The following is a 57,671-nucleotide window of genomic DNA, read 5'->3' on the forward strand; positions in this document are numbered from 1 at the left end:
CGGTCCGGTCAGGAGGAGTCGGGCTCGACGCTCGAAGGATTGGTCCGTGCGTTCCTGACCGCGAATGCGCGATCGGTGCTCGCCACCTATTGGCAAGTCTCGGCGGAGCGCGAGAGCGAGGAGTTCATCAAGGTGTTCTATGGCGCGGCACGGACCAAGACGATCGGGGGCGCGCTCCAGGATGCACAGCGCGATCTGATCCGCCAGCCGACCTATTCGCACCCGTTCTACTGGGCGCCGTATTTCCTCGTCGGCGACGGGAGCAAGACGATGTTGTCGCAGCCGGCGGGGCAACCGCTTGGCCAACCGGTGCGCGCGCCGATCGTCACCGCCCAGCGATGAGCGTTCCGGGTGCAGCGAAAGGCTCGCCCGTGAACGTGGCGGCGACGGCGATTGCCGGTTTGGCGGCGGCCGCGCTGGTCGTCGGTCTCGGGCCCCAGCTGATTGCTGCGTCAGGGGTGATCGGGGCGGACGGGGTCTACGGCGAGACCGTGTTCACGTTGGCGATCTTCGTGCCGCTCCTCGTGATGGCGATCGTCGGCGGCCGATTGACGGGAATCCCGACGTTGAACCTTGGCACGCGTCCGGGAGCAAGGCTCGCGCAGGGTGCGGCGATCGGTTTCGGCGGCCTGTTGCTCGCGATCGGCTACGCGGCGATCGCAGGAACGCTCGTTCGAGGTGCGGGCGCGCCGCTGCCGATCGCGCCGCTGGCGATCGGGGCGGTCGTCGTCCTGGTCCAGGTCACTGCGGAGGAAACCTATTTTCGCGGCTGGCTGCAACCGCTGGTCGCGACCGCCTGGGGTACGCGGATCGCGGTGCCGGTGGTCGCGATCGGTTTTGCGCTGCTCCATGTGGCGGGCGGCCTGCGCGGACCGATCGAACTGCTCAACCTGTTTGTCGGCGGGCTGGTGTTCGGATTGCTGGCGGCGCGCGGTGGCGGGCTTGCCGGCGCGATCGGCGCGCATATGGCGTGGAATGGTGCGGAGCAGCTCGGGTTCGGGCTCGATCCCAACCCGGGTATCGGCGGCTATGGCGCGCTGGTCGACTACGATCTGGTGGGCAAGGCATTATGGGGCGGATCCGACGCGGGGCTGAATGCGAGCGTCGCGATGACGATCGGCCTCCTCTCGCTGCTGGTGCCGCTAGTCCTGCTTTTGCGAAATCGTCCCACACGATCCTGAGCCTCAGTTGGGCCTGAGCGTCAGTTGGCGGCGCTTCGACGGGCATCGACGCGGTCGCGCAGGGCGTCGAACGCCTTCAGCGCCGCACCGGTCAGGGTCTCGCTGCTCTTACCCATCTGGAGCGCGAGCGGGTCGGTCGGTTGGCCATCGATATGCACCTCATAGTGGAGATGCGGCCCGGTCGAGCGCCCGGTGGTGCCGACCTCGCCGATCTGCCGCCCTTGCACGACGCGTGCGCCCACGATGATGCCGGGCAGGATCCGGTTCATGTGGAGGTAGAGCGTCTCCCAGCCATTGTCGTGGCGCAGCTTCACGAAGTTGCCGTTCGGCCCCTTCAAGCCGGCGAACTCGACCACCGCGTCGCCCGAGGCGAAGATCGGTGTGCCCGTCGGCGCGGCAAAATCGGTGCCGCGGTGCAGTTTCATGAAGCCCAGCACGGGGTGTTCGCGCATACCGAACGGCGAGGATATCCGCGCGCCGTCGATCGGCGTCCGCATCAGCGTGCGGACCGTGCTGCGACCGTTGGCATCGTACCATTTGGGCCCGGCCGGACCCTTTTGGCCCGGCGCATCCTTCTGCCCCGGCGCATCCTTCTGCCCCGGCGGAGTGAACCGGTAGAGCGCGCGCGATTTCGCGGCGGTCTCGAGCGAGGCGTAGACGAGGACCGGGACGCCGACCGGGTTTCCCGCCGCATTGTAGCGCTGTTCGAACCCCGCCTCGAAGATGTCACCGGGCGCGACTTCGCGCTGGAGATCGAAATCGAACGCGAAGGCGTTGGCGAAGTCGCTGACCAGCGTGTCGTTGATCCCCGCCGCGACCGCCGCGCTGTAGAAATCGCGCGCATCGAGCTCGCCGCGGACGATCGTCAGCCGCTGGACCAGATGCGCGGACAGGATCTGCTGCGTGAAGCCGCCAGCACCGCGCGCCAACGCGATCCCCGCGCCGTCTTCGCGGGTGGCGTCGAGATGGACGAGATGGCCGGACTCGATATCGAACACGAGGCGGACGTCGTCGCTCCCCGCACCCAGCGGGCCGCGCGCGCGCGTCGCGGCGTCGTTGGCTTCGGTCGCGTCGACCCCTGCCGCGACGAGGCTCGGGCCGATCGCGTCGGCACCGGCGACGGTGAGGATGCGACGACTGGCGGCAACCGCTGTGGGACTCGCGGACGCCGTGGTTGCTGCGACTGATTGCGGTCCCGCTGCGGGCTGGCGATCCAGCATGGCCCAGACCGCACCGCCCGACGCGATGGCGACACCCGCCAGGATCGCCGGACCGAGCTGCGCTACCGCCTTGGGGAAGGCGTGCGCCGGCGCTGGCGACGGTGGCGTCGGCGACGTTGGCTGTTGTTCCGGCGCGGGCCGAGGATCGCTTTTCCCCCAGCTTCGCGGATCGAACGACGGGGACTGGGGCGTCGACCTGGGCGACGGCACGGGCGGCGCAGTTGGTCGGCCTATATCCCAGCTTCGGGGATCGAACGACAGGTCGTCATCGTCGCTGTCGTTCAATCCAAATCGCCTTCAAAACTGCGCGTGCGAAGAAAGTTATTGTCTGAAAGCCTCGCGGGCGCAATAACCGCAAGTGTTTCCTAGTGGCGCACCGTGTGCCCTGACGTAACGAAACGGGGGCGGATCATTGGCTGGCAAGAACCGTGTCGCTTGGCACGAAGGTATGTTCCTGCGGCCGCAGCATTTTCAGGCGCAGGATCGGTTTATCGATGGCTTGATTCGGGCTCGGGTCGATTCGGTTCGACCATGGCCTTGGGGCCTGACCGAACTGGTGCTCGATGAGGATCTGGCGACGCTCGGCAAGTTCGGGGTCGTCCGTGCATCCGGCGTGATGCCGGACGGGACGCCGTTTTCGATCCCCGACGACCTGCCGCCGCCGCCGCCGCTCGACGTGCCCGCGGATGCGCGCGACGCGATGATCGCGCTCACCTTGCCGGCACAGCAATCGGGTGCGGTCCAGTTCCGCGATGCCGAGGGGGGGGCGCTCGAAGCGCGCTTCCTCGTGTCGGAGGCGGAGGTGTCGGACACCTATTCGGACGATCGCACGTCGGAGCCGATCGAGTTCGGCAGCCCCAATCTCCGCTTCGGCGTGACCCGTGACCAGCTCTACGGTCGGGTCACGCTCGGTCTCGCCCGCGTCCGCGAGGTGCAGAACCGGCGGCTGATGTTCGACGACCGCTTCATTCCGCCGACGCTCGACATCGCCGCCTCGCTGCGGTTGCGCGGCGCGCTCGCGGATATCGGTGGCCGTGCCGACCAGCGCGCCGAGGAACTTGCGTTGCGCGCGGTCGAGGCGACCGATGGCGGCTCGGACACGTTCGTGAGCTTCCTGCTGTTGCAGGCGCTCAACCGCTGGATCCCGGTGCTGGCGCATCTCCAGCATCTGCCGACGGTGCATCCCGAGCGGCTGTACGAGTCCTTCATCGCGATGGCGGGCGAACTCGCGACGCTGATTCGCCCAGAGCGCCGGCCACCGCCGCTGCCGCGGTACGACCATGAGAATCCGCAGACCTGTTTCGAGCCGGTGATCGACCTGCTCCAGTCGATGCTGTCGGCGATGTTCGACCGGTCCGCGGTGCAGCTGCCGCTGGAGCAAGCGGGGCCGGGGGCGTACGTCTCGAAGATCACCGACCACAATCTGTTCCAGACGGGCTATTTCTATCTCGCGGTGTCGGCCGCGTCGCCGGTCGAGGAAATCCGCAGCATCTTCCCGTCGATCGCCAAGATCGGCACCGTCCAAAAGATGCGGCAGATCGTCGATTCGGCGCTGCCGGGCGTGCCGTTGCGGCATACCCCGACACCGCCGCCGCAGATCCGCGTCCTGCCGGGGCATGTCTATTTCGAGCTGGATCGCGGCGTCCCCGACTGGCGCGATTTCGCCACCGCGCCCGCGCTCGGCCTGCACGTCGCGGGTGACTGGCCGCAGCTCCGGATGGAGCTGTGGTGCGTGAAGCGAGCCGCACGGTGAGCGTCGAGGACGGAAATGGCGGCAAGACCGTCTTTCGCCCTTCGCCGCTTCAGGGCCTGAAGCAGGGCGCGTCCCCGCCGCCACCACCGCCGCCGTCATTCCCCCCGCCGCCCTTCGCGCCAGCGGGGGGTGCGGGGGCATCGGGGTTTCCGCCTGCCGATCCCGGCTACGGCACGCCGCCGCCATTGTCCCGGACCGGTATGCCGTCTGCTGGCGGGGGCCTAGCGCCGTCGCGGCTGGCCGAAGACGACGTGCCGTTGCCGGCGACACCGCGGGTCGTGCGCAACATCATGTTGGCGGAGGCCGAGCCGGTGCTCGCATTGGTCGCCAGCGTGCGCAGCGGGCGGGTGCGGTTGGCGATGCCCGAGTTCCACCGGCAGGCGAGCCAGGCGATTGCACGGTTCGACCAGGCGATCGCGCCGCATTATTCGGAGGAAATGCGCCAGCGTGCCAAATACGCGGTCTGCGCCACCACCGACGACGTCGCGCAGAACCTGCCGGCGATCGGCACCGACGGCGCCGAATGGGCGCGGCGATCGATGGTCGTGCAGTTCTTCCAGGAGAATATCGGCGGCGACCGGTTCTGGCAGCTGGTCGACGACATGCTGCGCGTCCCGAACGACAATTACGCGCTGATCGAGCTGTACCATGCCTGCCTCGCCGCCGGGTTCGAAGGCCGGTTCCGGGTTATGCCCGACGGCCGCCGCCGGCTGCACGAGATCATGGCGCGGCTGCAGGGTGCGTTGCCGCATGTCCGGTCGCAGTCCGCAACCGAGCTGTCGCCGCGCTGGCGGGGCGAGACCGCGCCGGTCGGCAAGCTCGGCTTCTGGAGCCTGATCGCGTTGGCGTCGGCGATCGCGGCGGGGCTGTTGCTGCTGGTGTTCATCGTGCTGCGCCTGATGCTGATGTCGAGCGGCGACGCCCCCGGCCAGCGGCTCGGTGCGCTCCGGCCCGAAGCGCGGCTGACTCTGTCGCGGCCGGGCGGGGCGATCGCCACCGCGGACAGCGCGCAGGCGAGCAAGCTCAAGCGGTTCCTGGAGCCCGAGATCCGCGAAGGCCTGGTGGTCGTCGAGGAGGACGCGCAGACGGTGCGCGTCCGCACCACGGTGGGCCAGTTGTTCCGGTCGGGCTCCGACGTGCTGGAGCCGGGGCGTGAGCCGCTGTTCCACCGCATCGGCCGCGCGATCGAGGACGAGAAGGGCGATGTGCTGGTCGAAGGCCATGCCGACAGCGACCGGGTCGCCTCGCTCGCCTTCCCCGACAACATGGCCTTGTCGCAGGCGCGTGCGGAGACGGTCGGCGACATCGTCCGCACCGAATTGAGCGAGACCGGGCGCGTCACAACCAAGGGGCTCGGCGACACCGTGCCGATCGCGAGCAACGACGATGCGGCAGGCAAGTCGCAGAACCGGCGCGTCGAGATCGTCGTGCCGCGGCGCTACTGACAGGATATCCAGTGATGCGGCGCTTTTTTGGCAATTGGTGGGCGGTGACGATCACCTGTGCGGTGCTGCTCGCGGCGTTGCTCGCGTTCGGCTTGCCGCTGTTCGTGAGCGCGATGCGGCCGCTTTGGGTGCGCATAGCGTGCTTCGTCGGGGTCGCGCTGATCTGGGGCCTCGCGGCGTTCCTGCGGCGGCGTCGGACTCAGCGCGCGGCGGATGCGATCGCCGCCGAACTCGCCGGTCCCAACGCGGTCGACGAGGAAGGCAAGGCGCTCGGCCAGCGGATGACCGAGGCGCTGTCACGGCTGAAAGGCGCGGCCGGCAAGCGCCGCGACTATCTCTACAAGCAGCCCTGGTACGTGATCATCGGCCCGCCGGGATCGGGCAAGACCACCGCATTGCTCAATTCGGGCTTACGCTTTCCGTTCGTCGAACAGGCGGTGCGCGGCGTCGGCGGTACGCGCAATCTCGATTTCTGGTTCGCCGACGAGGCTGTGCTGGTCGACACCGCGGGGCGCTACACGACGCAGGATTCGGACCATGCGGTCGACTCCGCGGGGTGGAACGCGTTCCTGTCGCTGTTGCGGAAACATCGCCCGCTCCAGCCGATCAACGGCGTCATGGTCGCGATCGGCATCGACGAACTGGTCCGCAGCGATTGCGCGAAGATCGATGCGCACGCGCGCGCCGTCCGCCGTCGGCTGGTCGAGCTGCGACGGACGCTGGAGGTCGCGGCGCCGGTCTATGTGGTGCTGACCAAGGCCGATCTGCTGGCAGGCTTCACCGAATTCTTCGACGACCTCGATGTCGAGGGCCGGCGGGCGGTGCTCGGCAGCACGCTGACTTTCGGCGACGGCCGCGCGAATGCCGAGACGCTGGCAAAGGCGTTCGACGAAATCGCGCAGGCGATCGCCGACCGCCAGGCCAAGCGGCTGTTCGACGAGAGCGACCCGCGGCGCCGTGCACTGATGCTCGGGCTTCCCGCGCAGATGCGCTCGCTGCGGGCACGACTGATGCGGTTCCTCGACGGGGCGTTCGTGTCGGGCGACGAGCCCGGCGGCGTCCTGCGCGGCTTTTATCTGACGAGCGGATTGCAGGAGGGCGCGCCGCTCGACCGGATCATGGCGAGCATGGCCGAGGTCTATGACCAGCCCGCCGCCGCATCGGAATCGAGCGGGCGCGCGTATTTCCTCAACCGGTTGCTCGGCGAGGTGATGTTCCCCGAGGCGGGGCTGGTCAGCACCGATCCGCGGGCAAAGGCGCGGATGCGCAGCCGCCTGATCGGTACGATCGCCGGGCTGGGGATCGCGGTCGCGCTGGTGCTCGTCGCATGGGGCGTGAGCTATGCGCGCAATCGCAGTTTCCAGGCCGATCTCGCGACCAAGGCGGGGGCAGCCGAAGCACAACTCCGCGACGCCGGAGTCGATCTGCGCCAGGTCCGCGACGGCGATGCCGACCTGCGCGCGGCGCTGCCGGGGCTGAACGCGTTGCGCGCGCTGCCCCGTGGCTACGCTGCGCGCGTCGCCGGCGGGCCGCCGCTCGCGATGACCTTCGGCCTGTATCAGTCGAGCCTCAGCCGCGAGGCGGAGGAGACGTACCGCGAGGCTCTTCGCCGCGTGATGCTGCCACGCCTGCTGCTGCGGCTGGAGACGGCGATGCGCACCGACGGCGCCGATCCGATGCGGCTGTACGAACCGCTCAAAGTGTACCTGATGCTCGGCCAGCAGGGTCCGATGGATGCCAAGACGGTGCGCGCCTGGGTGACGAACGACTGGGCAACTCAGGTCTATCCGGGGGCGGACAGCCAGGGCGAGCGCGACCAACTGGCGCAGCATCTCGATGCGCTGCTGGGCGATACTGACATGGCGAGCGTCTGGCCGAACCGGAAGCCGCCACTCGACGGTGCGCTCGTCGCGCAGGCACGTGCGGCGGTTCAGACGCTGTCGCTTGCCGATCGCGCCTATGCGGTGCTGCGGCAGAAGGCGGCGAGCGCCGGCGCGCCGTGGGAAATGGCGAACATCCTGTCGCAGGGCGACGCGCTCGCCTTTGCCAATCCCAAGCAGGTGCTGACCGCGCGCATCCCGTATTTCTTCACGCGTGCGGGTTATGAGCGCGCGTACATGGTCGGGCTGGCGACGGTGCAGCAGGACTTGAAGCGCGACCTGTGGGTGCTGGGTGGCGATGCCGGCAACGGCGGCGTCCGCGACGAGATGAGTAACGTCCGGCCGGGGGTCGCGGGTCTCTATGCCAAGGACTATATCGCCGCGTGGGAAGGCGTGCTGAAGACGTTGCAACCCGGCCCGTATTTCCGCGATCCGGTCGCGTTCGGGGCGTTCACCAAGAGTCCGTCGCCGCTGAAGCGCGTGCTGCTCGAACTGCGCAAGAACACCATCTTCGAGGGCGGTGCCAAGGCGGGGCTGGCGCGGGCGACCCGCTATGGCCTGAACCGATCGCGACTGGGGCGCTTCGCGCAGGAAGCGAACCGCGACCGGGCCTCCGGGATCGATGCGGGCGAGGAGATCGCCGCGTATTTCCAGCCGTTGCAGGATTATGCCGGCGACGGACGCGGATCGGCGCCGGTCGACGAGTTCGTCGCGGCGCTGAAAGAGGCGGGGCAGGCGGTGATGGCCGCGCAGTCGGTTGGCGGCGGCGGCGGTGCGGATGCCACACAGGCGGGCATGGCGACGGCGATGGCGTCGGTGAAGGCCGCCGCAGCCGGCGCGCCACCGCAGTTGCAGGGGTTCGTCTCGAGCGCGACCGGTGGCGGCGCGTCGGCGCAGATCGGCGCGGCGAAGGGCGCGATCGCGGATGCCTATGCGCAGACCGTCCTGCCGGCCTGCAAGGAGGTTGCCCAGGAGCACTACCCTTTCTTCGCGGCGTCAGCGCAGGATGCGTCGATGGTTGATGCGCTGCGCGTGTTCGGGATGGGCGGCGTCATCGACGGCTTCGTCCAGACGCGGCTGAAGGCGCTGATGCAGACCGATGGCCCGGTCTGGCGCTGGCGCAGCGAGGACCCGATCACCGCGTCGCTCAACCCGTCGAGCCCGGAGGCGTTCGCCAAGGCGGGCCAGCTGCGCGACCTGCTCGTCGGCGGATTGCCGATCAAGATCTCCGTCGCGAGCTTCGGCAGCGACGTCGGCATGGTCGAAGTGGCGAGCGGCGGCACGCGCTATCGCTTCACGCCGTCGATCAACGGCGCCAAGCCGTTGCTGTGGTCCGCCAGCGGTGGCCTGCCCGAAGCGTCAGTCGTCCTCTATCGCCCCGGTCCGGCGCAGACCGATCCGACCAGCGAGCCGAAGCCAGGCGCCGAGATCGCGCATTGGAACGCCGAGGGCCCCTGGGCGCTGTTCCGAGTTATGGACAAGGCCGACAAGCAGAATGCCGGGCAGCGGGCGATCAAGGCGCGGTTCGGCGACGGCGGCGGTGCGGCGACGTTGCTGGTCGGGCTGCCGAGCGACCGCAACCCGTTCAGCCGCGGCGGCCTGTGGTCGTTCCGCTGCCCTGGTGCGCTGTGACGGGGCCCGCGCGACTGTTTGGCAAGCTGCCCGCGCATGGCGACTTCGTGTCGCGTGGCTGGCGTGCGGACGAGCGTGAGGCGCTCGATGCCTGGCTGTCGACGTCGCTGGCCGACGCGCGGACGGTGCACGGTGCGGCGTTCGAAGAGCGGTTCGACAGCGCGCCGCCGTGGCGCTGTGTCCTCGACGTCGTCGAAGGTGGCCTGTCGGGTGCGCTCGCGGCGTCGCAGGATGCTGTCGGGCGGCGTTTTCCGGTATTCGTCGGGGTGACGGGAGCGGCGGACGCGGCGGTAGCGGAAGCGTGCGAGGGCTTGCTGTACGACGCGATCGCCGGGGGCTGGACCGCCGACGCACTGGTCGAGCAGGCGGACATGCTCATGGTCGCTCGGGAGCCGGCGGAACGATCCTGCCGGTGGTGGACGTTGGGCGGCGAGGCGTTCGCGCCCGGTGAGCGGTCGCTTGCATACCCGGCCGACCTGATCCCGGCCATGCTGACCCCCGCCATATCGCCCCCCGAAATGTCGACGGTTGCGTCGTGAACGGCCGCACGTTGCGCACCGAAGGCGTCGCCGCGTCGCACGTCGGCATGGTCCGCCGCGCCAACGAGGACAGCTTTTGCGATCGTGGCGCGGACGGCGTGTGGGCGGTCGCCGACGGGATGGGGGGGCATGCGCACGGCGACTGGGCGTCTCAGGTCCTGACCACGGCGCTGGCGGACGCTGCGCTCCCCGAGGATTTCGACGACGCCTGTCGGGAGATCGCGGCGGCGATCCACGCGGGCAATGCGCGGATCTGGACGGAGGCGCAGGCGCGCGGGCAGCAGATGGGCACCACGGTCGCCGCCTTGCTGGTGCGCGACGGTCGGTTCGGCGTGGTCTGGGTCGGCGATAGCCGCGCCTATCTGTTGCGCAGCGGCGTGCTCTATCAACTCACGCGTGATCACACGCAGGTGCAGGAGATGGTCGACCGCGGCCTGCTCGAACCGCACGAGGCCGCCGCGCATCCGCGCTCGCACGTGCTGGCACGCGCGGTCGGCGTCACCGCGACGCTCGAGGTCGATGTCGTGGTCGACACGGCGGAGGCGGGCGACGTGTTCCTGCTGTGCAGCGACGGGCTGACCGGGCAGGTGAGCGATCCCGAGCTGACCGCGATGCTCGCCGCGGCCGATGGGAAGGCGGCGATCCGCGACCGGTTGATCGCGCTGACACTGGAGCGCGGTGCCCCCGACAACGTCACGGTGATCGTCGTGACGACGGGCGAGCCGACCTTGTTGTCGCTGTCACCGATGCCGGGGGGCTTCGCGTGATCGACGAGAACGACCCGCCGATCGATGATGGCCCGATCGATGATGGCCCGATCGATGATGGCCCGATCGATCATGGCCCGGTCGATGGCAGCCCTGTCGACGACGGCCGCACCGTCTTCGTGCCGCAGCAGCCCGACCAGGCCACCGTCTTCGAAGCCGGATCGGCGACACCGCCGCTCCCCCCGATCGCGCCGCGCGTGGCGGCACGAGGCATCGAGGTCGGCGATGTCCTCAACCACATCTTCGAGGTCAAGCGCTTCATCGCACGCGGCGGCATGGGCGAGGTGTTCGAGGGCGCCAACGTCATCACCGACGAGCGCGTCGCGATCAAGGTGATGCTGCCCGCGCTCGCCGCCGACGAGAACGTCATCACGCTGTTCCGCCGCGAGGCCCGGACGCTGACGCATCTCCATCACGAGGCGGTCGTGCAATACCGCGTGCTGGCGCAGGAGCCGCAGCTCGGCGTACTCTACATCGTCACCGAATATATCGACGGCACCAATTTGTCGGATGTGCTGAAGATCGTCGACGCCTCGCCCGAAGCGCTGGTGGCGTTGCTGCGGCGGCTCGCATCGGGGCTTCAGGCGGCGCATGCGCTCGGCGCGATCCACCGGGATATCTCGCCCGACAACATCCTGCTCGGCGGCGGCGATCTGGCGCGCGCGAAGATCATCGATTTCGGGATCGCGAAGGACCTTGATCCCGGCACCGCGACGATCGTCGGCGACGGGTTCGCGGGCAAGCTCGGCTATGTCGCGCCCGAACAGCTTGGCGACTTCGATCGCCGGCTGGGGCCTTGGACCGATGTCTACAGCCTGGCGCTGGTGATTTTGGCGGTGGCGGCGGGGCGCGACGTCGGGCTCGGCGGGTCGCTGGTCGATGCGGTCGACAAGCGGCGGGCGGGACCGGACCTGTCGCCTGCGCCGGAGGTTCTGCGGCCGCTGCTCGCGCGCATGACGAAGGCCGATCCGACCGCACGGATCGGCTCGATGGTCGAGGTGCTGGCGGAGATCGCGAAGATCGAGGCAGTGCCGGTACCGGTCGAAAAGCCGGCGACCTTCCCCGTGCGCTGGATCGCCCTGGGGATCGTCGCCGTCATCCTGCTCGCATCGCTGGTCGTCTATGCCACCCGCCATCGCGCGACGCCGGCGACCGCGCCGGTGGCAACCGCCAAGCCCGCGATGGACGGCATCGACGACGTCCGCAGCGCGGTCGCCTCGGCGCTGCCGTCGGTCAGTTGTACGTGGCTGCGGATCGTCAGCGTGACGCAAGGTCGCGACCAGCCGCAGATCGCGCTGACCGGGGTCGCCGGCAACCCGTCCGCCGCGCAGGCCGAGATCAGCCACGCGCTGGCATCGCAGGGCGGCAAGGGGGCGGTGCTCGATTTCTCGGAGGTCGCGCCGATCACGCCCGCGGGGTGCGCCGCGCTCGACGCCTATCGCCAGATCGGCGCGCCCGACGACACCCGCCTGTCGGTCGCGCAGCGCAAGTTCGAGATGCGCCGCCAGACGGGCGACTCCGCCTATGCCGGCACGAGCGCCGCCAGTGCGATCGTCAAGGTCGCGGTACGCGATCCGAAAACCGATTTCACGCTCGTCGGGCTCGAACCCTCGGGCAAGATCGATCTGCTGATCCCCGATCGCGCCGCGTTCCGCGCGCAACTCGCGAGTTCGCGCAACGGCGTGCCGATCACCGATCTCGGCGGTGACACGTATCGGCTCCAGATCGATCTCGACCACCAGGGCTGGTCGGGCTTGCTGCTGATCACCGGCCGCGCGCCGTTCGACCCGGCAGTCGTCGCGCCGCCGCTCGGCGCGCGCGGCGCAGACTGGCGCGACCGCCTCGTATCGCTCGCCGCCGAACGCGGTTGGCAGGCCGACATGGTCTGGTTCAAATCGATCGACGAGCAGAACGACTGACGACGGAACGATTCTTCGATGCCGTTTAAAATCTATACCAGATGAACCGGATCAATCCTGACATCCAGATGTCCGGATTGATCCGAGATCTTTGAAGCGGATTGTGGGCCTATCTTTGCCGAGACCATGTGACTAGCGTCAGAATGCGAGGGCGCCCGGTCATAACGGAAGCGTCAAGCAAACGCCCGAGCGCGGCCTTGGAATCCACAAGACCGTGAAATTATATCATTCCAGCAATGCTGCTTACCAGAGCGCAAGAAATCGCCAACTTCGGAAAATAGCGGATAAAAAAGAACTTTATGGCGGTGGCTCGGAGGTCGGTATATCTTCGCGCTCGACCTGATCTTATATCTGCGTACCGTCTGCACCTGCCGTCTTTTGGCAGTCTCCACCGTTTAATGCAGGCTACCCGCCGCGATCGTACCCCTACAGGTTATGACGAAAATCGTCGAACAAGCTGTACGTCATTCAGTGTCCACGAAATCGGGGGTGCTGCCAGCAACCGGCTAAATTGATCGGCAACGGTTACCTGAGTCTCATTCTAATTGACTCTGTGATAGTACTCAATGCTCGACGCAACGTATTGACTTCACATTAACAGGTGTTGGACAGGCGACATGGCCCTTGAACGCTCGGCTGTGGTTCGACGGGCCAGAAGTCGTAGGGCAGGGACGCTGTCCACACGTGGACGTCCAAGCTGACCATCCGAATTCCTAAATAACGGCCATTCCTTAGGCGCGATCTTTGTCGTTTCTCCGGATCGGACAGGCCATTTCGGGAAAGAGCAGTTGGGAACGGAGTTGGGGAAGCAGGTGCCCTGACCGGCATTCCGCACGCTCGCCCAAGCAACTGTTCCGCAACAGGTTTCTTTTCAAAAAAGCTTCGGCACGTGAAGTACCGTTCGATATTGGAACTTGATAAAGAACGGAGGCAGTGGCGGAAGGCCTTCACGATGCCACATACGTAACGTGACACGTAACTTGTTACCGAACACTCTTCCGTTATGGCCGACTTCATCGAGTTACACGGGAGCGCATTCCTAACGCATCGACTGCGCCGCTCGTCGGACCGTATTGTCGATCAGATAAGCGGCGTTCTTCTCCAGCTAGGCCTCGACGTTCCACCGCGTGGCGCTTCGATGCTGTTACTGATCGTTGAGCACCAACAGATCGGGGTGGTAGAAATCGCGCGACGCCTGCGATTGTCGCACCCGCTCATCGTACGCATGGCGAGGGAATTTCAAGAGCGTGGCTTGGTCGAGGTCAACGCTGATCCGACCGATGGCCGGCGACGCGTCTTAAGCCCGACGGACAAGGCGCGTCACGAGGCTGCCGCACTCAAGGCTTTCAACGCGGACCTAAACGCCTTGTTTGAGGGCTTGTTTGCGGACATCGACGCTTCTCTGATCTCAGTCCTCGATCGCTTCGACGCCCAGCTTGATGCGTCATCGATCCCAATGCGCCTCGCCGCTCTCAAATCGACCAAGGAGTAATCGATGCCCTGTCGTCGCCATGCCCTGATGCTGCTCCTCCCTTTTTTAGCCTTATCCAAGCCACCGTCTGCCGGCGCTCAAACCGCCACGGCTTCGGCCACGCCTGCACGGACTTCGAATCTCGAGGCGGCCGCTCGCACAGCGATCGTGGCGCGCTTGTCGACCGAGTTGCGCAGCAGATACATATATCCGGTGGTCGGCGAGAAGGGGGCCGCCGCGATTACCGCCGCCGCAGCCTCGGGTGCCTACGATCGGATTGTGGATCTGCCCGCGTTCGCCACGCGCCTGACCGAGGACCTCCGCGGCGTCATGACCGACAAACATCTGATGGTGTTCAACACAACGAACCGGCCAGCGTCGAGCGTTGCGTCGATGCCAGCCGGCGAGGCCGGGATCGTCCGCGCTGATCGGCTGCCCGGCGGGATTGGCTATCTCCAAATCGACGGGTTCGCCAACCCTCGGGCGTTCAAACCAGCGCTCGATCGCGCGATGGCGGGGTTGAAGGGCAGTCGCGCCTTGATCCTCGACATGCGCGGCAACGGTGGCGGAGATCCGGCATCGGTAAGCTACTTGGTCAGCTATCTTCTTTCTGCGGACAAGCGGACCAAGATCAACAGCATGGTTGAGCGCAAGGCAGGGACCACTGAGCTCAGGCGCGATTACTTCTTCAGCGAGCCGACCTCGGTCAGCTTCGCGGGTGTGTCTGCCTATGTCCTTACGAGCAGCGATACCTTTTCGGGCGGCGAGGAGCTCGCCTACGACATGCAGACGCTGAAGCTCGGCACCGTTGTCGGCGAGGTGACCGGGGGCGGCGCGAACCCCGGGGAGCGTATTTCCATTGGACACGGTGTCATGGCGTTTATCCCGACCGGTCGCGCGGAGAGCCCCGTTACCGGATCGAACTGGGAAGGGCGTGGCGTGCAGCCCGATCTCAAGGTCCCCGCCGCGGATGCGCTCGCCACGACGCTGCGGCGCCTCGGTCAAGTGCCCGCCGGCGCTACGATCGAAGCGGCGTCTCCCGTCTCAGTCTTCGCGCCGCGGACGGTGGCGCTCAAGGGCGGGGAGGCGATGCTGCACCGCCTCTTTGCCGGCCGTACCGCGCCTGAGGCTGATTACACGTTGATGAAACCGGACGCCTCAGAGGCAGGCCGCGCGGCGCTGGCGGCCACGCACCGCCGCCTGCAACCACTCGGGATTCCGCAGGCCATCCGCTTTCGACGGCCCGATGGGTTCGGGTTTGACGAGTTTACGCTCGTCTATCCCGATCGCACACTTCTCGTCGGGATCATGCTCGACTCAGACGGCAAGTTTATTGACCTCATTGGCCCTGATCCCAGCAAGTAAGTTTGACGCTCAGCCTTTTCTTCGAAGCTGGAAGGATGGTTGGGAATGGCGTGTTGATTGCGAACGACATGGAACGCTGCTTTTTTCCGCCAGCCATGTTGTTGCCCCAAATAATGTAATGCAAGATCTACGCCTAATTCTATTCATAAATAGTTCACCGGTCAGCTCAAGGTATAAGCAAAGCTACATATCATCTTAAGTCAATAGCCTATGATCGCAACGTCCAATGTAGTTGTTAGAACTAGATGAAATTTATGAATTAATCGTTCATCAACAATCCAAAATTTAATTAATAGGTAATCTATTGAAATACCATTATCTAGCTGGACCATGCGCTGTCGTGTAGATAGCTAATTTATAAAGCTGTTGACTAGTGATGGTGATCTCCGCGATCAAATATCGTCCAAGACTATGGTGCACTGTGGTCCGTCCGCTGTCGGCTCACACTGTCGTCGGCTCGTTCTTGGCCGCACGGAACATTAGCGAACCGTTTTACCGTTCGCTTTTGCCGATACCTAAAAACCTGACTATCCCAGAGCTACCACCTAATCGGCTCTCCGCTTGTTGAAACGGCAATCGTTAATTTGTGATAGTCCTTAATCGAGAATCGATCTGGTGAACTATCGACCCTAAATCCGTCTGAAGGCGTTGGACTTGCGCAGCCTTGCGCCGGCGAGCGAGCGCGTGACGAAATGGCGGGCAGAAGACCTGACCGTCGGGGCGTCGGTACTTGGTCGGTCGCCATCATACTGGAGCAGTCCCCGCACTTCATACCAGTCAGAGGCGGCACGCACTGGTAGCGCTTTTGCGCCCATTCTTCACAGTCTCCCGGCGCACGAGAGACCCGTCTGGTTATCCCGTCTCGTTATAAGGCAACCCTCAAAAAAATAACGAATTTTTCAATTGTCGTACAATCATGGTAAGGCTACCACGCCGAGGAGGCAGCACGACAATAAGGTGCGGCTTGCTGGGGGCGATGCGTAGAAACGCGTCGTGCATAGGGGAGGGTTCTATGAACATGTTTGTTATCGGTTCTCATTGCCGCGGGAGCGCCATGGTTGCGATGCGTGCTAGCGTATCCGCAGCGGCACTGATCGCTGCGGGCTTCAGCGGAAATGCCTGGGCCCAGGCTGAGACGCAGGCCATGTCGCCTGACACAACCCAAGCGGCGGCACCCGAGCACGCTCCTAGCGATCCGGCGGCTGATCAAACGGGTGGTGATATTGTCGTTACCGGTCGCCGCGCCGCGCTCGAAGCTGCCGACGAACGCAAACGTCGCAGCGAGACGATCGTCGATTCGGTCGTCGCCGACGATGCGGGGAAGTTGCCTGACAATTCGATTACCGAAGTCTTGCAGCGCGTTTCGGGCGTGTCGATCGTGCGTTTCGCGGCGCTCGGCGATCCCGATCACTATTCGGTTCAGGGTTCCGGCGTGCAAGTGCGCGGCCTGACCGGCGTCGCATCGCGCCTGAACGGCCGCGAGATCTTCAGCGCGAACAATGGCCGCGCGATCCTGTGGAGCGACGTCACCCCCGAGCTCATGTCGGCGGTCGATGTCTACAAGGCATCGACGGCGGATCTAATTGAAGGCGGCACCGGCGGCCAGATCGATCTGCGCACCAAGCTCCCGTTCGACTTCAACGGCAAGTTTCACGTCTCGGGAACCGGCGAGCTCGCGCTCGGCGACATGGCGAACAAGGCCGATCCGTCGGGGTCGGTGCTGGTCACCGATTCGTTCGAGACGCCGATCGGCCGGATCGGCCTACTCGGCGACGTCGCGTTCAGCCAGTTCAGTTCGCTGTCGCAGTTCCTCCGCGTCAGCCCGTATTTCAAGACCGCGCTCAGCGACGGCAGCAGCAAGTACGTCCCGAGCGGCTTCGCGTATGGCGACGAGGCGTTCCAGTACAAGCGCTACGGCATCTACGGTGCAGCGCAGTGGCAGCCGGCGGAGTCGCTGACCTTCACCGGCAGCTTCTTCCAGTCGCGCTACAAGAGCCAGTCGAGCGACTACGGCACGCAGCTCGATTCGCAGACACTGGCGGTCGATCCGTCGAGCAGCAGTTTCGACAGCAACGGCCTGCTGACGAAGACGAACGCGCTGTTCAACCGCGATACAGGGACGTTCGCGCCGACCGGCGGTGCGGTCAACAGCAGCGGCAACAAGGGCTTCGTCCAGAGCAACACGCGGACGCGCGATTACTCGCTGTCGTTCGCCTGGGCGCCGGTCGACAGCCATTTGTCATTGAAGGGCTCGCTGCAGCGCGTCGATTCACGCCAGATCTATGATCGCATCGACATCTTCCGCGACATCGGCTTCGGCCAGAGCTTCGGCATGGACCTGACCGGCGATCTGCCACAGATCAGCGTCAATCCGGCGACGCAGGCATCGTTCGCCGATCCGGCGAATTATCTCTGGACGGCGTCGATGCCACACAACGAACGGAACAAGGGGCGTCTCGACGCAGGGCAGCTCGATGCCGAATACAAGTTCGACAACAGCTTCTTCCGGTCGGTCAAGGTCGGCGGCCGTTACGCCAAGCGTACCGAGCGCGATCTGGCAAACGGCTATAACTGGACCGCGCTTGGCCGCGGCTGGAATGGCGATCCGCAGCTGACGTACGCCAACGCGGCACCGGGCGACGTCGCCAGCCACGCGTTCAAGGACTTCTTCCGCGGCGAAACGACGTTGCCGGGCAATTTGATGTTTGCGTCGGAGGATTTGGCGTCGCGGTTCAACGTCAACCGCACCGGACTGGTGACGGCGCCCCCCGCTGGCTTCTGTACCGGCCGCGAGTTCGACTGTTCGGCTTCGGGACCTCTGCCGGTCACCGGCTATGGTGGCCAGTTCAATCCTGATGGCACCTTGGCGATCAGGCCGGTCGGTTTCGTCCTGCCGGGCGATCAGGTCGAGAACCGCACCAAGAATACCGCGGGCTACGCACTGGTGCGCTTCGGCCCAGAGGAGGGCGCGCGCGGCATCTCGGGCAACGTCGGCGTGCGGGTCGTTCACATCGAGAACGAAGGCAGCGGTTTCATCCAGCAGAACGGCGGAACGGTCTTCATCCGCAACGGCGTTCAGCAGACGCTGGCGAACACCTTCCTCGCGCGCGGCGGCAAAGCCGACTTCACGCGCGTCCTGCCGTCGATCAATCTCGAATTTTCGCCGACGGACAAGATCAAGCTCCGCGGCGGGTACAATATCACGATGGATCTACCCACCTTCAACGCGTTGCGGGCCTCCGGTTCGGTCGGCGTAGCGACGACCGCCAGCCAGACTCCGGGCGGGTTCGGGACGTTCAACAACTTCACCGCAGACACCGGCAATCCGTTGCTCAAGCCGACGCTGTCTGACAATTTCGACGTTTCGCTTGAATATTACGGTCGTGCGGGGACGTCGTTCCACGTCGCACCGTTCTTCAAGCGGCTGACCAACCTGCCGATCTACGCGCTGACCACTCGGCAGGTGACGGTTCAGTTCACCGACGGCACGACGGAGAACGTCTCGGCGTCGGCCACCGACTACAGCAACTCGACCAAGGCGGCGACCGTCAAGGGCGTCGAGGTCGGCGGTCGTTTCTTCTTCGACATGCTGCCGGGTGCGCTTGCCGGGATCGGCTTCGAGGGCAACTACACGTTCATCAAGAGCAGCAATCCGGGCGACGCCTATCGCGATATAACCGGTACCGTCAGGAACGATGCGCCGCTGGTCGGCCTGTCGAAGCACAATCTGAACGCGACGTTGCTCTACGAGCGCAACCCGATCTCGCTGCGCATCGCCTATTCGTGGCGCTCGCGGTACCTGCTGTCGACGAACAGCAACGGGACGAACGGCACGTACACCTACTACAGTGCGCCGGGTGTCGTCAGCAATCAGGATGGCGGCAACGATGCCACAACGCAGATCGCGCTGCCGATCTATGGTGGCAACTACGGGTCGGTCGATGCCGGTATTCGCTTCAAGGTGAACGACCAGTTCTCGTTCGGCGTGCAGGGCACCAACCTGACCGCGTCCACCCAGCGCACGCTGATGGGCGGCTATCCCGGTGGTGAACTGGTTGGCCGGAGCTGGTTCCAGGCCGATCGCCGGATCAGCACTGGTATCAACCTCGCCTTCTGACGATGATGCATCGCCGGTCGACACGCGGTCGGCCGGCGATCGAGCGGAGGGCGCGATGCGCAAGCGAATCCTGATCGTCGGCGGCGGTACCGCCGGGTGGCTGACCGCTGGCTATCTGGCCAAGCGTCTCGGTGCCGACCTTGCGGGCGGGGTCTCGATCACGCTCGTGGAGTCGCGCGATATCGGCATTCTCGGGGTGGGCGAGGGGACGTTCCCGACCATCCGGCGGACCTTGGCGACGATCGGTATCGACGAGGCCGAATTGGTCCGCCGCTGCGGTGCGACGTTCAAGCAGGGGGCGAAATTCGTCCATTGGCGCCATGAGCCCGGCCAAGGTCGTACCGATCATTACCTGCATCCCTTCCAGATCGCGGATGCGAGCGACGGGCTGGATCTGCTGCCCTACTGGTTGCTCGGCTATGGCGGTCCGGACAATTGGGACGAGGTTTCCAACCCGCAGAAGAAAGCCGCGGACCAGATGCGGGCGCCGAAACTGGCAACCAACCCGGATTATGTCGGGCCGCTCAACTACGCGTTCCATTTCGATGCGGTGGCGCTCGCCGGGCTGTTGCGCGAGCAGGGCGTGAAGAACGGCGTGCGGCACCTGACCGATACCGTCACCGAAGTGCTGCTCGATGGGGATGGTGCGATCGGCGGGGTGCGGACTGAGCAGAACGGTCTGCTCGACGCCGATCTCTACATCGATTGCACGGGATTTCGCGCCGAGCTGATCGGCAAGGCGATGAAGATACCGTACCGATCGTGTCGCGATGTGCTGTTCTGCAACCGCGCGATCACTGCGCAGTTGCCCTATGCGCGGCGGGATGAGCCGATCGCCTCGTACACCATCTCGACCGCGCAGGAATCGGGCTGGATCTGGGATATCGGGCTCGATCGCCGGCGCGGTATCGGTCACGTCTATTCGTCGGATCACAGCGACGACGAGACCGCCGAGCGGGTGTTGCGCGGCTATCTGGGGGCCGGCGGCGACGAGGCCGACGTGCGCCATTTCAAGTTCGATGCGGGCTACCGCGAGGTCAACTGGTACAAGAACTGCGTCGCAGTGGGGCTGTCGAGCGGGTTCTTCGAGCCGTTGGAAGCAACCGGGATCGCGTTTGCCGAGGTGTCGGCGGGGATGATCGCCAACCTGTTCCCCTGGGGCGGCGATTTCGAGACGTCCGCGCGGCAGTTCAACGCGAATATGCTGCGCCGCTACGAACGCGCGCTCGATTTCATCAAGCTGCATTACTGCATCTCGGAACGTCGCGACACGGCGTTCTGGCGCGACAACGTGGCGGATTCGTCAGTCCCGGACAGCCTGCTCGAACTGCTCGACCGCTGGCGGTTCCGGCCGCCCAACGAACTCGATATCGACGGGCAGGTCGACATCTTCACCGACGCGAGCTGGCAATATGTCCTGTACGGGATGGGCTGGAAGACCGACCTGAGCGCGAAGGCTGGGGCGTTGCGCTATCACAACGATGCGCGGCGCGCGTTCGCCGAGGTGCAGCGGCAGGCGCAGTATGCGATCGCCAACCTGCCGTCGAACCGTGCGCTGGTCGATTATGCGCAGACGCATCGTTTCGGCGCGCGGGCACCCGCATGACCGGTACGCCGGCGGCGCGCATCACCAAGGTCGTGATCGTCGGTGGCGGGACCGCCGGGTGGATGACCGCCGCGGCATTGTCGCGTCTCGTCGCGACCGGTGTCGCGGTGACGCTGGTCGAATCCGAGGACATCGGCACGGTCGGGGTCGGCGAGGCGACGATCCCGTCGCTACGCGATTACAACCGGATGCTCGGGATCGACGAGGACGCGCTCGTCCGCGCGACCGGCGCGACGTTCAAGCTGGGGATCGAATTTCGCGACTGGCGGCGGCTGGGCGACTCCTATCTGCATCCGTTCGGTACGCATGGCCGCGATATCGAGGGCGTCTCGTTCCATCAGCTGTGGTTGCGGCAGGCGAACCTTGGCGGCGATCCGGGCCCGATCGGCGATTATTGCCTGTCCGCGGTCGCCGCGCGGAAAGGGCGGTTCACGCGCCCGGCGAGCAATCCGCAATCGGTGCTGTCGACGCTGTCCTATGCGTTTCATTTCGACGCCGCGCTGTACGCGAAGTTTCTGCGCGCGATGGCCGAAGAAGCGGGCGTCGTGAGCGTCGAGGGACGCGTAGCGGCGGTCGACCGCGATGCCGAGACGGGCTTCATCACCGGTTTGCGGCTCGACGGCGATCGCCGCATCGACGGCGAACTGTTCATCGACTGCAGCGGGTTCCGGTCGTTGCTGCTCGGCGATGCGTTGGGGGTGCCGTTCACGAGCTGGCAGCATTGGTTGCCGTGCGATCGCGCCTGGGCGGTGGCGAGCGAACGGCAGGGAACGCTGACGCCGTATACGCGCGCGACCGCCGAGACGGCCGGTTGGCGGTGGCGGATCCCGCTCCAGCACCGCGTCGGCAACGGCCATGTCTATGCCAGCGACCATGTCGACGACGACGCTGCGATGCACGCGCTGCTCGCCGGGCTGGACGGCAAGCCATTGGCGGAGCCGCGCCAGTTGCGGTTCGTCGCTGGTCGCCGCGAGCGGTTGTGGGAAAAGAACTGCGTTGCGATCGGGCTGTCCGGCGGGTTCCTGGAACCGCTCGAATCGACCAGCATCCATTTGATCCAGTCGGGTATCACGCGGCTGATGGCGCTGTTTCCGGACCGGGGGTTCGGCGGTATCGAGATCGCCGAATATAACCGCGTGATGCTGCGCGAATATGCACAGATCCGCGATTTCATCATCCTCCATTATCATGCGACCGAGCGGTCGGATTCGACGTTCTGGAACCACTGCCGGACGATGACGATCCCGGATACGCTGCAAGCCAAGCTCGATCTCTGGTCGGGCAAGGCACGGACGTTCCGCGAACAGGGCGAACTGTTCACGCCCGATGGCTGGATCGCGGTGCTGCTCGGGCAGGGGGTGCGCCCGGTGTCGACCGATCCGCTGGTTGCCGCGCTGCCACCCGAAGAATCCACGCGGTTCATGGACCATGTTCGCGACATGATCGGCAAGACCGCCGACGCGATGCCGACGCACGAGCAGTTCATCGCGCAGCATTGCGCGGCGACGATCGCGCCATGATCCGCATCGCCGCCCGACGTCGCGGCCTTCAATGCCTCTCGGCGGCGCTACTGATCACAGTGTCCGCGCCGGGCTGGAGCCGGTCGCCGGATGCCGTTCCGTATCGCTGGACCAACGTCACGGTCGGGGCGGGCGGCTATGCGCCGAATATCGTGTTCAGCGAGGTCGAGCGCGGGCTTGCCTATCTGCGGACGGATATGGGCGGTGCGTACCGGTGGGACGACGCGACGCAGCGCTGGTCGGCGTTGCAGGACGGCACCGCGACGTCGAGCTATATGGGGATCGAGAGCATCGCGCCCGATCCCCATAATGCCGACATCGTCTACATGGCGGCTGGCGTGGGCGCGCGCCAGCCCGCGGCGATCCTGCGGTCGACCGATCGCGGGCGTTCGTGGCGGACTACCCCCGTGCCGTTCGCGATGGGGGGCAACGAGGACGGCCGGGGCATGGGCGAACGGCTCGCGGTCGATCCCAACCAGACGCAGACGCTGTTCTTCGGATCGCGCCATGACGGCCTGTGGCGCAGCAGTGACGCGGGCGCGACCTGGGCGAAGGTGGCGGGTTTCCCGGTCGCGGGGCTTGGCAAACCGGCTTCGCGGACAACGCATGGCGGCGTCTCGTTCGTGGCGATCGACCCGACGAGCGGGCGTCCGGGCGAGCGTCCGGGCGGGGGTTCGCGCAGGCTCTGGGCAGGTGTAGCGGATTCCGGCGCGGCCAATCTCTACCGCTCCGACGACGCCGGACTGACGTGGCATGCGGTAGAGGGGCCGCGGCTGTTCGCCGGCAAGGGCGTGATCGATCGCCGCGGCGTGCTGTGGGTGGGCTATGCGAGTGGTCTGGGACCGAGCGGCATCGCGACGGGGGCGGTATGGCGCTACAGCCCCGACGGGAGCGGGCGCGACGTCACCCCCCCCGCCTGGCGCGCGACCGGTGCGGAAGGCGCGTTTCTCGGCGTCGCGGTATCGAGACGCCAGACCGGGACCGTCGCGGTCAGCTCGGTCGATCGCTATCGCCACGGTGACTCGGTGTGGATCAGCCACGACGACGGCCGCAGCTGGGACGATCTCGGTCCGCGCAGCCGGCGCGACGTCTCGGCGACGCCGTTCCTGCTGCACGAGGGCAAGGGCGCGGATTTCGGGCACTGGATCTCGGGGCTGGCGATCGATCCGTTCGATCCCGCGCGGATGGTCTATACGACCGGGGCGACCGTCTATGCGGCGCGGAATGCGACCAATCCAGGCAGGATCAACTGGGCGCCCTGGGTTCGCGGCATTGAGCAGACCGCGATCATCACGCTCGTGTCGCCGACCGGTGGCGCACCGCTGATCTCGGGCTTCGGCGATCTGGCGGGCTTCGTCCACGACGATCTCGACCGATCGCCGCAGCCGACCTTCGTGAACCCGTACATGTCGAACACGAACGCGCTCGACTATGCCGGGATGGCGCCGAACGTGATCGCGCGCAGCGGCAGCCTGTATCTCGACCGACCGCGCGATGGCTCGCTGGGGCGTTCGGAGGATGGCGGCCGGAGCTGGGCGATGGTGACCGTGCCGCCGATGGGCACGCCCGCCCGACGCGAGGACCTGAACGGCGATTGGCCGATCACGGTGTCGGCGGATGGTGCGACGATGGTGGTCGCGACGCCGATCCCGCAGGTGACGCGCGATCGCGGCCGCAGTTGGATACCGGTGCGCGGACTGCCGGGCAAGACGCGGGCGGTCGCCGACAAGCGCGATCCACGGATTTTCTACGCGGTCGATGTCGAGCGGGGCCGGGTGCTGCTGTCGCGCGATGCCGCCGCGAGTTTCGCGCCCGTCGCGGGCCACGGTCTGCCCGCGCAGCTTCGGGCGATTGGCCGGCAGGGCCGCGAAGCACAGAGCGCGCTGCTTGCGGTGCCGGGGCACGCTGGAGCGCTGTGGCTGCAGGCGGGCGACCGCCTGTTCCGCAGCATCGACTATGGCAGTAATTTTGCCCCTGTCAGCGAGACGCTTAGCGTTGAACTCTACGGCCTTGGCAAGGACGCGGTCTTCGCGGTCGGTACGCATGACGGCGTGCGTGGGGTCTGGCGCTCGGTCGATGACGGCCAGAGCTGGTCGCGGATCGACGATGACGATCATCGCTGGGGTGGCCGTTACCGCGTCGTCTCCGGCGATCCGCGGCGCGAGGGCCGCGTCTATCTCGGCACGGACGGGCGCGGCCTGTTCTACGGCGACCCCAAGGAGGTTCAATGATCCGGCGACTTCTAGTTATCGCGGCGCTCGGCGCCGCGCATCCCGTCCTCGCGCAAGTCGCACCCGGGCGGGCCACGACGGTCCCACATATCGAGACGCGCAACGGCCGACATGCGCTGATCGTCGATGGTGCGCCGTTCACGATGCTGGGCGGGCAGGTCAACAATTCGAGCAACTATCCCGACGCGCTCAAGACCGCGTGGCCGGTGCTCGACCGGATCGGCGCGAACACCGTCGAGGTACCGATCGCGTGGCAGCAGGTCGAGCCGCGCGAGGGACAGTTCGACCTGTCGTTCCTCCAGGCGCTGCTCGATCAGGCGCGGGGGCATGACATGCGGGTGGTGCTGCTGTGGTTCGGGACGTGGAAGAATACCGGTCTCGCGTACACGCCCGACTGGGTGAAGCTCGACAACCGGCGCTTCCCGCGGATGAAGACGCGCGACGGCAGCGATCACGGCGTGCTCAGCGCGCACGGCAAGGCGACGCTCGACGCGGACCGGCGCGCGTTCGTCAAGGTGATGGAATATCTGCGCGACCATGATCGCCAGAACACCGTGATCCTGGTCCAGCCCGAAAACGAAACGGGCAGCTATCGCAATCCGCGCGACTATTCGGCGACCGGCAACGCGTTGTTCGCGCAGACCATTCCCGCCGCGCTCGCCCGCGCGACCGGCAAGCGCGGTACCTGGGCGCAGGCGTTCGGCGCGCAAGCCGATCGCGCGTTCAACAGCTGGTACGTCGCCGCCTATGTCGACGCGATCGCGGCGGCGGGCAAGGCGGTCAAGCCGCTGCCGATGTACGTCAACGCCAGCCTGTCGGGACCCTCGAACGTGCCCGATCCCGACGGCGTCGCGAGCGGGGGGCCGCAGCAGGACGTGCTCGACATCTGGAAGGCGGCGTCCCCGCATATCGATTTCCAAGCGCCCGACATCTACGATCGCGATGCGGGCAACGTCGTCCAGTATCTCGACAAATACGCGCGCGCCGACAATGCGCTGATGGTGCCGGAGATCGGCAACGCACGCGAATTCCACCGCTTCATCTATCCGGCGCTGGGGCGCGGCGCGATCGGCTACTCGCCGTTCGGCCTCGATGACACCGGCTATTTCAACTACCCGCTCGGCGCGCGCGATCTTGACGAGAAGACGCTCGAACCGCTCGCGCTCGCCTATCGGATGTTCGGGTCGATCATGCGCGACTGGGCGCGGATCGCGTTCGAACGGCCGACCTGGGGCGCTGCCAAGCCCGATGACGGCACGATGGTCTCGACCCGGATGGGCGGCTGGAAGGTCAGCGCGAGCTGGGGCGAGTGGCAGTTCGGGATGAAGGACTGGACCTGGCTCAAGTCCGACCCCGCGCCCTGGGCGAACGAACCGATCGGCGGCGTCGCGGTCGCGCAACTCTCCGCCGACGAGTTCCTGCTGGTCGGCGATCATGTCCGCGTGAACATCGACGGTGCCGACGGCAAGCCCGGCGGCATGGTGGTGCGCGTCGAGGAAGGCGGCTTCGAGAACGGGCGCTGGGTGATGGCGCGGGTGTGGAACGGCGACCAGACCGACTATGGTCTCAATCTGCTCGACAGGCCGCAAGTGCTCAAGGTGACGATGGGCCATTACCGCTGAGCGACCGCACACAACCGCCGGCAAGCGGCCTTTGCATGACGAGAATTTCATTTAGGGTAGCGATACCAGTCGGCGGGTCTACCGCCGAAGGAGAGGACGAGCATATGCGACCGATATCTTCCGTGCCAACGAGTACGTTTCGTTCACGCCGCGTCGGCGGCCTGCTCTCGTTGGGGGCGCTGCTGGTCTCGACCGCGGCCTGGGCCGATCCGATCGCGACGGTCGAGCGCAACGGCAGTTTCGTCGCGGTCGAGGCGTATGCGCCGAACATCGTCCGCGTGACGATCTCGACCGATCGCGGTGAGGCCACCGCAGCACCGGGGCCGGGACCGAACGCCAAGCCCGACGCGGCAGGCTGGGCACGGCGTAGCGACGCCGGCGCCGATGTCTTCACCTCGTCCGCGCTGGCGCTGACCGTCGAGGCGCAGCCCTGGCCCAAGGCGCCGAGCCAGATGGAACGCTATTTCGCGCCGTCGCTGCCGCCTGTCGCGGTAACCGTCCGGGGCGCCGATGGCACATTGCTGACCCGCATGACGGGCTGGGAGATGGCGCCGCACACGGTCAACGACGAGAAGACGTTCCGCGTCGGTGCGCAGTTCGCGGCGCCCACCGACGAGCATTATTACGGGCTCGGCCAGAACCAGGAGGGCGTGCTCGACCTGCGCGGCCGGACGATCGATTGCCGGCACAATTACGATGCGCCCGCGGGCGAGACGGTCTGCGTGCCGTTCATGGTGACCAACAAGGGCTACGGTATCGTCTGGGACAATCCGTCGCAGACCACCGTGTCGCCCGGCCTCCACGGCTCGACGCACTGGCAGTCGAACGTCGGCGAGCGCGTGTCGTTCTTCGTGATCTCGGGCAAGACCACCGACGAGCTCTACGCCGGCTATGCGCGGCTCACCGGCGCCACGCCGCTGCCGCCCAAGGCGGCATTCGGGCTGTTGCAGAGCAAGGCGCGCTACGAAACGCAGGCCGAGCTGTTGGGGGTCGCCGAGGGCTATCGCCGCCGTGGCCTGCCGCTCGACGCGATGGTGCTCGACTGGTTCCACTGGACCCGGATGGGCCAGATGGACATCGATCACACCTATTTCCCCGACCCCAAGGGCATGAACGCCAAGCTGAAGGCGATGGGGATGCACTCGATCATCAGCGTGTGGCCGCGCTACGAGCCCGAATCGCGCTATTTCGACATGCTGTCGAACAAGGGCTGGCTGCTCCACGAGAAGGACGGCAGCGTCGTCAACGGCCTGCCGATCCGCTCGGACCGGACCGGCGGGCTGATCGACACGACCAACCCCGACGCGCGTGCCTGGTATTGGGACCGGATCCGCGACAACATCATCTCGCAGGGGTTCGACTGGATCTGGCTCGACGAGACCGAGCCCGACCTCGTCCCCGACGGCCATTATTTCTCGATCGGGTCGGGCGATCGCTATCACAACGTCTTCCCGCTGCTGCACACCACCAGCGTCGCGGAAGGATCGGCGCGCGATCGCCCGACGATGCGCAACCTGATCCTCGCGCGCGCCGCCTATCTGGGCGCGCAGCGCAACGGCGCGTTGTTCTGGTCGTCGGATATCCAGGCGACCTGGGAGGCGCTCAAGCGGCAGGTGCCGACCGGCCTCGATTTCACCGCGACCGGCATCCCCTATTGGGGCAGCGATATCGGCGGTTGGCAATGGCCGAACGGGCCCAAGGCCGAACGCCCCGTGCTGGTCGATCCGGCCGGCGCGACCGCGATGGCGCCGGGCTATACCGACTATCCCGAGCTGTTCGTGCGCTGGTTCGGGTACAGCGTGTTCACCCCGACGCTGCGCATCCACGGCCAGCGTCCCGGCACCGCGCTGTGGGAATACGGCACCGCGGCCGAACCGCTGCTCGCCGATTTTCTGCGGCTTCGCTATACGCTGATGCCGTATATCTATGCGCTCGGCCGCAAGACCTACGAGAGCAACGCGCCGATGATGCGTGCGCTGTTCATGGATTTCCCGAACGATCCCAAGGTCGCGAATATGGGCGACGAATACATGTTCGGGTCGGCCTTCCTGGTGGCGCCGGTCACCGATCAGGGCGTGACGCACCGCTCGGTCTATCTGCCCGCGGGCGCGGACTGGTATGATTACTGGACCAACGCGCGGCACAGTGGCGGGCAGACGATCGACGTCGCCGCGCCGATCTCGCGGGTTCCGCTGTTCGTGCGGGCGGGCTCGATCATCCCGATGGGCGTCCAGGTGCCGAGCACCGCCACCGCGCAGAAGCTGTCCGAGATCCGCGTGTATCCGGGCGCGGACGGCAATTTTACGCTGTACGACGATGACGGCGTGACCAACGCCTATCGGGACGGCAAGGGCGCCGGCAAGACGGGTGGAAAAGGTGTGAAATCCGCGCTGCACTGGGACGACCGCGCCGGGCGGCTGACCCCATCGGGTCCGCTGCCGACCGGGCAGGCTGTGGCCGGGCTGGTCAAGATCGTCGGCCGACCATGATCGGCGCGCGCGGTCTTCGCACGCTCGCGCTGTCGCTTGCGGCGGTGTCGAGCCCCGCGTTCGCGCAGGTCGACCTGCCCGGCGATCCGTACGCCCGCGACCCGGTCGGGATCGTCGCCGATCCGTGTCCGTCGCATCCCAAGCCTAGCGATGGTGCCGGGTGGCAGGCGTGGAAGCTCCACATGCTGACGCGCGATTTCGGGCAGCTGTGTCGGTACCAGGCGCAGAACCGCGAGGTCCTGGCGTCGGGCAAACCGGTGCGCGTGGTGTTCATGGGGGACTCGATCACCGACAATTGGATCGGCGCGGATTGCGACCTGTTCACCGACGGGCTCGTCGATCGCGGGATCGGCGGGCAGACCACCGCGCAGATGCTGGTCCGCTTCCGACAGGACGTGATCGCGCTCAAGCCGCGTGCGGTCCACATCATGGCCGCGACCAACGACATCGCCGGCAACACCGGCGCGGCGACGATGGCGACCGTGCAGGGCAATATCGAAACCATGGCCGAACTCGCGCGCGCGCACGGGATCAAGGTGATCCTCGCGTCGGTGCCCCCCGCGGCGGCGTTTCCGTGGAGCCCCGACAAACGTCCGGTGCCGCAGGTCCGCGCGCTGAACGCGTGGCTGCACGCCTATGCGCGCCGCAACGGCTTCGTCTTCGTCGACTATTATGCCGCGCTGGCGACCAAGGACGGCGCGATGAAGCCGGGGCTCGCGAGCGACGGCGTCCATCCGACGCCTGCGGGCTATGCGGTGATGCGTCCGCTGGCGCTCGCCGCGGTCCGTACCTCGATCGGCGAGCGATGAGCATGGCGCTCGACCGACGCGGCGTGCTGGCGGGGCTCGCCGCGATCGGTCCAGCGACGCACGCGCTGGCGCAAAGCCCGATGGGCCTCGCGCGCGGGCCGGTGAAGCCGAGCTGGGAGTCGTTGGTCGATCACTATCGCTACCCCGACTGGTTTCGCGACGCGAAGCTCGGGCTGTGGTCGCATTGGGGGCCGCAGTCGGTGCCCGAGCAGGGCGACTGGTACGGCCGGTTCCTCTACATGCAGGGCCATCCGGCCTACGAGCATCACCTCAAGACCTATGGTCATCCGACGAAGACGGGCATGCTGGACATCCTCGACCGCTGGACCGCGGCGCGCTGGGATCCGGACGCGCTGATCGACCGGTACAAGCGCGCCGGCGCGAAGTATTTCGTGTCGCTCGCCTGCCATCACGATAATCTCGATTGCTACGACAGCCGGTATCACGCCTGGAACGTGCTGCGGGTCGGGCCGAAGCGCGACATCGTCGGCAGCTGGGCGGGCGCGGCCCGGCGCGCCGGACTGAAGTTCGGCGTCTCCAACCATGCCGCGCACAGCTGGCACTGGTATCAGACCGCGTATGGCTTCGACCCCGTTGGTCCTCTGAAGGGGCAGCGCTACGATGCGTTCACGCGCCGCGCGAGCGACGGGAGCGGGACATGGTGGGACGGGCTCGATCCACAGCAGCTGTACACCGGCGCGCATGCTGTGCTCCCCGCCGGGATCGACACGATCGCAGCGATGAACGCGTGGCACGATGCGCATGACGGGCAATGGGTCGAGACCGGGCCGCCGGGGCATCCGGGCTACGCTGCGAAGTGGCTGTTGCGTCAGGCAGATCTTGTCGAGAAATACCGGCCGGACTTCTGTTATTTCGACGATTACGGCCTGCCGTTCGGTCCGATCGGGCTGCAGGCGGCGGCGGATTATTACAACCGCTCGATCGCCTGGCACGGCAAGATCGACGTGGTCCTGACGGGCAAGATGCTCAAGCCGAACGAGCGGTTCGGTATCGTCCAGGACGTCGAACGCGGCTTCACCGATCATTTGTGGGACGAGCCGTGGCAGACCGATACCTGCATCGGCGACTGGTTCTACAACGTCGCGCGGCTCAACGACAAAAGCTACAAGACCGCCGAACAGGTCATCCAGCGGCTCGCCGACGTGGTGTCGAAGAACGGCAATCTGCTGCTCTCGATTCCGCAACCTGGCGACGGCTCGATCGACGGCGAGGAGGAGCGTATCCTCGACGGCATGGCGGCGTGGATGGCGATCAACGACGCGGCGATCTTCGGCTCGCGGCCGTGGCGGAGTTATGGCGAAGGACCGGCCAAGGTTCAGGAAGGGATGCAGAACGAGGGCAGTGAGGGCCAGTTCACGTCGCGCGACATCCGCTTCACGACGAACAAGGGCGTGCTCTACGCGCTCGTCCTCGGCAAACCCGAAGGCTCCGTGTCGATCGGCGCACTCGGCAGCGGTCGGTTGAAGGGCGCGGCGATCGAGCGCGTGACGTTGCTCGGCGCCGGTACGTGCGCGCACCGCCAGGATCGCGCCGGGCTTCATGTCGACCTGGCGCGCGGTCGCAGCCCGTTCGTGCCGGTCCTGCGGATCGACGGTCACGGGCTTACCGGACTGGCTTAGTTGAGCAACTGATTGCGCTACCACTACGGTACCTAGAAGACAGAAGACGGCGGGGAGTTGGATATGCGGTGGGCACTCATGGCGGCGGTCGCGGTCGTTGCATCGCCGTCGGGCGTCTCGGCCGAACCCGCCGAGCTTAAGCGGACCGTCAGCATCGATGTCGCCACGGCGGCGGCACGGGTCGACCGCGCGTTCGATCTGTCGGTCGGGTCCGACTTTCCCGGCACGCTGATCCGCCGCGACAGCCAGGCGCAGCTCAAGACCGCGGTCGACGAACTCGGCTTCCGCTATGTCCGCTTCCACGACATCTTCCACGATGTGCTCGGCACGGTGCGGAAGGCCGATGGCAGGATCGTCTACGACTGGACCAGGATCGACCAATTGTACGACGCGCTGCTCGCCAAGCATATCCGGCCGTTCGTCGAGCTCGGCTTCACGCCCAGCGCGATGCGGACGTCGGAGCAGACGATCTTCTACTGGAAGGGGAACACGTCGCATCCCGACCCGAAACTGTGGCGCGACCTGATCGACGCGTATGTCCGCCACGTTCGTCAGCGCTACGGCAATGAAGAGGTGCGGCGGTGGTATTTCGAGGTCTGGAACGAACCCAACCTTGCCGGCTTCTGGGAGAAGGCGGACCAGCAGGCGTATTTCGACCTCTATGCCAACACCGCGCGGACGATCAAGGCGATCGATCCCGCGCTGCGCGTCGGCGGGCCGTCGACCGCGGGCGCCGCCTGGGTGCCCGAGCTCCTGAAGTTCACCAAGCTCAACAACGTGCCGATCGATTTCGTCACGACGCACACCTACGGTGTCGATGGCGGCTTTCTCGACGAGGACGGCAAGCAGGATACCAAGCTTTCGCCGTCGCCCGACGGGGTCATCGGCGACGTGCGCAACGTCCGCGCGCAGATCGATGCCTCGGCCTATCCCGGTCTGCCGCTGTTCTTCACCGAGTGGAGCACGAGCTACACGCCGCGCGACTTCGTCCACGACAGCTATATCAGCGCACCGTACATCCTCACCAAGCTGAAGCAGTCGCAAGGGCTGGCGCAGGGCATGAGCTACTGGACCTACACCGACTTGTTCGAGGAGCCCGGACCGCCGCCGACGCCGTTTCACGGCGGCTTCGGACTGACGAACCGAGAGGGCATCCGCAAACCCGCGTGGTTCGCGTATAAATACCTGCATGCGTTGCAGGGCCGGACGATCCCGGTGACCGACGACTATGTCATGGCCGCCGCCGATGGCCGGCGGATCGCCGCGCTGGTCTGGGACTGGCAGCAACCGGTCCAGTCGGTCAGCAATAAGCCGTTCTACACGCGTCTGGTCCCGGCTACCGCGGGCAAGCCGATTGCCTTCCGCTTCGCGCATGTTCCGGCCGGCACCTATCGGCTGGTGGTGCGCAAGACCGGCTATCGGCGCAACGATCCGCTCTCGCTGTACATCGACATGGGGATGCCGAAGGCGCTCGACGCCGCGCAACTCGGTCGTCTCCAACAGGCGACCGCGGATTTGCCCGAACAGGACAAGGTGGTGAAGATCGGCGCGCGCGGCAGCGCCTTTGTCGCAATACCGATGCGCAGCAACGACGTCGCGCTGGTGACGCTGGAGCCGGTCTTGCGTGATGCGCGGGCTCGACGATGACCGGTCAATACCGGACCTGAAAAAGTGCCTGTGATTTTTTCCGATGCACGCTCGTAAAAAGCATGTTGGCGGGCGCCAGGGTGTCGCGTGCCAAGGCGGGACCTTGCCCGACCCCGACCACTTTCGAGGTTTCCTAGCACCGCTTAGCGGTGGTCTGTCGCAGGTGGCCGTTTCAGCAGGCTGCTGATCTACTGGATTGGACGTCTAAGCCTTGATCGGCGGCGAGGCATAGGCTTGGCGACGTGACGGAAGCGAGCACAGCGCAGGAGCGTCCCTTTAGCTTTGCATCGTACAGGGCCCTGTCCGCCTCAAGCAGCAGGGTCGAGAAGTCCGGCTGAGCATCCGATTTTATCGCGATGCCTACGCTCGCACCGACCGTCACCGCGGTTTCGTTCAACAAGAATGACGTGCTGGACAGCGTGTCGATGAGACGCTGTCCGGTTTGACGAGCGGTGGCAGCGTCCGTCTCGTCGGCCAGAATGACGAATTCGTCGCCTCCCATCCGGGCGACGACGTCCGTTGCAGGGGTCACCTGTCTCATCAGGTCGCTGACTTCGACGAGAAGTTGATCGCCCGCCGCGTGGCCGAGCCTGTCGTTGATCGCTTTGAAGCCGTCGAGGTCGATGTAGAAGAGCGTGGCGCCCGTAGTCGTGCCTGCGCGGCGAGCAACGACTTCCTCGAGACCCGCACGGTTCAACAAGCCTGTCAGGGTGTCATGCCGCGCGCGACGCCCGTTCTCGCGCTCGGACCGCATGGTCTGGACCAGCATGGCGTTCAGACGATAGGCGGCATGCGTCATGGCGTAGATGTACATCGGAATCTGGAATGCCGTCGCGAGCATGATCAGTTCGCCGGATATGACCCCGGCGATCGCGCACGGCCCGAGGCTGAGAAGGATCATGGTCGTCACGAGCCGAGGGGCCGCAAAGTTCCGAAATGCCACGCCGCCCGTCATCGCCGCCGCGGAGAGGACGACGAGCGTTGCGGCGAGCCAGTCACCGCTCAGCACGGTAATGAAGCACCCATAGCCTACCGAGGCAGCCCAACATACCGCAGCCAATATGTATAGGTCGATATGCGCGGGGCCTCCACTCTTCGCGGCGCGGGCTCCTTTGATAAGCAGCGGCAGGCGCAGCGCCGCCAAGCCGACCTCCAGCGCTGCCCAGAGCAGGAACGCGGGTTTGGGAAGACGGGTAGCCACGATCGAGGAGACTAGAATGGTGTTGAACACCCCGCCCAGAAAGATCGGGAGTGATCCATACAACCCCTGAACGAGTGAAGGGCGGATTTCAGCCGGAACTTCACCAGCACACTCGACCAGCCAGCGCGTGACAGCCCAACGCGGCAGCACGCCATCACCATGCGGCATCAACATTACTCCCTGGGGCTTCCCCCAGGAGCGCATCGCATGGATGCCGTTTTGGGGTTAAATTTCAGTCAATTCGACAGGTTAATCGGACCGCTGGACACCCTGTATCGGTGGAACGGCTGAGGTGAAGGGACGGCCGAACCGGGCGAGCGGCACGTCGCCGCTTATGCCTGGTGCCCCGCGGCATCGGGGAGGGCAACATCGGCGAAATGGTGCCGGATATAGTCCAGCTTGGGATCGATGTAGCGGCGACAGAACGGCCTGTCTGGATCAGTCCGATAGTAGTTTTGGTAGCGTGCTTCAGAGGGTCTGAAACCGACGAGCGGAAGAACCAGCGTCCGGGGACCTTTGCCCGACTCCGATGCAAACCGTGCGATCGTCCGTGCGGCTATCTCGCGCTGCTGCGTATCTACGACGTAGATTGCACTTCGATACCTCCCGCCAGGGGAGTAGGTCCCGTTCGCCGAATGGGTCCTGAGATGGACTTCGGCGAGCGTCGCCAGGCTTATGGCCGTGGGATCGAAGCTCACGAGCACGCCCTCCGCCCATGTGTCCCAAGGGGCCTCGGATTGGATAAATCCCTGATCCACCTGATAAACGCCTTTGAGCGCCTGAAACACGCCCTCGGTGCACCAATGGCACCCGCCACCAAAGCCGATCTTTTCCATTGCCAACCTTCCGCATCCGTCAGCGTCGGCGTTTTCGTGAACCGCGCCGGCGTCGTCAATTCCAGTCAGTCGTCGGCACCGCTCAGCAGGACGCGCAGCCGCTCGGCATCATCTGGTGAGGCGGGGTTGTAGATGATCATGCCAAGTTCGGGGCGTCCTTCGACGGCGAACGACGAGAACTCCATCGCGAGCAGCCCCGCATCGGGATGATGGATGCGCTTCAGCCCGTCGCCATGGGCGACCACGTCGTTGTCCTCCCACATCGCCGCGAACTCCGGGCTGAGCCGGGACAGTTCGGCGACCAGCTTCGTGACCTCGACGCTGGTGCTGGCGCCCGCGCGTGCGACATCGGCGCGAAACGCACCCACCACGAAGCGGGCGATGCTGTCGAAATCGGCATTGCGGGCACGGACATGGTCGCTGCCGAACATCAGCCGCAGGATGTTGCGCCCCTCCCGCGGCAGCTTGGCATAGTCGGTCAGCAGCACCGCGGCCGCTCGGTTCCAGCCCACCACGTCCCACATCGCCGTCTTGATGATCGCCGGGCTCAGCACCATCCCGTCGAGCACGCGCTGGAGCCGCGGGGTGATCCCCTCGACAGGCTGGTAGCGTGCCTCCGGCGGACGGCCGAGGCCGAGCATGTAGATGTGCTCGCGCTCCGGTTCGGTAAGCATCAGCCCCCTCGCGATGCGATCGAGGACGTCGGCCGATGGCGCACCGCCGCGGCCCTGCTCGAGCCAAGTGTACCAGGTCGGGCTGATGTTCGCGCGGCTCGCCACCTCCTCGCGGCGCAAACCCGGCGTGCGGCGCCGTCCGCCCGCAAACCCGAACGCCGCAGGGTCGAGCCGGGTACGGCGATCCCGCAGATAGGTCCCGAGCGGATTGGACACGTCGCTGGCCATGATCGATCCTGTTGAAGCTTATACCACGATAAGATCACTACTTTAACACGTAGACGAGGGGTTGAATATGGTCGCCAGGCAACAAGGAGATTTCCCATGCGTGTTTTTGTGACCGGTGCGACCGGCTTTATCGGCTCCCACGTCATCCCCGAACTGCTCGGCCGCGGCCACCACGTGCTCGGGCTCACGCGGTCCGACGCCGGTGCCCAGCAGCTCGAGCGGGCTGGCGTCGAAGTTCATCGTGGCGACCTGGAACGGCCGGAGACGCTCGCCAGTGGCGTGGCTGCGGCCGACGCGGTCATCCACTGCGCGTTCGACCACAATTTCGAAGCCTTCCTCGCGAACACGGCGAAGGACGAACGCAACATCAGGGCGATGGGCGATGCGTTGGCGGGGACCGACAAGCCGATCCTGATCACTTCGGGGATCGGCATCGGCACGCCGCGGAACGGCGGTCCTGCGACCGAGGACGTCCTCAACCCGCTCCACGCCAATCCGCGCATCGTCACCGAGCTCGCCGCCGCAGCGCTGATCGCCCGGCGCATCGACGTACGCACCATCCGGCTGCCGCAGGTGCACGACACCACCAAGGCCGGGTTGATCACGCCGCTGATCGCGGAGGCGCGCCGTGCCGGAGCGATGGCGTATCTAGGTGAGGGCACCACGCGTTGGGCTGCCGCGCACGTCAGCGACGTCGCCAAGCTCTACGTTCTGGCGCTCGAACGCGGCGAGCCAGGCGCGAGATACCACGCTTCGGCAGAAGAGGGCGTCGATGCGCGCACCATCGCCGAGGCGATCGGCAAAGGTACCGGACTGCCAGTCCGCTCGGTCGGAAACGACGAGATCGAGCACTACTTCGGCTGGATGGCGCCCTTTGCCGCACTCGACATGGTCGCATCGAGCACTTGGACGCAGGCGCGGCTGGGGTGGAAGCCCACCGGTCCCGATCTGCTCAGCGATCTTGCCGCGATGGACTATTCCGTCCCTGTAGCCGCGTGATCGGCTGCCGTTGCATGCCGACTGATGGCAACATCAGCCGGCGTGCAACGGACCTGCCTGCCTCCAACGCAAGTCGAATCGTCTTCGGAGTTCGGCGCGGTATCCGATGTCGCGATTGATCAGCGCCAAAACGAGTTGGGGCAGGGGAGGAGGGGCGTGATTGTCTGCTGCTGGGTCGGCGCCTCTGCCGGGGCCTCGCCTCTCCGCTAGGTGTCGACCGCCAATGCGGGCTTGAAGCCTCGCTCAGAAGTGCGTTGAAGGTTTCCGCCCGACTTTATACTGGCATCGGATCAGGTACTTCGGTCGCCTCGCGCTCGGCAACCGCGCCCAGCGGCACGCATCAAGGTAGATCGTCAGGATTTTGAGTTGCAATGAATTATCGCCATTCCTTCCATGCTGGCAACAGTGCCGACGTCGTGAAGCACAGCTTGCTGATCGCCCTCGTGCGGGGCTTGCAGCAAAAACAGGGCGCTTTGACCCTGATCGACACCCATGCCGGCTGCGGGCTGTACGACCTTGGCGGCGAGGATGCCCAGCGCACCGGCGAGTCCACGCAGGGCGTGCTGCGGACCTTTGCCGACCCGAACGCCTTGCTCAACGACTACCGCGCCGTCGTGCAGGCGGTGAATGTCGGGGCCGAGCCGCACTTCTACCCCGGCTCGCCGCGGGTTCTGGCGCAGCTTCTGCGCCCGCAGGACTTCCTCATCCTGAACGAAAAACATCCCGATGACGCCTATACCCTGCGCGGCGTGATGCGCGGTACATCCGCTGCCGTGCATGAGCGCGACGCCTACGAGCTTTGGCTGGCGATGCTGCCGACCCGAACCCCGCGCGGCGTGGTGGTGGTCGATCCGCCGTACGAGCAGCTCGATGAGCGCGACCGTATCACGGCCACGCTCGCCGCCGCTCACCGCAAATGGGCGCATGGCGTGACGGTGATCTGGTATCCGCTGAAAGACCGCGCCACGCATTCGCGGTGGAAGGCGCAATTACGCAAGCTCGGCATCCCGAAATTGCTGGTGGTGGAACATTGGTTGTACGATGACGATCAGCCCGGCATCTATAATGGCGCGGGCCTTTTCATCGTCAATCCACCTTACGCTTTCATGCAGGCGCTGCCGGCTCTGCTGGACGCGCTGCGCGCCGTGCTGGCGCCGGAGGGGCACAGGGGCGAGATCACAGCCGCGTGGTTGGAGGATTGACGTAAAACCCGCGTAGCCCCGTGCGACGGCTACGCATCGCCTCGCTACTTCGTGGAGATTGCCGTGCCGCGAAAACCGATCGCCCGTTCAACGGATCGTAAGGATGAAGGCTTAGCGCCCTCCAGAGGTACAGGAGACGATCATGCCCCTCATGCTTCGCGCATCCCGATTGACGGCCATCACGGTCCTTTATGCGACAGCCGCGGCGGCCGACGCTCCCGAGCCGAGCCCTTCCGTCTATCTCCAGGCATTCAACGAGACCTGCCGCGGCAGCTTTCCCGACCTCAATGCCATTGCGAAAGTGGCCGTCGCGCGCGGGTGGATCGAGCGCGCGGTCCCCTCGGTAGCGATGATCGGCAACAGGCCGATGATGCTCCCCCATGTGTTCAGCAAGGGTGGTATGATGCTGGTCCTCACCCACGACACCTCCGGTGCTTTCACCGCGGTGTGCCAAGTTACGGGCGCCGCGGGCACTCGCCTTACCGGCCGTGACATCGCGGCCGCAGTTGGGCCGGGGTTGAACGCTGGCGCTGCAGACCCTGGACCGGGCGACTACAAGAAGGATGATTTCACCGTCTGGAACCTGGGCAAAGGCATCACCGTGCAGGCGGGCGTCAGCGTCTATAGGGGTAAGGCGCGGAGCATCTCGCTTGCGATCCGGCAGGCGGCTTCCACCGACGTCGGGCCGATCGATGCTCCCCCCGCCAAATCGTCGAACGATATTTCCATGGTGGCCATCGGGCTCCCCTTTGCACCGGAGGTGCCCACACCCGTCGGATCGTCGCACCCTCTGTTCCACGACGTCACGATCGGCGAGATTCAGGGCCTTCCCGCCACCGTAAAGAGTTCGGCACTAAACTTCATAGCGGCGGCCAAGCGTTCCAGCATCAATGCAGCGCTGAGCGAAACCTTCCGGCAGATGAATCTCCTCGCACCAGCGCCTGCAGCCGGGCGTAAGCGGCTCGTGGTGTCATGGCTGGGCGACAAGACGCCGTTCCACATCGGCAGCGGCAACACGACGAGCGTGACGCTCCACTACCGCCTGGAGCGGGTCGACAACGGGCAGACTTTGTTTGATCGAGAGATCACCACGTCTGCCCACGGCGGCGGCGTGGACGCGTCGATGCGCGACAACGGGATCGTGCGGGCCGCGATCGCGGCGAACTTCGCATCTGCGGCAAATTGCCTGGATCACGCAGCGTTCGGCACGGCGCCCTCGGACTGCGCGCTTACCCCACAATACAGCGTTTCGGTCGTGCGCACCGGGCGGTAGTGCGGCGGGATACCGGACTGTCGCTTGACTATGCAGTCCGATCGGCTGGCAACGACCTAAAAGACCTCAAATGTGTCCGTTGCCTCGATCGACGATACTGTCCGATGGCTGCAGGGAAGACGAGTTCTACGCGGCTGTTAAAGGCTAGGAAGGTCTTAGGGGCTAAACCGCGCTTCAACGTGGCATAAGGCTACGCATCCGGAGCAGGCAATTTGGCGACATCCCTCTCGATCCGGTTGTTCGCGGTCTTGTTCGCGATCAGTCTGATGTTTTCGGCGGCACTGGCGTACTACGCCACACGCACGATGAGCTTCGCCTTTTCGATCGCACCCGAGGCGATGACGACGTTGGTCATGCGGATCCAGGCGATCCGGGCAGTGGGCCTGGGGCTGGCCTTGTTCCTGATGTTACTGGTGGTCTTGTCGGCGTCGCGCGCTGCTCGCAGTGCGCTGGCTCTGCGTTGGCTTCTCGGCGTCGTGACGAGCTTTGCGTTTCTGCGCGGATCAGGGCTGATCCAACCGCTGGCGCAGCATGATACTGCGATCATCGCAACCTCGGCTTTGCAGCTCGCGATGGAAGCGTTGGCGATCCTGTTGCTTTACGGGGAGGATGCGACCGATTGGTTCGAAACTCGCCGCTGACGGTGTTGCAGCAGCGTTGTTCAGAGTATTGGCGGTGCAATCCGCTACTGCGGGACCGCCCAATTGCAGACATCCTCTGGCCGTGAGACAAGGCTAAATCGTCTCTGATCGGTTCCTCGCTGCCCGGCTTCGGGGCGTTAACCGCGTCTTCCTGATGTTCGTCGGCCTCGCCCTGCTCATGTGGATTGCAACCCATTGCGATCAGGCATTAAATCTCGGATGGGGTTGGGAAAAGGAAGGCCTTTGGGACTTGCCGCTCATGGTGCTGTTTGCTGCATTCGCGCGCTTCTGCTCGCTCGCGATCATCAAGCTTACCGGTAGCCTTTTCAACGGCAGCTAACCTCCCCAATCACGACATTCGCGAGCGGATAGCCGGGGCTCAAAAATCGGTCTTATCGCAAAGCTGAACCAGCGTCCGGAGTTGGGAAGCGAGGGAAGGGGCGTGAGCGTCCGATTGTGGTATCCGTGGCTGACCTTATTCGTTTTAGGTTTGGAAGTCCGAAGAGGCTTATTACAAATATGCCGGCTTGGCCCGAAGATGGTCAGACGCCGTCACTTGCTTCACGCGACGATTTGCAGATCCAGATCGCCGGCTAGATGACGTCGACGTCTCGTCCTTTGGTTTCGCGGCCCAGCCACGCCACGAGTACGAGAGAAGCGGCCGTCGGTACCAGAACTAGACCCGCTACGGTCGCCAGCGGCGGGACCGCGCCTGCGATCGCGAGCCCTTGTGCGCCCAGGCCACCGGCTTTGGAACAGGCCGCGACCCATCCCGTGGCGCGCCCACGAACGCGCGCCGGGAAGCTCTCGGCAACATAGGGCAGCAAGATGGCGATGATCGCGTTGACGCCTACGATCAGCGCGGCGACCGGCAGGACGGGGCTGACGGCGCCGGATTGCCGCTCGACCCATAATACACCGACGAGTCCCAAGGCGAGCATCGCGATGGCTGCGACGAGCGCACCCTTGCTGCTCCAGCGGCTGTAGAGCAGCGCCGCGACGAAGATCGTGGGGACCGCGATCAGCGACGCCTTGGCGAGCAGTCCGCTGGCCACGCCGACGCTATAACCGCGAGCGACGAGGTCGGCGGGCAGCCAGAGCAACAGGCCGAAATTTGCGCAGCCCCAGGCCAGCGCGGCGATGCTGAAGGCGACGAGCGCCCCGGCGTTGCGCAAGGTCGGCCGTGCCGCAACGTCCGCCCCATCATTTGACAGCGCGCCCTGCCTCGTCACGCGCCCGCCGCCGAAACGCGCGAGCACCATCTCGGCCTCGCGCATCCGCCCCTGGACGACCAGGAACCGTGGCGATTCCGGTATAAGCCGACCAAGAAGGATCAACAGCAGTCCGGTCGGCAGATTGGCGAGCCACAGGATCCGCCAGCCGAAGATGGGTTGGAGGAGCGCCGACAGGCCGCTGGCCGCGAAATAGCCTCCCGCTGCGCCCAGGCCGCCGATGAGCACGAGGCTCCAGCCGCGGTGTCGGTTCGGCATCATCTCCGCGAGCAGCGCATAGGTGACCGGCAGCATCCCGCCGGCGGCCGCGCCCATCATGAAACACATCGCGATGTTCCAGGCGAGGCTCGGCATCGCGCCGCAGATCGACGTGCCGACGAACATCACCGCCGAGAGCAGGATCGACGCCTTGCGCCCGTATATGTCCGCAACGAAGCCCCACAGGATCGATCCCGCGACCGTCCCCGAGAGCGCCGCGAACGGCACCAGCGACGCGGTGGCACGCGACACGCCATATTCGCTCGTCATGCCCGACAGGGTGAAGCCGAGCGCGGCGGGTTTCATGACGTCGATCACCAGCGCCACGATCAGTGCGCCCATCATGACCCAGTGCGACGCGCGCAACGGTGCATCCTGCAGCCCGGTGACGGTCATATGCGTCAACTGCCGCCGCAACCGCATCGCATCGCCCGGCAGCAACCCATAGGCGGCGAGGCCGGTCCCGCCGACGATCAGCGCCATGCCGACCAGCATGCCGACGTCCATCGGCATGCCGGCCATCCGGTAGCCCATGCCGCGGGCCATTAGAAACATCGGCAGATGCAGGGCGACCCCGATCGTCACCGCGATACAGCCGAGCACGAAGGCCCACAGACCCCGCCTACCGGTCACCATCGTCTGCATTTCCCCCTCGTTTCGCCACCGCGTTCCGCGCTGTGGTCGTTTGCGTAGCGGCTACCGATACGCGCAAGCTCACCTTGGCATTTTAGATCGTATCGCGACAGATGTTTCCCGCCGGGCACGGGCGCATGCCTTACCCAAACCGATCGAGCATTTCGGTCAGCATTGGCCGGAGACGGGCGATCTCGTCGCGATGAACCGATGACAGACCCGCGAGCATCGTCTCGCCCTCGGGCGTCAGCCGGAGCAGCGAGCGGCGCTTGTCGCCGTCGGAATTGTAGCGAACGACGAGGTTTGACGCCTCCAGACGGTCGATCAGTCCCGAGGCGCTATGCGGCTTGAGGACGAGCCGCGTCGCGACATAGCCGATCGTGATGTCGTCGACCGGCGCGGCCCGGATCGCGAGCAGCGCCTGATGCTGTTGCGGCGCAAGCCCAGCCGCCGCAGCCGCAGTCTCGCTGAAGGTCGTGAACAGCCGCAACGCATGGCGAAAATCCGCCAGTGCCCGGTAATCGGCGTCCTTCAATGCGTCCGTATCGCTCATCGCAGTCAGCCCGTGTTGATATATATCGCACTACGATATAATAGTCTGCCTTCCTTGGAGGCGAAAGACTCTCATCATGATCGCAGCGGTACGAGCAATCGAAAACCACCGGCTCGCGGACCATAGCGCGGACCGGCGAATGCTGATGCTGGCGGCGATGGCGATCGTCGTCGGGACCGGCGGGGCGCTTGCGGCATGGATGCTCATCAAACTCATCGCGCTCGCGACCAACCTCTTCTGGTTCGGTCGACTTTCCACGCGGTCAGCCGCGATCGTCGACACGCTTGTCGGGCCGTGGATGGTCGCCATTCCCGTCATTGGCGGTCTCATCATCGGCCTGATGGCGCGCTACGGCTCCGACAAGATCCGGGGGCATGGCATACCCGAGGCGATCGAGACGATCCTGTTTGGCGAAAGCCGGATGTCGGCCAAGGTCGCTCTGCTCAAGCCGCTATCCGCCGCGGTATCGATCGGCAGTGGCGGGCCGTTCGGGGCGGAAGGGCCGATCATCATGACCGGCGGGGCGATCGGATCGCTGTTCGCGCAACGCTTCCACATGAGTGCCGCCGAGCGCAAGACACTGCTCGTCGCGGGCGCGGCGGCGGGCATGACCGCGATCTTCGGAACGCCGCTCGCCGCGATCCTGCTGGCGGTCGAGGTGCTGCTGTTCGAATGGAAGCCGCGCAGTTTCGTGCCGGTGGTGGTCGCCGTCCTGGTCGCGTTCGCGTGGCGACCCGTGCTGCTCGACGGCGGCGCGATGTTTTCGTTCGTGGGTACGACTCCATCCGGGGGGTGGCCGATCGCGTTCGCGGCGGGAGTCGGTCTGGCCACTGGCATGCTGGCGGCGGCGCTGTCGGTCGCGCTTTACGCGGTGGAGGACGCGTTTCATCGCCTCCCGGTGCACTGGATGTGGTGGCCGGCAATAGGCGCGGTCGTCGTCGGTCTCGGCGGACTGGTGGACGCGCATGTCCTGGGTGCCGGCTATCCCAATATTCAGGCGTTGCTCGATGGATCGCTTGCGGTGCGTGTCATCCTCGCGCTTCTGGTCGTGAAGGCCATCGTCTGGCTGGTGGCGCTCGGGTCCGGAACGTCTGGCGGTATCCTCGCGCCGCTGTTGATCCTAGGCGGGGCGGCGGGCGCGCTGATTGGTCAGTTTTTACCCGGTGGATCCGGATTCTGGGCGATGATCGGGATGGCCGGGATCATGAGCGGGGCGATGCGCGCGCCGATCACCGGGGCGCTGTTCGCGGCCGAACTGACGCGGCATTTCGATGCCTTACCGCTGACCATCGCCGCCGCTGCCGCCGCTTATGCGGTCAGCGTCCTGCTGATGCGGCGGTCGATCCTGACCGAGAAGATCGCACGCCGCGGTCGGCATATCCTGCAGGAATACAGCGTCGACCATCTCGACCTGATGCAGGCCGAGCAATTGATGTCACGCACGCCGGCGACGTTGCCGGGTTCGATGACGACCGCAGACGCGACGACCTTTTTCGCGGAGCGTGCCGAGCATCGAAGCTATCCGGTCACCGACGATGCGGGTCGGGTGCTGGGCCTGGTGTCGCGGACCGACGCCTTGCGCTGGCGGACTATGCAACCGGGCACCGACGTGTCGCTGACCGAGACCTTGTCGGACGCTTCGTTGCTCGTCGCGTATCCCGATACGCCGATCGGAGTCGTCGCCGACATGATGGTCGAAACCGGCGTCGGACGCGTGCCGATCGTCGCGCGCGATACGCGACAGGTTGTTGGCATCCTCTCGCGTCAGGACTTGCTCAAAGCTCGCCGCACGCAGCGTCAGTCGGAAACCGGACGGGCCGGTTCGCGCTAGCAGCCCGAACTCCGAGTTGCGCGTCTGCGCCGTCGTTTGCACCGCATGCTATCGACGATACCGCGATCGCCTCGCCGATCAGCAGCAGCGCCGGATCGTGATCGCTGATCGTCTCAACCAGGAACGCGAGCGCCGACAGCCGGCCGCGCAGGATGCGCTCGGAGGGGAGCGAGACGTTGACCGCGACCATGACCGGCGTGTCGGGCGCCCGCCCGGCCGCGATCAGGTTGCGCGCGACTTCGCCGGCGGCAGCGCGGCCCATATAGACGGCGAGCGTGGCATCGGGCGCGGCGAGTGCGGTCCAGTCGAGATCGAGCGCTTCGCCGGCACGGGCGTGCGCGGTGACGAAGGTGAGTTTCCGCGCGAGGCCGCGTAACGTCAGCGAGGCGCCACCCGAGGCCGCTGCGGCGCTGGCGGCGGTGATGCCGGGGCAGATCCGTACCGTGATGCCGTGCGCGGCGAGGTGGTCGAGCTCTTCGGTCGAGCGGCCGAAGATCGACGGGTCGCCGCCCTTGAGGCGGACGACGCGCTTGCCGGTGAGCGCTGCCCTGGCGAGCAGGACGTTGATCGAGACCTGATCCTTCGAATGCCGGCCCGATCGCTTGCCGACACTTACCCGCTCGGTGCCGTCAGGAATGAGTGCAAGGACGCCCGGGCCGACCAGCGCGTCGTAGAACACGATGTCGGCCGCCGCGATCAGTCGCTCGGCTTTCCGCGTGAGCAGGTCGGGATCGCCGGGCCCGGCACCGACCAGCCAGACCGAACCGGGCGGGAAATCATGCGACATGTGCTGATCCTTGCGTGACGAGGAGTTTGGCGAGGGCAGGGCGGCACGATCCGCAATTCGTGCCGGCCTTCAGCGCAGCCCCGATCGCGGTAACGTCGGCGAGATGCTGGTCGGCGATCGCGGCGAGAATGGTCTTCAGCCCGACGTCGAAGCATGCGCAGACGATCGGGCCACGGTCGACCTGAGCGCCCGGCGCGCGGCCGGCGAGCAGGGTGGGCGCAGCGATGGCCTCGCTCAGTTGTGCGACGAGCCAGTCGCGGGGCGGAAGTGCACCGTCCCGGGTCACGAACAGGACGGCGGCGAGCTTGCCGCCCTCCAATATCGCGATCCGGCGCGAGCCTCGAGCCGCATCGACCGCCTCGATCCGCTGGCCCTTCGGCAGCAACGCGTCGAGTGCGGCGGCGTCGCCGTTGCCCGCCATGTCCCACGCCGTTCCACCCGACACCGCGACGCGCGTCGCCCACAGGCAATCGGGGCGCGTCGCCGGTTCGCCGCGGACCACGACGAAGCCGCGCCATTCGGTCGCGACGGGCTCGATCCGAACGGGCGTGAATTTGAAGCCCGGCTGACCCGAGACAGGGTCGGCGAGCGGGCGAGGGAGAAGCCCGGCGCGGCCGCCGGTCGCGGTGCGGTCTGTCCAGTGGATCGGTACGAACAACTCGCCGATCCGCTGCGTCGCGACGACGCTCGCGCGGAAGACGCTGTCGCCCTGTGGCGTCGTCACGCGCGCCAAGCCGCCATCGACGATCCCCAGTCGCGCCGCGTCGTCGGGGTGGATCTCGACCAGCGGTTCCTCGCGGTGGCGCGCGAGCTTGGGCGACAGGCCGGTACGGGTCATCGTATGCCACTGGTCGCGGTAGCGCCCGGTGTTGAGCGTCATCGGCCATTGCGTAAGCGGGGCGGCAACCGGCTTTTGCGCCACCGGCACGAGGCGCGCACGGCCATCGGGTGTGGAGAACCGGCCGTCCGCGAAGGGTGCGCCGCCCCAACGGAACGGCGTCATCGTGTCATACTCGGCGTTGCCCTTTGCGGCATGGCCAGGAAGCGCGAACAGCCGCGTGCCGCCGTTCTCATAGGCCGACAACCGGCAATGTTCGCGCCAGATCTCGGCCGGGCGGTCATAGGAAAACGCCGTCTTCCACCCCATTCGCCGCCCGACATCGGAGATGATCCACCAGTCGGGTTTCGCCTCGCCCGGCGCGGCCATGAACGCGCGCTGGCGGCTGATCGTGCGGTCCGAGTTGGTCACGGTGCCGTCCTTCTCGCCCCAGGCGGCGGCAGGCAGGCGGACGTGTGCGTGGACCGAAGTGTCGGTCGTCTCGATCACGTCGGAGACGACGACGAACGGGCAGGCGGCCAACGCCTCGCGCACGCGGCCGGCATCGGGCATCGACACCGCGGGGTTGGTCGCCATCACCCACAGCGCCTTGATCCGGCCGTTGCCGAGCTCGCGGAAGAGGTCGACCGCCTTCAGCCCCGGCTTGGTCGCCATGTTCGGCGCGGCCCAGAACCGACCCACACGGGCGACGTTCTCCGGCGCGAAGTCCATGTGCGCGGCGAGTGAGGACGCGAGCCCGCCGACTTCGCGACCACCCATCGCATTGGGCTGGCCGGTGATCGAGAAGGGCGCGGCACCCGGCTTGCCGATGCGGCCGGTGGCGAGGTGGAGGTTGGTGATCGCGTTGACCTGATCGGTGCCCGACAGCGACTGGTTCACGCCCTGGCTGAACATCGTTACGGTCTTCGGCGTCGCCGCGAATAGTTCGAAGAAGCGCCGGAGGTCCTGCGGCGGAACGTCGCAGATGCGTGCCACCGACCACAGGTCGCTGCCTTCGTCGAACTGGTCCCAGAACGCATCGGGCGTCGCGACGTGTGCGGCGAGATAGTCGTAGTCGACCACGCCCGCGTCACGGCACCACGCCAGCAAGCCGTTCATCAGCGCGACGTCGGTGCCGGGCCGGATCGCGAGATGGAGGTCGGCCTCGTCCGCGGTTTCGGTCCGGCGCGGGTCGATCACGACGAGCTTGGCGCCGGCGTCGCAGCGCGCGCGGATGCGTTGATAGACGATCGGGTGGCACCAGGCGGTGTTCGATCCGACCAGCACGATCAGGTCGGCGGCGTCGAGATCGTCGTAGCTCGCGGGCACGATATCCTCGCCGAACGCGCGCATGTGGCCCGCGACCGCGCTCGCCATGCACAGCCGCGAATTGGTGTCGATGTTCGCCGAGCCGATGAAGCCCTTCATCAGCTTGTTCGCGACGTAATAGTCCTCGGTGAGCAGTTGCCCGGAGACATAGAACGCGACGCTGTTGGGGCCGTGCTGCGCGATCGTGTCGCGGAAGCGTTTCGCGACCAGGTGGAGCGCCTTGTCCCACGATGCGCGGCGCTGGCCGATCATCGGGGTGAGGAGGCGGCCTTCGAGCCCGATCGTCTCGCCGAGATGGGTGCCTTTCGAGCAGAGCTTGCCGATGTTGGCGGGGTGGTCCGGGTCGCCTGCGATCGTGACGCGGCGTTCGCCGGTCGGCGCCGCGAGTATGCCGCAACCGATACCGCAATACGCGCACGTCGTGCGAACGGGCGCCATTAGCCCTCTCCCCCTCGGGGAGAGGGTTGGGTGAGGGGCAGTTGGGACGGGCAGCACGCGCCCCAACCCCTCACCCCGACCCTCTCCCCGCAAGGGAGAGGGAGCAGTGGCACGATCACGCGGCGGCTTTCATGGTCGAGGTGCGGCACAGCAGCACCCGCCCACCGCTCACCTTCACCGGGATCACCGGCGTACACCCCTTGTCCTCGCCGAGCGCCTCGCCCGTATCGAGCGCGATCCGCCAGTTGTGCAGCGGGCACGCCACCGCGCCGCCATGCACGATCCCCTGCGACAGTCGCCCACCCTTGTGCGGGCACCGATCGGCCAGCGCGAAGACCTTGCCGTCGCCGGTGCGAAAGACCGCGATGTCGTCGCCACCGGTGACCTGCACCGTACGGCTGCCGCGGACCGGGATCTCGTCGACCCAGCCGATATCGAGCCATTCGCCGATCATGCCATTTCCCTCCCGAGAAAGACGGGCGTGTCCAGAGGTGTGAAGCGCGCCATCGGGGCGTGCTGTTCGCGATGCTCGCCCGCAGCGCGGGCCGCCCACGGGTCGTCCTGCGTGAACTGCTGCGAGAACAGGAACCGTGCCGCCAGCGCATCGCGGCCCTCCGGATCGTCGGCGATCCGTTCGCGAATATATTCCACGCCGATCCGCTCGATCCACGGCGCGGTGCGTTCCAGATAGCGCGCTTCCTCGCGGTACAACTGGATGAACGCGGCGCAGTACTGCATCGCCTCTTCCTCGGTCGCGACCTTGCACAGGAAGTCGGTCGCGCGGACCTTGATCCCGCCATTGCCACCGACCGACAGCTCGTAGCCGCTGTCGACGCAGACCACGCCGAAATCCTTTATCGTGGCCTCGGCGCAATTGCGCGGGCAGCCGCTGACCGCGATCTTGAACTTGTGCGGCATCCAACTGCCCCAGGTCATCCGCTCGACCTTGACGCCGAGCCCGGTCGAATCCTGCGTCCCGAACCGGCACCAGTCCGACCCGACGCAGGTTTTCACGGTGCGCAGCGACTTGCCGTACGCATGCCCGCTGACCATCCCGGCGGCGTTGAGATCGGCCCAGACCGCGGGCAGATCCTCCTTCTTGATCCCGAAGATGTCGAGCCGCTGACCGCCCGTCACCTTGACCATCGGCGCATCGTATTTCTCCACGACATCGGCGATCGCGCGCAGCTCGCGCGGGTTGGTGAGCCCGCCCCACATCCGCGGCACCACCGAATAGGTCCCGTCCTTCTGGATGTTGGCGTGCACCCGTTCGTTGACGAACCGGCTCTGCTGGTCGTCCTTGTAGTCGCCCGGCAACGCGCAAAGCAGGTAGTAATTGAGCGCAGGCCGGCACGACGAACATCCGTCGGGCGTCGACCAGCTCATCTTCTGCATGACTTCGGGGATCGAGCGCATGCCCTGCGCGACGATCTCGCGGCGGACGTCGTCGTGGCCGAAGCTGGTGCATTTGCACATCGTCTTCACCGAACGTTCGCCCGAATACTCGTCGCCGAGCGTGACCGCGAGCAGCGTCTCGACCAGTCCGGTGCACGATCCGCATGATGCCGACGCTTTGCAGGTCGCGCGGACCGCGTCGAGCGTCGCGTTGCCGGCGCCGATGCACGCCACGACCTTGCCCTTGGTGACGCCGTTGCAGCCGCAGATCTCCGCATCGTCGGAGAGCGCCGCAACGGCCGCCTTAGGGTCCGCAGTGGCTCCTCCCGAGGCGAAGGACTGGCCGAAGATCAGCATGTCGCGGATGGGGGCGATGTCTTCGCCGCGCTTGAGCAGGTCGAAATACCAGCCGCCATCGGTCGTGTCGCCGTACAGCACCGCGCCGACGATCCGGTCGTCCTTGACCACTACGCGCTTGTAGATGCCGCGCGACGCATCGCGCAGGACGATGTCCTCCGCGCCGGCGCCGCCCGAGAAATCGCCCGCCGAGAACACGTCGAGCCCGGCGACCTTCAACTTGGTCGAGGTCACCGATCCGCGATAGCCGCTGTGACTGTCGGTCAATCCATCGGCGAGCGCGCGGCACATGTCCCACAGCGGCGCGACGAGGCCGTAGACGTTGCCGTCATGCTCGACGCATTCGCCGACCGCGAGGATCGACGGATCGCTGGTGACCATGTGGTCGTCGACCTTGATCCCGCGGCCGATCTCCAGCCCGGCGTCGCGCGCGAGCGCCACCGAAGGTCGGATGCCGACCGCCATGACGACGAGGCTCGCGGGGATCAGCGTGCCGTCTTTCAGCAGCACGCCCTCGACGCTTGTGTCGCCAACGATCTCGGCGGTGTTCGCCTCGGTGAGAATGACCTGACCGCGCGATTCCAGCGCCGACTTGAGCAGCCAGCCGGCGGCCTCGTCAAGCTGGCGTTCCATCAGCGTCGGCATCAGGTGGATCACCGTCACCTTCATCCCGCGCAACGTGAGGCCGTGTGCGGCTTCCAGCCCGAGCAGCCCGCCGCCGATGACGACCGCCGCGCCGCCCTTTCCAGCAGCCTCCAGCATGTGATCGACGTCCGCCATGTCGCGGAACGAGATCACGCCGGGCAGGTCCTTGCCGGGGACGGGGATGATGAACGGATCGGAGCCGGTCGCGATCAGAAGCCGGTCGTATGACACCGTCAGCCCCGACCGTGCGGTGACGGTCTTTGCGGCGCGGTCGATCGCCTGCACCGGGTCGCTCGTCACCAGATCTATGGTGTTGGTCGCGTACCAGGCGTGATCGTTGATGACGATCTGCTCGAACGTCTTCTCGCCCGCCAGCACCGGCGACAGCATGATGCGGTTGTAGTTCACGTGCGGCTCGGCACCGAAGATCGTCACGCGGTACCGGGTCGGATCGCGCGCGATCAGTTCCTCGACCGCGCGACAGCCGGCCATGCCGTTGCCGATCACGACGAGGTGCTCGCGCCGCTTGGAAAAGGGGGTGTCGGGGCAGGGGGGGTGGTGTTCCATCAGATCATCCAGTCGGGTTGGAGCCGGGAATGGGAGGGTCATGCAGGGAGCGCGCCGTTGACCGAGCGGTCGCTGGTGCGGCGTGCGTCGAGCGCCGCGTCGAGCAGCGCGCGCTCGTTCGATTTGTGCGTGGCGGAGAAGCGGACGGCGAGCGCGCAGACCGCGGTGCCTGCGACGACGTAGCCGAGCACGATGAGGCATTGCTGCGGGGTGGCCGACGCCTTGTTGAGGAACCCCGCCGCGACCGCGCCGATATTGCCGCCCGCGCCGATCAGCCCGGCGACCCCGCCCAGCGCCTTGCGGTCGATGAACGGCACCAGCGCATAGGTCGCGCCGCACGCCATGTGCGTGAACAGCCCGAACATCGTCATGGCGAGGATCGCGAGCGTGACGCTGCCGGCATGACCGAACAGCACCAGCCCGACGCCTTCGCCGAGCATCAGCGCGAACAACAGCAGCGCGCGGCCATCGAGGCCTTTTCTGAGCGCGATCCGATCGCTGGCGATTCCCCCGAGCGCACGGGCAAAGAGCGCGAGACCACCGAAGATCCCGGCGGCGAGGCCCGCATTGGTCAGCGAAAGCCCGAACCGGTCGACGTAATAACTCGCCGCGATGTTGTGGATGAAGATCTCGACGCCGAAGCACGCGCCGTACGTCGCGGCGAGCATCCAGGTGCGGTAATTGGCGGCGGCGCAGCGGAAGATCGCCATGCCGGTCGCCTTGCCGCCGTCGAGTTCGATGCCCGCCGCGCGGAGGTCGACGATGTCACCCTGCGGCGTGTCCTGTGTGTAGCGTGCATAGACGAACGCCATCGCGAGCATCGCCACGCCCGGCACGAACATCGCCGCGCGCCAGCCGAACGCATGCTCGACGCCGAGACCGACCAGCGCCGCGACGACCAGCGGCATCAGGCTCTGGGCCGCGCCGCCCCCCGCATTGCCCCAGCCGCCGACGGTCGCGTTGGCGGTGCCGACGACGTTGGGCGCGAACATCACGCTGGTATGATATTGCGTGATCACGAACGACGCGCCGATCGCGCCGATCGCGAGCCGGAAGAACAGGAACGTCTCGTACGTCTGCGCGAACGCCAGCCCGAACACCGGGATCGCGCCGAGCAGCAGCAGCCACGTATATGTGCGCCGCGGGCCGAACCGGTCGCAGAGCGGTCCGACCACCAGCCGCACCAGGATCGTCACCGCGACCGCGGCGATGTTGATGTTGGCGATCTGGTCCTTGCTCAAACCAAACTCGGCCTTGATCAGCGGCATCAACGGCGCGGCGGCGAACCACGCGAAGAAGCACACGAAGAACGCCAGCCATGTGACATGGAACGCGCGCATCTGCGGCGTGGCGGCACTGAACAGGTCGATCCTGGTGGCTTTCGGCGCGGCGGTGTCGATACCTGGTGATGCGAACAACATGGTCGGCCCTCCATCTGCGGCGGACAAAGAAAAAGCCGCCCCGACGGCGACCTTGCGGACGCATCGGAGCGGCTTCGTTGCCTATGGACGATCGGTGGATCGTCCTACGCGGTCAGGTCCCGTCGTTGGAACCGGTCTCGCGATGATTTCGTGTCCGACTCCCTTGCCGGACGATGCGAAGATGACCGAAGTGGCCTTATCGTGCAAGCGTCATTTCGCGGGTGCAGCAGATTCGGGTTGAGCGGAGCGATTGACCGCTAAAACACCCCTCCCTGAAAGGGAGGGGCAGGGGGTGGGTCGGCTTCCGCATGTCCGAACCGAAGCGGCTCAAGCCGGCCAACCCACCCCCAACCCCTCCCTTCCAGGGAGGGGAGAAGCGGGATTTAGGGCAAGCCGGCCAGATACCCCTCGATATCATCCGGATCGAACGCCCGCCGATCGAAGAACGCATCGCGCCCAAGGATCAACCGCCCCTGCGTAGAGCCCGCCCCAATGCTGTCCGCCCCGATAGCCCCCTCCAGCTTCGAACTCGCATTCGGCAGCGGCGCGCCCGAACCCGCCAGCGCCGCGCGATACACGTCCGGGCGGAACACACCTTGCGCGACGTTCGCCTCTTCGGCCGAGAACGGCGTGCCGTCCCACCGCACCATCTGCGAATACAGCCATGCCGCCTGACTCCGCCACGGGAAGTTCGCGGCCTCGCGGTACTGGAACATGAAGTCGGGAACATGGATCGGCACCGCGTCCTTCACCAGCCGCACCCGGTCGCCGATCGCCCGCGACACCGCATCGACCGGCGCGTCGAGATATTCGGGACGAGCAAGGATCGCCGCATTGTCCTCAAGCGTGTCCGGGTCGACGAACTGCGCGGCGGCGGCATGCAGCGCCCGGATCAGCCGGTGGACGACGTCGCCGCGTTCGGCCAGCGTGGCGGCGCGCATCGCCAGGACCTTTTCGACGCCACGCTGCCAGACCTGCGCGGTTACCAGCGCGATCCGCCCGACGCCGCGATCGACCGCGACGCCGTTCCAGGGCTCGCCGACGCAGATGCCGTCGACCTCGCCCGCCGCCAGTGCATCGGCGGCGAAGGTCGGGCTGGTCGTGACGATCTCGACGTCGGTATCCGGGCGGATGCCGACCGCGGCGAGCCAGTAGCGCAGCATGTAATTATGGCTCGAATAGCGATGCACCACGCCGAACCGCAGCCGCCGCCCCGTCGCGGCACGCTCGGTCGCGACCGCCTTCAGTCGCGCACCCAGCACGACCGGATCGCCGAGCGCATCGCCGTCCATCACCTGCGCCGCGAGCGGCAGCGATAGCGTGATCGCATTGCCATTGAGCCCTAGCACGAACGGGACTGCCATCGCTACTGCTGGCCGCCCACGCCCCAATGCCGTCGCGATCGCCAGCGGCGCCACCATGTGCGCAGCATCGGTATGCCCGTACAGCAACCGATCGCGCACCGTCGCCCAGGTCATGTCGCGGACCAGTTCGATCTCCAGTCCCTCGGCCTCGGCGAACCCGCGTTCGCGCGCGAGGATCGGCAGCGCAGCATCGACGAGAGGGAGGAACCCGATGCGGACCCGGTCGAGCGCCATCACAAATCTCCCATGAGCGCATCGCTGGTGATGATCGCATCGGCGATCTCGGCGATCCTGCGGTTGGATCGCATCGCCTGCGCGCGGAGCAGGCCGTACGCGGTCGGCTCGTCGATGCCGCGACGTTTCATCAGGATCGCCTTGGCGCGGTCGACGGTGGTGCGATCGGCGAGTGCGCTGCGAGCCTCGTGCAACTCCGCCTGCAATCGTGCAAACGCCTGGAAACGGCGGATCGCGAGGTCGATGACCGGCTTGATCCGCTGCTTGGCGAGTCCGTCGACGATATAGGCCGAGACCCCCGCATCGACCGCGGCAGCGGTGGATTCCGCGTCGCTCTGGTCGACGAACATCGCGATCGGGCGGGCCAGTGCGCGTGATACCGCGAAGAATTCCTCGAGCACGTCGCGGCTGGGGTTCTCGAGGTTGATCAACACCACTTCGGGCGCTGCCTTCTCGAGCGCGGCGACCATCCCCAACGTGCCGTCGATCACGACGATATCGTCGAGCCCCGCCTCGCGCAGGCCGTCCGAAATGATCGCCGCCCTCGTGTTGCTTGTGTCGATGATCGCGATCCGCATCGTGCGATCTTATGCTGCACCGATCCTCGTGGCGAGGGCACATCGATTTAGGTTGGGACAGTAGGCGAAGAGAGCGAGTACGGCCTGAGACCGATCGCTGGGCCAAACAGCCACACTGGTATTGAAGAATCTACGCCTGAACGTATTTCTAAGCTGCTGAAAATGATAGCCAATCGCCGTTAATACAGGGCGAAAGTTGGAACGCTGCTAATTACCCGTAAACGACTGCTTATGGGTCGACGCCCCCCCCGCGCGGCGATGGTGACTCGAATGTGAGGGGCTTCAGCGTTGAGCGATTGCGATCAGCGCAAGTGCCTATATCATCGAATGATACCGTCGGCATCGGGACAGGCTTGTTCGGCCTCACATCGATCATCACGTCCTTCGATAGCGAGATTTCGCCCAGAACGTGGAGGGTCGCGGACAGGCCGCGACCCTCCAAAGGGGTTAGAACGAGAAGCCCGCCGACAGCTTGACCGTGCGCGGCGGGTTGCCGCCGATGCTGTACGACGACCGCTGACCAAAGGCCGGATCGCTCGCATTGCTGTTGAAGTCGACATAGTTGCGATCGTTCATCACGTTCAGGATATCGACACGCATGCGGATCCGCGCCTGATCGCTGACGAAGCCGATCGGCACATATTTGGTGAACGCGAAATCCAGCTGTCGGCGGCCCCAGACATCGCCGAGGCTATCCACCTGGCGCCCTACAAGGATGCGCCCGAACGGATCCGCATTGTCGATGAAGCCCTTTACAAACGCCGGCGATTCGATCTGGAACTTGCTCGAGAAGGTCACGCCGATCGGGGTGTCGACGCTGCCCGCGATCACGAGCCGGTGCCGTGGCACGGCCGACGAGCGCAGCGTGGGGTAATCCGAGATCTGCGCGTAATCGAGCGAATAGGTCTCGCCGAACTTCCGGTTCTCGTCTGCCCGGGTATAGGTGTAGGTGGCGTCGATGCTCCACGGCGAGGATGCCGAATAGACCTTGGTCAGCTTGAAATAGGCAGCGTCCGAGTTGGTCTTCAGGCCATTGCTGCCAAGAATGATCGAGCCATAACCGTTTGGCGTGAAGGTCGTGGGCGATTGCGGTATGTCGGTGGCAGAGGTCGGATCGTTGAAGAAGAACGAGCCGTCCGTCCTGCGATTGCCGAGGAGGAAGACGAACCCGTCGTTGCTTTCGATGTGGGTGACGCCGACCTCGAGCTCGACCGGCGAGAAGCGACCGCGCACGCCCAGGCTGAACTGGTCCGAATAGGGCACTTTGAGATCGTTGTTCATGAAGCGGAACTCGCTGCCGCCGCCGGTCGCGGCGCCGAGCAACTGCTGCCGTCCGGCGTCGGTCAGGTAGATCGGATTCCACGCGATGCAGGTCTGGCTGGGCGTGCAGGGATTGACCGAGTCATTGCCGATGAAGTTGAAGCTGCGGACCTGGAACCGGCCCTGGCTGACCTCCTGCTGGAGGAAGTCGAACTGGTTGCGGTCGTACGACCGGCCATAGCCGCCAAACATCGAGAAGCGACCCGCCTCGTCGAAGCGATAGGTGAAGCCGAGCCGCGGCTGCCACGCGCCCTTGAACGCCTTTCGCTTGCTGCCGTCGGTGATGAAATCGTTGATGTTGTAATCGGCTTTGTCGAGGTTCGGATAGTTTTCGGGGGACACCGCCGCCACGTTGACCGCCGGCGTCACGTAATCGAGATAGGCGGGTGTTCGCTCGTAATCCCAGCGCAGGCCGAGGTTCAGCGTAAGGTGGCTGGTGACGTCCCAATCGTCCTGCGCGTAGAAGCCGAGCTGGAAGTTCTTGGAACTGACCGTCGCGTTACCCGACGCATCCTTCGTCGCACCGAACTGGAGCCGGTAGGGCAGCGTGTCGTTGAAGGCGACGCCGGGAATCGCGTTGACGTCATAGGTGTATAACGGGTTGGTCAAGTTCTGCTCGAGTGAGTTGAGCTTCACCCATTTGGCCTTGCCGCCCACCTTGATCGTGTGGCCCTTGAAGCCGGTGAACGTGAAATCATCCTGCAGGGTCCAGCCCTTCTGGCCCTTCGACTGGAAGTTGCTGCCCGCGCCGAACCGCAGGATGTCATTCCGCTGGACGGACGTCCCGAACCGTTCGGTCGACTGGAAGAACTGCGTTATACCATCGGTCGAGGGCGTCGGTGAGAAGATCGCATTCTCATAGGACACCCGCACATCGTTGATCCACTGATCGCCGGTATGCTGCCAGCGAAGCAGCCCGCGCTTATCTTCGACCTTGTTCAGCGTGGCGGTGCTCGCCGCGTCGATCCCGGTGATATTCTGAAGCCCGGATTCCTTGCGGTACTTGCCGGACAGTTCGATCAGGTCGTTGTCGGTCGGCACGATGTCGATCTTGCCGAAATACAGGTCTTCCTTGAACTGCTGCGCAAACGTTCCGAAATTATCGCGATACTGCTCCGGGACGGACGAAATCGGGAAGTTGTTGTTGGGGCGAACATCGTACGGGCTGGAGATGCGCTTGCCTTCGTAGGTCCCGAAGAAGTGCATCTTGTCCTTGATGATCGGGCCACCCAATGCGGCGCCGAACTGTTTGTTGCTGGTGTCGGTCTTGGGGATATAGGTCGGGAATATCTCGCTCGGCCGGCGATCACGCAGGTCCTGGTTGGTGAAGTCGAAAAACGCTTCGCCGTGGAATTCGTTGGTTCCAGACTTCGTGCCCGCGGTGATCGCGACCGAGCTCACCTGGTCGAACTCGGCCTTGTAGTTGGACGACAGCACCTGATACTCGCCGATCGCGAGCTGCGGGAAGGGATTGCCCGAGCTGGTGTCCTGGCCGGTGATGCCGTTCTTGAGGACGTAATCCTTCTGGCTGACGCCGTCGATGAAGACGTTGACCGTGCGGCTGTCCTGCGCTCCGCCCTGGATGCGCGACGAGCCGCTCGAATCCTCGATGAAGCGGACGCCGGGGGCGAGATCGGCGAATGCGAGGAAGTTGCGGTTGTTCTGCGGCAATTGCTCGATCAGGCGCGACGAGATGACGCTACCGACCTGGCCGCCCGACAGCGAGCGGATGCGGTTGCCGGTGACGATGATCTCGCCGCCGGATCCTGCCGCCGCGGCATCGGTGCCGGCTTCGGGTGTCGTAGCGGCGGGCGCGGTACCTTCGGTTGCGGGAGCAGCCGGGGTGGGCGCGGTGGCCAGATCGAGGTCCAGGCCGGCGGTCTGGCCGACGCGGAGCGTGAACGCGTCCGAATTGCGCGTGCCGTTGCGCTGCTTGATCTCGAGCCGGTAGGTGCCGGCGCGCAGCGATGCGAAGTTATACGCGCCTGCTGCGTCGGCGGGCACG

The 57,671-nt window shown here is 65.8% G+C and carries 39 protein-coding genes (2 of these 39 cut by a window edge); 25 read left to right on the forward strand and 14 right to left on the reverse strand.

Translation table 11 applies throughout. From position 1 onward, the window contains the following. Together C8J44_RS00245 and C8J44_RS00250 are read left to right on the forward strand one after the other, a co-directional pair. Nucleotides 1-342 carry the end of a CHAT domain-containing protein gene (locus tag C8J44_RS00245; RefSeq protein WP_121902903.1) on the forward strand. It extends 2,850 nt beyond the left edge of the window, so only the last 342 of its 3,192 coding nucleotides appear in the window; the start codon falls outside the window, past its left edge; its stop codon occupies nt 340-342. Nucleotides 343-371: 29 nt separating this feature from the next. Next, the gene (locus tag C8J44_RS00250) at nt 372-1,181 is read left to right on the forward strand and encodes a CPBP family intramembrane glutamic endopeptidase (RefSeq protein WP_183128653.1); all 810 of its coding nucleotides are present in this window, start codon (nt 372-374) and stop codon (nt 1,179-1,181) included. A 20-nt stretch (nt 1,182-1,201) separates the two neighbouring features. Here the strand turns inward: C8J44_RS00250 and C8J44_RS00255 are convergent, their stop codons facing one another. Beyond that, nucleotides 1,202-2,686, reverse strand: a complete 1,485-nt coding sequence (locus tag C8J44_RS00255; RefSeq protein WP_121902905.1) for a M23 family metallopeptidase — start codon at nt 2,684-2,686, stop codon at nt 1,202-1,204. A 163-nt stretch (nt 2,687-2,849) separates the two neighbouring features. Here C8J44_RS00255 and tssK point away from each other — a divergent pair, with 163 nt between their 5' ends. The 17 genes from tssK (at nt 2,850) to C8J44_RS00340 (ending at nt 32,853) form a co-directional block, all read left to right on the forward strand. Then, a complete protein-coding gene (gene tssK, locus C8J44_RS00260) occupies nt 2,850-4,154 on the forward strand; it encodes a type VI secretion system baseplate subunit TssK (RefSeq protein WP_060525745.1) in 1,305 nt (434 codons plus the stop codon). Then, entirely contained in the window at nt 4,130-5,599 is a 1,470-nt protein-coding gene (gene icmH / locus C8J44_RS00265) for a type IVB secretion system protein IcmH/DotU (protein ID WP_121903728.1), read from the forward strand. The genes tssK and icmH overlap by 25 nt, the downstream gene beginning before the upstream one ends. A gap of 14 nt (nt 5,600-5,613) precedes the next feature. Continuing rightward, nucleotides 5,614-9,111, forward strand: coding sequence for a type VI secretion system membrane subunit TssM (gene tssM, locus C8J44_RS00270; protein ID WP_121902906.1), 3,498 nt, complete (start codon nt 5,614-5,616; stop codon nt 9,109-9,111). Next, nucleotides 9,108-9,650, forward strand: a complete 543-nt coding sequence (tagF, locus tag C8J44_RS00275) for a type VI secretion system-associated protein TagF (RefSeq protein ID WP_183128654.1) — start codon at nt 9,108-9,110, stop codon at nt 9,648-9,650. Before tssM ends, tagF begins: the two co-directional genes overlap by 4 nt. Continuing rightward, entirely contained in the window at nt 9,647-10,417 is a 771-nt protein-coding gene (locus tag C8J44_RS00280) for a PP2C family serine/threonine-protein phosphatase (protein WP_259466621.1), read from the forward strand. Before tagF ends, C8J44_RS00280 begins: the two co-directional genes overlap by 4 nt. Further along, entirely contained in the window at nt 10,414-12,336 is a 1,923-nt protein-coding gene (locus tag C8J44_RS00285; RefSeq protein ID WP_121902908.1) for a serine/threonine-protein kinase, read from the forward strand. Before C8J44_RS00280 ends, C8J44_RS00285 begins: the two co-directional genes overlap by 4 nt. A 1,003-nt stretch (nt 12,337-13,339) precedes the next feature. Beyond that, nucleotides 13,340-13,828 (forward strand): MarR family winged helix-turn-helix transcriptional regulator, encoded by a 489-nt coding sequence (locus tag C8J44_RS00290; protein WP_121902909.1) that lies wholly within the window; start codon nt 13,340-13,342, stop codon nt 13,826-13,828. A gap of 3 nt (nt 13,829-13,831) precedes the next feature. Beyond that, entirely contained in the window at nt 13,832-15,172 is a 1,341-nt protein-coding gene (locus C8J44_RS00295) for a S41 family peptidase (RefSeq protein ID WP_121902910.1), read from the forward strand. 1,144 nt (nt 15,173-16,316) lie between these two features. Next, on the forward strand, nt 16,317-19,289 hold the full coding sequence (locus C8J44_RS00300; RefSeq protein WP_183128655.1) for a TonB-dependent receptor: 2,973 nt from the start codon (nt 16,317-16,319) through the stop codon (nt 19,287-19,289). Between the two features lie 55 nt (nt 19,290-19,344). Continuing rightward, entirely contained in the window at nt 19,345-20,895 is a 1,551-nt protein-coding gene (locus C8J44_RS00305) for a tryptophan halogenase family protein (protein WP_121902912.1), read from the forward strand. Then, the gene (locus C8J44_RS00310) at nt 20,892-22,415 is read left to right on the forward strand and encodes a tryptophan halogenase family protein (RefSeq protein WP_121902913.1); all 1,524 of its coding nucleotides are present in this window, start codon (nt 20,892-20,894) and stop codon (nt 22,413-22,415) included. Before C8J44_RS00305 ends, C8J44_RS00310 begins: the two co-directional genes overlap by 4 nt. Continuing rightward, on the forward strand, nt 22,412-24,646 hold the full coding sequence (locus C8J44_RS00315) for a hypothetical protein (RefSeq protein WP_121903730.1): 2,235 nt from the start codon (nt 22,412-22,414) through the stop codon (nt 24,644-24,646). Before C8J44_RS00310 ends, C8J44_RS00315 begins: the two co-directional genes overlap by 4 nt. Beyond that, nucleotides 24,643-26,268 (forward strand): DUF5597 domain-containing protein, encoded by a 1,626-nt coding sequence (locus tag C8J44_RS00320; protein ID WP_121902914.1) that lies wholly within the window; start codon nt 24,643-24,645, stop codon nt 26,266-26,268. The genes C8J44_RS00315 and C8J44_RS00320 overlap by 4 nt, the downstream gene beginning before the upstream one ends. A 161-nt stretch (nt 26,269-26,429) precedes the next feature. Continuing rightward, nucleotides 26,430-28,757, forward strand: a complete 2,328-nt coding sequence (locus C8J44_RS00325) for a TIM-barrel domain-containing protein (protein ID WP_404969181.1) — start codon at nt 26,430-26,432, stop codon at nt 28,755-28,757. After that, complete coding sequence (locus C8J44_RS00330) at nt 28,754-29,566, forward strand: SGNH/GDSL hydrolase family protein (RefSeq protein WP_121902916.1); 813 nt, start codon at nt 28,754-28,756, stop codon at nt 29,564-29,566. Before C8J44_RS00325 ends, C8J44_RS00330 begins: the two co-directional genes overlap by 4 nt. 2 nt (nt 29,567-29,568) lie before the next feature. After that, complete coding sequence (locus C8J44_RS00335) at nt 29,569-31,206, forward strand: alpha-L-fucosidase (RefSeq protein WP_121902917.1); 1,638 nt, start codon at nt 29,569-29,571, stop codon at nt 31,204-31,206. 63 nt (nt 31,207-31,269) lie between these two features. Continuing rightward, entirely contained in the window at nt 31,270-32,853 is a 1,584-nt protein-coding gene (locus C8J44_RS00340) for a GH39 family glycosyl hydrolase (RefSeq protein WP_121902918.1), read from the forward strand. A gap of 172 nt (nt 32,854-33,025) precedes the next feature. On the opposite strand, the gene C8J44_RS00345 is transcribed toward C8J44_RS00340, so the two are convergent. The 3 genes from C8J44_RS00345 to C8J44_RS00355 form a co-directional block, all read right to left on the reverse strand. Further along, a complete protein-coding gene (locus tag C8J44_RS00345; protein WP_121903731.1) occupies nt 33,026-34,222 on the reverse strand; it encodes a diguanylate cyclase in 1,197 nt (398 codons plus the stop codon). Nucleotides 34,223-34,386: 164 nt separating this feature from the next. After that, nucleotides 34,387-34,890, reverse strand: a complete 504-nt coding sequence (locus C8J44_RS00350) for a peptide-methionine (S)-S-oxide reductase (RefSeq protein WP_121902919.1) — start codon at nt 34,888-34,890, stop codon at nt 34,387-34,389. Nucleotides 34,891-34,955: 65 nt separating this feature from the next. Further along, a complete protein-coding gene (locus C8J44_RS00355; protein WP_121902920.1) occupies nt 34,956-35,792 on the reverse strand; it encodes a helix-turn-helix transcriptional regulator in 837 nt (278 codons plus the stop codon). A gap of 96 nt (nt 35,793-35,888) precedes the next feature. Between C8J44_RS00355 and C8J44_RS00360 the strand changes: the two genes are divergently transcribed. The 5 genes from C8J44_RS00360 to C8J44_RS00380 all read left to right on the forward strand — a co-directional run bounded on the left by C8J44_RS00360 (nt 35,889) and on the right by C8J44_RS00380 (nt 40,247). Continuing rightward, complete coding sequence (locus tag C8J44_RS00360) at nt 35,889-36,791, forward strand: SDR family oxidoreductase (protein ID WP_121902921.1); 903 nt, start codon at nt 35,889-35,891, stop codon at nt 36,789-36,791. Nucleotides 36,792-37,162: 371 nt separating this feature from the next. Next, nucleotides 37,163-37,993, forward strand: a complete 831-nt coding sequence (locus C8J44_RS00365) for a 23S rRNA (adenine(2030)-N(6))-methyltransferase RlmJ (RefSeq protein ID WP_121902922.1) — start codon at nt 37,163-37,165, stop codon at nt 37,991-37,993. Nucleotides 37,994-38,135: 142 nt separating this feature from the next. Then, nucleotides 38,136-39,266: a hypothetical protein gene (locus tag C8J44_RS00370; RefSeq protein WP_147453100.1), complete on the forward strand. Its 1,131-nt coding sequence runs from the start codon at nt 38,136-38,138 to the stop codon at nt 39,264-39,266. A 266-nt stretch (nt 39,267-39,532) separates the two neighbouring features. After that, on the forward strand, nt 39,533-39,907 hold the full coding sequence (locus C8J44_RS00375; protein ID WP_259466623.1) for a hypothetical protein: 375 nt from the start codon (nt 39,533-39,535) through the stop codon (nt 39,905-39,907). Nucleotides 39,908-40,061: 154 nt separating this feature from the next. After that, nucleotides 40,062-40,247: a hypothetical protein gene (locus C8J44_RS00380; RefSeq protein WP_121902925.1), complete on the forward strand. Its 186-nt coding sequence runs from the start codon at nt 40,062-40,064 to the stop codon at nt 40,245-40,247. Between the two features lie 253 nt (nt 40,248-40,500). On the opposite strand, the gene C8J44_RS00385 is transcribed toward C8J44_RS00380, so the two are convergent. Next, the gene (locus tag C8J44_RS00385; protein ID WP_121902926.1) at nt 40,501-42,042 is read right to left on the reverse strand and encodes an MFS transporter; all 1,542 of its coding nucleotides are present in this window, start codon (nt 42,040-42,042) and stop codon (nt 40,501-40,503) included. Nucleotides 42,043-42,172: 130 nt separating this feature from the next. Then, the gene (locus C8J44_RS00390) at nt 42,173-42,583 is read right to left on the reverse strand and encodes a MarR family winged helix-turn-helix transcriptional regulator (RefSeq protein WP_121902927.1); all 411 of its coding nucleotides are present in this window, start codon (nt 42,581-42,583) and stop codon (nt 42,173-42,175) included. Nucleotides 42,584-42,656: 73 nt separating this feature from the next. Between C8J44_RS00390 and C8J44_RS00395 the strand changes: the two genes are divergently transcribed. After that, entirely contained in the window at nt 42,657-44,414 is a 1,758-nt protein-coding gene (locus tag C8J44_RS00395; RefSeq protein WP_404969182.1) for a chloride channel protein, read from the forward strand. Here the strand turns inward: C8J44_RS00395 and cobA are convergent. The 8 genes from cobA to C8J44_RS00435 form a co-directional block, all read right to left on the reverse strand. Further along, on the reverse strand, nt 44,359-45,201 hold the full coding sequence (gene cobA, locus C8J44_RS00400; protein ID WP_121902928.1) for a uroporphyrinogen-III C-methyltransferase: 843 nt from the start codon (nt 45,199-45,201) through the stop codon (nt 44,359-44,361). The genes C8J44_RS00395 and cobA overlap by 56 nt on opposite strands. Next, nucleotides 45,191-47,785 carry a nitrate reductase gene (locus tag C8J44_RS00405; RefSeq protein ID WP_121902929.1) on the reverse strand — a complete coding sequence of 865 codons (2,595 nt, stop codon included), beginning with the start codon at nt 47,783-47,785 and terminating at the stop codon, nt 45,191-45,193. The genes cobA and C8J44_RS00405 overlap by 11 nt, the downstream gene beginning before the upstream one ends. A 115-nt stretch (nt 47,786-47,900) precedes the next feature. Then, entirely contained in the window at nt 47,901-48,239 is a 339-nt protein-coding gene (gene nirD, locus C8J44_RS00410; protein WP_175518279.1) for a nitrite reductase small subunit NirD, read from the reverse strand. Beyond that, nucleotides 48,236-50,749, reverse strand: a complete 2,514-nt coding sequence (gene nirB / locus C8J44_RS00415; RefSeq protein WP_121902930.1) for a nitrite reductase large subunit NirB — start codon at nt 50,747-50,749, stop codon at nt 48,236-48,238. The genes nirD and nirB overlap by 4 nt, the downstream gene beginning before the upstream one ends. Before the next feature lie 38 nt (nt 50,750-50,787). Further along, complete coding sequence (locus C8J44_RS00420; RefSeq protein WP_121902931.1) at nt 50,788-52,170, reverse strand: MFS transporter; 1,383 nt, start codon at nt 52,168-52,170, stop codon at nt 50,788-50,790. A gap of 383 nt (nt 52,171-52,553) precedes the next feature. After that, a complete protein-coding gene (locus tag C8J44_RS00425; RefSeq protein WP_121902932.1) occupies nt 52,554-53,768 on the reverse strand; it encodes a CmpA/NrtA family ABC transporter substrate-binding protein in 1,215 nt (404 codons plus the stop codon). After that, on the reverse strand, nt 53,768-54,346 hold the full coding sequence (locus C8J44_RS00430; RefSeq protein WP_121902933.1) for an ANTAR domain-containing response regulator: 579 nt from the start codon (nt 54,344-54,346) through the stop codon (nt 53,768-53,770). The genes C8J44_RS00425 and C8J44_RS00430 overlap by 1 nt, the downstream gene beginning before the upstream one ends. Nucleotides 54,347-54,793: 447 nt before the next feature. Next, nucleotides 54,794-57,671, reverse strand: the 3' portion of a protein-coding gene (locus C8J44_RS00435; RefSeq protein WP_259466625.1) for a TonB-dependent receptor domain-containing protein. 188 nt of this gene lie beyond the right edge of the window; the window shows 2,878 of its 3,066 coding nt (coding positions 189-3,066); its start codon lies beyond the right edge, outside the window — the gene reads right to left on this strand; its stop codon occupies nt 54,794-54,796.

Source organism: Sphingomonas sp. PP-CE-3A-406, assembly GCF_003688625.1.
Lineage (GTDB): Bacteria > Pseudomonadota > Alphaproteobacteria > Sphingomonadales > Sphingomonadaceae > Sphingomonas.

What these genes read in the sequence shown, in the direction of transcription:
- tssK (WP_060525745.1), top strand. Translation starts at nt 2,850, where the DNA reads ATGTTCCTGCGGCCGCAGCATTTTCAGGCGCAGGATCGGTTTATCGAT.
- tssM (WP_121902906.1), top strand. Translation starts at nt 5,614, where the DNA reads ATGCGGCGCTTTTTTGGCAATTGGTGGGCGGTGACGATCACCTGTGCG.
- C8J44_RS00290 (WP_121902909.1), top strand. Translation starts at nt 13,340, where the DNA reads ATGGCCGACTTCATCGAGTTACACGGGAGCGCATTCCTAACGCATCGA.
- C8J44_RS00295 (WP_121902910.1), top strand. Translation starts at nt 13,832, where the DNA reads ATGCCCTGTCGTCGCCATGCCCTGATGCTGCTCCTCCCTTTTTTAGCC.
- C8J44_RS00300 (WP_183128655.1), top strand. Translation starts at nt 16,317, where the DNA reads ATGTCGCCTGACACAACCCAAGCGGCGGCACCCGAGCACGCTCCTAGC.
- C8J44_RS00305 (WP_121902912.1), top strand. Translation starts at nt 19,345, where the DNA reads ATGCGCAAGCGAATCCTGATCGTCGGCGGCGGTACCGCCGGGTGGCTG.
- C8J44_RS00310 (WP_121902913.1), top strand. Translation starts at nt 20,892, where the DNA reads ATGACCGGTACGCCGGCGGCGCGCATCACCAAGGTCGTGATCGTCGGT.
- C8J44_RS00315 (WP_121903730.1), top strand. Translation starts at nt 22,412, where the DNA reads ATGATCCGCATCGCCGCCCGACGTCGCGGCCTTCAATGCCTCTCGGCG.
- C8J44_RS00320 (WP_121902914.1), top strand. Translation starts at nt 24,643, where the DNA reads ATGATCCGGCGACTTCTAGTTATCGCGGCGCTCGGCGCCGCGCATCCC.
- C8J44_RS00330 (WP_121902916.1), top strand. Translation starts at nt 28,754, where the DNA reads ATGATCGGCGCGCGCGGTCTTCGCACGCTCGCGCTGTCGCTTGCGGCG.
- C8J44_RS00335 (WP_121902917.1), top strand. Translation starts at nt 29,569, where the DNA reads ATGGCGCTCGACCGACGCGGCGTGCTGGCGGGGCTCGCCGCGATCGGT.
- C8J44_RS00340 (WP_121902918.1), top strand. Translation starts at nt 31,270, where the DNA reads ATGCGGTGGGCACTCATGGCGGCGGTCGCGGTCGTTGCATCGCCGTCG.
- C8J44_RS00345 (WP_121903731.1), bottom strand. Translation starts at nt 34,222, where the DNA reads ATGCCGCATGGTGATGGCGTGCTGCCGCGTTGGGCTGTCACGCGCTGG.
- C8J44_RS00350 (WP_121902919.1), bottom strand. Translation starts at nt 34,890, where the DNA reads ATGGAAAAGATCGGCTTTGGTGGCGGGTGCCATTGGTGCACCGAGGGC.
- C8J44_RS00355 (WP_121902920.1), bottom strand. Translation starts at nt 35,792, where the DNA reads ATGGCCAGCGACGTGTCCAATCCGCTCGGGACCTATCTGCGGGATCGC.
- C8J44_RS00360 (WP_121902921.1), top strand. Translation starts at nt 35,889, where the DNA reads ATGCGTGTTTTTGTGACCGGTGCGACCGGCTTTATCGGCTCCCACGTC.
- C8J44_RS00365 (WP_121902922.1), top strand. Translation starts at nt 37,163, where the DNA reads ATGAATTATCGCCATTCCTTCCATGCTGGCAACAGTGCCGACGTCGTG.
- C8J44_RS00370 (WP_147453100.1), top strand. Translation starts at nt 38,136, where the DNA reads ATGCCCCTCATGCTTCGCGCATCCCGATTGACGGCCATCACGGTCCTT.
- C8J44_RS00375 (WP_259466623.1), top strand. Translation starts at nt 39,533, where the DNA reads ATGTTTTCGGCGGCACTGGCGTACTACGCCACACGCACGATGAGCTTC.
- C8J44_RS00380 (WP_121902925.1), top strand. Translation starts at nt 40,062, where the DNA reads ATGTTCGTCGGCCTCGCCCTGCTCATGTGGATTGCAACCCATTGCGAT.
- C8J44_RS00385 (WP_121902926.1), bottom strand. Translation starts at nt 42,042, where the DNA reads ATGCAGACGATGGTGACCGGTAGGCGGGGTCTGTGGGCCTTCGTGCTC.
- C8J44_RS00390 (WP_121902927.1), bottom strand. Translation starts at nt 42,583, where the DNA reads ATGAGCGATACGGACGCATTGAAGGACGCCGATTACCGGGCACTGGCG.
- cobA (WP_121902928.1), bottom strand. Translation starts at nt 45,201, where the DNA reads ATGTCGCATGATTTCCCGCCCGGTTCGGTCTGGCTGGTCGGTGCCGGG.
- C8J44_RS00405 (WP_121902929.1), bottom strand. Translation starts at nt 47,785, where the DNA reads ATGGCGCCCGTTCGCACGACGTGCGCGTATTGCGGTATCGGTTGCGGC.
- nirD (WP_175518279.1), bottom strand. Translation starts at nt 48,239, where the DNA reads ATGATCGGCGAATGGCTCGATATCGGCTGGGTCGACGAGATCCCGGTC.
- nirB (WP_121902930.1), bottom strand. Translation starts at nt 50,749, where the DNA reads ATGGAACACCACCCCCCCTGCCCCGACACCCCCTTTTCCAAGCGGCGC.
- C8J44_RS00420 (WP_121902931.1), bottom strand. Translation starts at nt 52,170, where the DNA reads ATGTTGTTCGCATCACCAGGTATCGACACCGCCGCGCCGAAAGCCACC.
- C8J44_RS00425 (WP_121902932.1), bottom strand. Translation starts at nt 53,768, where the DNA reads ATGGCGCTCGACCGGGTCCGCATCGGGTTCCTCCCTCTCGTCGATGCT.
- C8J44_RS00430 (WP_121902933.1), bottom strand. Translation starts at nt 54,346, where the DNA reads ATGCGGATCGCGATCATCGACACAAGCAACACGAGGGCGGCGATCATT.